This window comes from Duganella sp. AC917 (assembly GCF_979258245.1).
The window spans coordinates 4,743,125-4,800,795 of record NZ_OZ409848.1 but is presented as its reverse complement, the minus strand read 5'-3'; the positions used below and the strand labels follow the sequence as shown (position 1 = coordinate 4,800,795).

The window sequence follows — 57,671 nt, the reverse complement described above, 5'->3', positions numbered from 1 at the left end:
CTGTTGGAATAGTTGGTTTCTGGTTCATAGAAGGCGCTTAGGCAAATCCGGGCGCGTAATTCAAGGGACTGGGACGAGGTGCTTAGGCACTGAAGCAATCGGAAGTGGTTCCAAGAAAAGCCTCTAAGCTTCAGTCATACGAGACCGTACCGCAAACCGACACAGGTGGGCGAGATGAGTATTCTAAGGCGCTTGAGAGAACTCGGGAGAAGGAACTCGGCAAATTGGTACCGTAACTTCGGGAAAAGGTACGCCCTTGTAGCTTGGCTGATTTACTTCAGTAGGGTGAACGGGTTGCAATAAACTGGTGGCTGCGACTGTTTAATAAAAACACAGCACTCTGCAAACACGAAAGTGGACGTATAGGGTGTGACGCCTGCCCGGTGCTGGAAGATTAAATGATGGGGTGCAAGCTCTTGATTGAAGTCCCAGTAAACGGCGGCCGTAACTATAACGGTCCTAAGGTAGCGAAATTCCTTGTCGGGTAAGTTCCGACCTGCACGAATGGCGTAACGATGGCCACACTGTCTCCTCCCGAGACTCAGCGAAGTTGAAGTGTTTGTGATGATGCAATCTACCCGCGGCTAGACGGAAAGACCCCATGAACCTTTACTGTAGCTTTGCATTGGACTTTGAATCAATCTGTGTAGGATAGGTGGGAGGCTTTGAAGCGGGGACGCCAGTTCTCGTGGAGCCAACCTTGAAATACCACCCTGGTTCATTTGAGGTTCTAACCTTGGCCCGTTATCCGGGTCGGGGACAGTGCATGGTAGGCAGTTTGACTGGGGCGGTCTCCTCCTAAAGTGTAACGGAGGAGTTCGAAGGTACGCTAGGTACGGTCGGACATCGTGCTAATAGTGCAATGGCATAAGCGTGCTTAACTGCGAGACTGACAAGTCGAGCAGGTACGAAAGTAGGACATAGTGATCCGGTGGTTCTGTATGGAAGGGCCATCGCTCAACGGATAAAAGGTACTCTGGGGATAACAGGCTGATTCCTCCCAAGAGTTCATATCGACGGGGGAGTTTGGCACCTCGATGTCGGCTCATCACATCCTGGGGCTGTAGCCGGTCCCAAGGGTATGGCTGTTCGCCATTTAAAGTGGTACGTGAGCTGGGTTTAAAACGTCGTGAGACAGTTTGGTCCCTATCTGCCGTGGGCGTTGGAAATTTGAAGGGGGCTGCTCCTAGTACGAGAGGACCGGAGTGGACAGACCTCTGGTGTACCGGTTGTCACGCCAGTGGCATTGCCGGGTAGCTAAGTCTGGAAGAGATAACCGCTGAAAGCATCTAAGCGGGAAACTTGCCTTGAGATGAGATTTCCCAGAGCCTTGAGCTCTTTGAAGGGTCGTTCGAGACCAGGACGTTGATAGGTCAGGTGTGGAAGTGCAGTAATGCATTAAGCTAACTGATACTAATTGCCCGTACGGCTTGTCCCTATAACCTTAGCAGGTTATGGTGAATAAGAAGTACGTTGAAACGTTCGTTGATACACAACTTCATTACCCAGTATTGAGATACTGCTGTATCTCAGTACCTATTACTTACTACTTCCAGATTCAGGGCGACGCGAATGCGCGCAGCCCAGTACAAGTCAATGCCTGATGACCATAGCAAGTTGGTACCACCCCTTCCCATCCCGAACAGGACCGTGAAACAACTCTGCGCCGATGATAGTGCTGCAACCAGTGTGAAAGTAGGTTATCGTCAGGCTAGTTATATTAAAAAGCCCCACCAGCCAGAACGCGCTCAAGATCGCGTTCAGTGCCGGTGGGGCTTTTTTGCGTTCGGATGAAACATCTAAACGTGTTTATAAATTCGTCCCCAACCGCTTCCCAAGGCACAGCAACGTCAACGTCGGTGGCAATCCCCAAGGTCCGGGAATCACCGAAGCGTCACAAACATACAAATTCCGTGTCGTGGTCTGCAAATTACCATCCACTACCTCGCCAATGCGTAAACTCCCTCCCGGATGCGCAGCGAAATGCCAGCTCTTGAAGATCTTCTTCGCGCCAGCCGACCGCAGAATCTCCCGCGCCATGCCGACCCCGACCGCGAACTTCGTGCGATCGCCAGCGGTCAACGTCTTATCCACCCAGCGCGGTCCGACACCGCCGCCGACGTCATCGCGTATTTTCACCATTAAAGTCAGCGTTCGGGCATGCGACATCAACCGGTCGAGCCGGCCAACCTGCGCCGCAAACGCCTGATACATGGGCTTCGGCAACGTCATATCCGCCAGCGCAATCCCTTCCTCGTGCAAATACATCCCGGCTGCCATCGGCACTTCGGCGCCGCCGTCGATATCGTCCACAACCCCCATCACCGCGATCACCGGATCGCTGAAGAAAGCGCTGCTTTCCGCGTGCAGACCAGAGCGATGCAGCAGCCGCGGACTGCCGATACCACCTCCCGCCAGCACCACGTTCGCGCCGAACGCCTGGTGCATTTCACCATTGCGCAGATACAGCACGCCGGTGGCACGACCGTTCTCCACAATCACCCGCTCGACTTTGGCCTGGTCGACCAGGATCGCGCCCAGCTGAACGGCTTCGTCGATGAAATCGCGGGCGGTCCATTTGGCCCCGAACGGGCAACCATAGACGCAACGCCAGCAACCGGTGCGGCATATTTGGGGGCGGATCAGTTTGTCGAGCTTGCGCCATCCGAACTCGCGCGCCAGGGCGCCTTGTTGGATACGCTTTGCCATCGGCCCGATCAACTCGTCCGGAAGCGGCGCCATCGGCAACTCCGCGCGCAGCGATTCCAACGCCGGCGCCAGGTCGATGCCGTGGGCGGCGAACATGGACAACGGCGGTGGCGCGGCGGTGGCGAAGTTGATGGTGGTGCTACCACCAGCGGCAATGCCGCTGACCAGCAGCGAAGCGTCGCGATGGATGAAGGCGCCCTTGCCGGGCACGGCGGCGATGCCCGCCATTTGCGATAGCGTCCCCTCCAGTGGCGCCGCGCTGCCTTGTTCCAGTATCAATACGCGCAGTTGCCGGCGCGCCAGTTCGCGCGCGACGCTGGCGCCGCCCGGACCGCTGCCGACAACGATCGCGTCATACGTTTGGGCGGCTTGCTTGGGCATGAGGATATTCCTATATGAGGCGTTCACCTTAACGCATTTTGTGCACGTTTGCGCAAACACATAACTGGACAAGGCCCGTCGAGGCAAGATTCGGATTCCACTACTTTACGGGAGCGTTGACATGAGTGACACCAGCGAGCACAGCCGATTGGCGGAAAAACTGACCGGAACGGTTTCAACGATATTGGACAAGCATCGCGCGACCATTGCGCCCATGCTGGGCGGAAGCTCGGCGTCGATCACGCGGGCGGCGTTGCGTAATGACGAGGCGGTGCGAAAGGTTGCGGGATATTGTTATTTGATGCTGCCGGGGCTGGTGCGATTGGCCGTTAAAGAGCCGGTTTTTGTCGATTTCGTGATGAACAATCGGGAGCGCTTGCTCGACAGGCTGGTGGAGAAAGCCGCGTAGGCGCATGCATGGCGGATTACGGCGTTCCGCCCGATCCGCCCCACGGTTCCTTCGTTCGCCTTAGAACTGGTATTGCGCACTGACACCCATCAACCAATTGCGTTGCGGCGCGGCTTCGTAATAGCGCTTGTTCGTATCGCCGACGATCACCGAGCCGACGTATTTTTTATCCAGCAGATTATTCAGCCGCACAAACTGCTTGAAGCGCCAGCCGCGCCACTGCTGTCTGGCGCCGACACGTGCATTCAGAATGCCGTAACCCGGTGCGGGCTGATCAGCGTTCCCGTCGTCTGCGTAAATCTTGCTGCCGGCGATCGCTTCCAGCGCGGCGCCGTAGCGGTCGCCGCTATCCTTCCACGCCAGTTCCGCATAAGCGTTGGCGTTCGGTACGCCAGGCAGGCGGCTGCCTTCCAGGACCGCGCCATAGCTCTGATCGTAGATCGCGCGCAAGCTGGTCAGCGCTACGCGCGTGCTCAAACCATAGCGCCACGACGAATCGAGCGACACTTCCAAACCCTGCCGCAAGGTCTTGCTGGCGTTGCGATAGCTGGTGCGGCCGCCGCCGCTACTATCGACCACCACTTCATCGCTCGTGCGGACCTGGAACACGGCGGCGTTGATGCTGGTGCGCTCGTCCAGTTTGCTCTTGACGCCCGCTTCCAGGTGCGTGCTCTTGGCCGGTTGCAGCCCGAAGTTGAAGCCGCCACCGGTGCCCGAGTAGAACAGTTCGTTGAGCGTCGGCGTTTCGAAACCGCGCGCGGCGCTGGCGTAGACGTTGAGCATCGGCGACACACGGTACAGCACGCCCAGCACCGGCGTCGTGTGACCGTACTCCAGGCTGCCGCTGTCGTTGCCATTGCTCAGGAAGCGGTCGTCGACGGAAATCTTCACGTTGCTGCGACGCAGGCCCGCGCTCAGCATCCAGGCGCCGGATTGCCATTCGGCTTGCACATACGGATCGAGATTGGAGACTTTGTCCTGCTCGTCGCGGCGCAGTACGCCCTTCACGCCGAACTCGGCGCCGATGAAGTTCTCATATCCCGTTCGGCCATCGGTGGAACGACCGTATTCGACGCCAACAGTCGTACTCAGCTTGCCGCCGGCCAGCTGGCTGACATGCATCCAGCTCAGGTCGGTGCCATAGAAATCGCGGTCGAAATTGACGACGCCGCCCGAGTGGGTCGGCGGCGCCTGGAAGCCGCGCGAGAACGCTTGATACTGGATCACTTCCCGATTGCCGCCGTAGGCCGTCACGCGCAGCCGGTCCTGGCCGAAGCGCTGCTCCCACGTGGCGCCGACTTGCGTGTGGTCAATGCTCTTGCGGGTGTTGTAGCGGTCGGCGAGCGTGCGCTTCGGCACCTGGGTGTCGGTGGCGTCGATTTCGCCCGCGCGCGGGTCGCGCTGGTAGGTGGCCCAACTGACGCCGAGCGGGTCTTGCGTATCGTCCTGGCGCAGCGCGTTGGCAACGATGGTCAGCTTGGCGTTGTCCATCGGCTCCACGGTCAGCTTCGCAAATGCCTGGTCGCGCGTGGCGGCGCTATGCGCGCGGTAGCCATCGGTTTCGAAGCGGGAAGCGTCCAGCACGTAGCCCACACCGGCTTGCTTGCCTTGCGCATTGAGGTCGGCCTTGCGGGTGCCGTAGCTGCCGGCGGTCAAACTCGTTTCAATTGTGGGAGCGCCCTCGCCATCGCGCGTGAACATCTGGATCACGCCGCCCGAGTGGTTGCCGTAGATGGCGGAAAACGGGCCGCGCAAGACTTCGATGCGTTCGGCCATGTCGAGATTGAAGGTGGCCGCCTGACCCTGGCCGTCCGGCATGCTGGCCGGGATGCCGTCTGCGATCAGCCGCACGCCGCGTACGCCAAAGGTCGAGCGCGCGCCGAAGCCACGCGAGGATATTTGCAAGTCTTGCGCGTAGTTCTGGCGGTTCTGCGCCACCAGGCCGGGCACCGCCGCCAGCGCCTCGGAGGCGTTCACCCGCGCCTGCGATTCGTGGATGCGTGCGGCGTCGACCACGTCGATCGCGGCCGGCATGTCGAACACGGTGTGGCCGACGCGCGTGGCGCTGACGACGACCACCTCGACCGGGGCGTCGGCGTTATCGGCGGCCGTGGCCAGGCTGGAAGCGCCAACCGCGAACAGCGCGGCGACGGCATTAAGTTGAATTGGGGAACGCTTCATGTTTTCTCCGGAAGGGCAGCCTGCAATATACCTGTCCGAAGGAAAAACTGCGTCGCGGTTGCTCCAGCGGTGTGTCAAAACTGAACACTGTGACAGGCGGGCTGGGGCCAAACCGCCAGCCCTCCCTGTGAACGCGGCTGGCACGGTGTTTGCGAAAGCAAGGTGGTCACTAACACCACATAACCAGATCAGAAAGAGGACGACATGAATCTCGCAGACATCAGCAAGCTCGGCGTAGTCAATCCATTCAAGCCACGGTACGACAACTACATCGGTGGCAAGTTTGTCGCGCCGGTCAAGGGCGAATACTTCGGCAACATCACGCCGATCACCGGCCAGGTGTTTTGCGAAGTGGCGCGCTCGACCGCTGAAGACATCGAGTTGGCGCTCGACGCCGCCCATGCCGCGAAGGAGGCTTGGGGCAAGACCTCGCAAACCGAGCGCGCCAATATCCTCAACAAAATCGCCGACCGCATGGAGGCCAACCTGGCGCTGATCGCCACGGCCGAGACCATCGACAACGGCAAGCCGATCCGCGAAACCACCGCCGCCGACATTCCGCTGGCGATCGATCATTTCCGCTACTTCGCCGGCTGCATCCGCGCGCAGGAGGGCTCGGTGGCGCAGATCGATTCGGAAACCTACGCCTACCACTTCCACGAGCCGCTCGGCGTCGTCGGCCAGATCATTCCATGGAACTTCCCGATCCTGATGGCGGTGTGGAAGCTGGCGCCAGCGTTGGCTGCCGGCAACTGCGTGGTGCTCAAGCCGGCCGAGCAAACGCCGGCGTCGATCATGGTGCTGCTGGAAATCATCGCCGACTTGTTGCCGCCCGGCGTGTTGAATGTCGTCAATGGATTCGGCCTGGAGGCGGGCAAGCCACTGGCATCGAACAAGCGCATCGCCAAGATCGCCTTCACCGGCGAAACCGGCACCGGCCGCCTGATCATGCAGTACGCCGCGCAGAACCTGATCCCGGTCACGCTGGAGCTGGGCGGCAAATCGCCGAACATCTTCTTTGCCGACGTCATGGACGCCGACGACGCCTTCTTCGACAAATGCCTGGAAGGTTTCGCCATGTTCGCGCTGAACCAGGGCGAGGTGTGCACCTGCCCGTCGCGCGTGCTGATCCAGGAATCGATCTACGAGAAATTCATCGAGCGGGCGCTGGCCCGCGTGGCCGCGATCAAGCAGGGCAATCCGCTCGATGCTTCCACCATGCTCGGCGCGCAGGCGTCGCAGGAGCAGCTGGAAAAAATCATGTCGTACATCGACATCGGCAAGCAGGAGGGCGCCGAGTTGCTGGCCGGCGGCGAGCGCAACGTGCAGGGCGGCGACATGAAGGACGGCTACTACGTGCGGCCGACCGTGTTCAAGGGCGACAACAAGATGCGCATCTTCCAGGAAGAGATTTTCGGACCGGTGGTGTCGGTCACGACTTTCAGGGACGAGGCCGACGCGTTGCGCATCGCCAACGACACGCTCTACGGTCTGGGCGCTGGTCTGTGGACGCGCGACGGTTCGCGCGCCTTCCGTGTCGGCCGAGCGATTCAGGCCGGCCGTGTCTGGACCAATTGCTACCACCTGTATCCGGCGCATGCCGCGTTCGGTGGCTATAAGCAATCGGGCATCGGCCGCGAAAATCACAAGATGATGCTGGATCACTATCAGCAGACCAAGAACTTGCTGGTCAGCTATAGCCCTAACGCCTTGGGTTTCTTCTGATTATGAGCGTGGCCATCGCCCGGGTCACGGCCACGCCGGCGGCGCTCGAGCTGATCGCCGCGTTGCGCGACCGGCATGGGCCGTTGATGTTCTTCCAGTCCGGCGGCTGCTGCGATGGCAGCGCGCCTATGTGCTACCAGGCGGGAGAGTTCAACATCAGCGATACCGACGTGTTTTTAGGCGAGTTGGACGGCGCGCCGTTCTACATGGGATGCGAACAGTTCGCCTACTGGGAGCACACGCAGCTGATCATCGACGTCGTCGCGGGCAACGGGGGCATGTTCTCGCTCGACAACGGCACCGGCAAGCGCTTCCTGACGCGCTCGCGCTTGTTCACCGACGAGGAGGTGTCGCAGTTGAAGCTGCAGGCGTAGTCGGCTTATTTCAGATTCGGCACTTTTCGGTAAATCGTATTGCGCGAGATGCCGAGGGCGCGCGCGGCGGCGGAGACGTTGCCGCCGTGTGCCGCCAGCGCTTTGTTGATTGCATGTATCTCCATTGTTTCCAGGTTGCTGTCGACGCCGTCGTTGCTCCACTGCGGCGGCGTTTGTTCGTCATCCTGTTCAACGTCATCCAGGAAGTCGTCGGGCATATGGCGCAGACAGATTTCCTGTTCGTCGCCGGCCATGACCACGGCGGTGCGCAACAGATTGGTCAGCTGCCGAAAATTCCCGGGCCAACGATGGCGGCGGAACAGCCGCAGAATCTCGTCGGACACGCGATACCTGCCACCCTCCGCCTCGGTGGCGAGAATCTTCCTGACCACGCTTTCCAGATCGGTGCGATCACGCAGCGGCGGCAGCTTCACCACCAGTCCATTCAGCCGGTAATACAAATCCTCGCGGAACAGCCCCTTGGCGATGCGCTCGCGCAGATTGTGATTGGTCGCGCAGATCAACTCCACATTCACCGGTATCGACTTGTCGCTGCCGAGCGGCGTGACGACGCGCTCCTGCAGCACGCGCAGCAGACGCGCCTGCAGGCTGTACGGCATGTCGCCGATCTCGTCGAGGAACAGCGTGCCGCCGTTTGCCTGCAAAATCTTGCCGACGGCGCCTTTCTTGCGCGCACCGGTGAAAGCACCGTCCTCGTAGCCGAACAGTTCGGATTCGATCAGCGTCTCCGGAATCGAGGCGCAGTTGACCGCGATAAAAGGACGCATGGCGCGCGGCGAGTCGTTGTGGATCGCCTGCGCCAGCAACTCCTTGCCGGTGCCGGTCTCACCCATGATCATGATGGGGATGTCGTGGCCGAGCACGCGGGTAACCTTGTCGATCACCAATTCGAGCTGCGGGTCGCCGGTGCGCAGATAGCGCAGCCCGGACAGGCGGCGCTTGGCGGCTGCGGACTGGGTGGCGCTGGGCCGCTCGGTTCGTTCTGTTTTGTCCGGGCTCAGCGATTGTTGGAACACGCCTTTGCTCAGCCGAAGCTGCGCTCGCCCCGCCACCCGCACGCCGCTATGCATGCACAAATTGAGCAGACCCGGCGAGGCCGCGCGATAGTGTTCGTACAGCGCCGACAGCGGCAGGCCGAACAGTGAGCTGAGCGTATGCGACTGCAGTTCCGCCGGCGACAGCCCGAGCTGGAACTGGCCATTTCGGTTGGCGGCAAGAAACCTACCGCCGGGACTGAAGGAGGCGATTCCTTCCATCAACGTGCCGATAAATTCCGGGCGCGCATGGAAGTGCAGCGTGATCGAATCCTCAAACGTGGCGGAGAACAGCTGGTTCTCGATCATCAATGCCGACATGCGCACCAGCGCCATGGTGTGCTTGTGAAAGCTGCGCTGGTCGCCGGAGACGTCGAGCACGCCGATCACGTTGCCCTGGTGATCGGCAATCGGCGCGGCAGAGCAGGTGAGGAAGTGATTGGCGGTCAGATAGTGCTGTTCCGCGTGGACAAGTACCGGAGCCTGCTCCGCGATCGCCGTGCCGATGGCATTGGTCCCCTTGCTCTGCTCGGACCAGGCGGCACCGGGCTGCAGCGCGACGCGATTGGCTTTCTCCAGAAAGTCGTCATCGCCGAGGGAATGGACGATCACGCCTTGCGCGTCCGTCAACAGCACCATGTTGTGGGTATTGACGATCTGCTGGTACAGCGTTTCCATCGCCGGCACCGCGTGGGTGTGGAGCAGGCGGTTTTGTTCCAGCAGCAGCGAGAGGTCGACGGTGGGTACGCGGCTCAGGTCCGCAGCGGAGTCCGGACTCAGTCCGTACTGCCGGGATCGGCGGTGCGAGGTTTCGATAATCAGCGGCATGGTGTCTTCCCATGCCGTGCTCAGATGTGGCGCGGTGTGGCGTTCCATTTGTCTCGGTCTCCGGTGGCCGTTCTCGGCTCTGGACCTCAATGTAGCACCATCCCAGCACAACGCGCAGCGTTGAGCGCGCCAGCGCAAAAATAAACCTTGTCAGCCCAATCCTGTCTTTGCTATAGTTCGCCTCCTCGCAAAACGGCGCATGTAAATGCGACCCGAAACGAGTGAAGAAGAAGTGGCTGAGGGGTTGACGAAATAAGCGAAACGCTTCATACTCTTTCTTCTGCGCTGACGAACAAAACGATTTGTCAAGCGTGCAAGCAGTACCAAACAAAGTTCTTTAAAAATTAACAGTCGATAAGTGTGGACGTTTGATGAAAGTGCACATGCAGCCTTCGGGTTGCGTGAAACTTAAAATATCAAATGTTCACAAGAAGTAATGAAATAGGCGCTACGAAAGTAGTGGCCTGTCAGTATTTTGAGTGAGCGACCTCTTAGCAATAAGAGTGCCGGTAAAACGGCAAAAGTAACAGAGATTAAACTGAAGAGTTTGATCCTGGCTCAGATTGAACGCTGGCGGCATGCCTTACACATGCAAGTCGAACGGCAGCGCGGGGCAACCTGGCGGCGAGTGGCGAACGGGTGAGTAATATATCGGAACGTACCCTGGAGTGGGGGATAACGTAGCGAAAGTTACGCTAATACCGCATACGATCTAAGGATGAAAGTGGGGGATTCGCAAGAACCTCATGCTCCTGGAGCGGCCGATATCTGATTAGCTAGTTGGTAGGGTAAAAGCCTACCAAGGCATCGATCAGTAGCTGGTCTGAGAGGACGACCAGCCACACTGGAACTGAGACACGGTCCAGACTCCTACGGGAGGCAGCAGTGGGGAATTTTGGACAATGGGCGCAAGCCTGATCCAGCAATGCCGCGTGAGTGAAGAAGGCCTTCGGGTTGTAAAGCTCTTTTGTCAGGGAAGAAACGGGTCTTTCTAATACAGAGGCCTAATGACGGTACCTGAAGAATAAGCACCGGCTAACTACGTGCCAGCAGCCGCGGTAATACGTAGGGTGCAAGCGTTAATCGGAATTACTGGGCGTAAAGCGTGCGCAGGCGGTTTTGTAAGTCTGTTGTGAAATCCCCGGGCTCAACCTGGGAATGGCAATGGAGACTGCAAGGCTAGAGTTTGGCAGAGGGGGGTAGAATTCCACGTGTAGCAGTGAAATGCGTAGATATGTGGAGGAACACCGATGGCGAAGGCAGCCCCCTGGGTCAAAACTGACGCTCATGCACGAAAGCGTGGGGAGCAAACAGGATTAGATACCCTGGTAGTCCACGCCCTAAACGATGTCTACTAGTTGTCGGGTCTTAATTGACTTGGTAACGCAGCTAACGCGTGAAGTAGACCGCCTGGGGAGTACGGTCGCAAGATTAAAACTCAAAGGAATTGACGGGGACCCGCACAAGCGGTGGATGATGTGGATTAATTCGATGCAACGCGAAAAACCTTACCTACCCTTGACATGGATGGAATCCCGGAGAGATTTGGGAGTGCCCGAAAGGGAACCATCACACAGGTGCTGCATGGCTGTCGTCAGCTCGTGTCGTGAGATGTTGGGTTAAGTCCCGCAACGAGCGCAACCCTTGTCATTAGTTGCTACGAAAGGGCACTCTAATGAGACTGCCGGTGACAAACCGGAGGAAGGTGGGGATGACGTCAAGTCCTCATGGCCCTTATGGGTAGGGCTTCACACGTCATACAATGGTACATACAGAGCGCCGCCAACCCGCGAGGGGGAGCTAATCGCAGAAAGTGTATCGTAGTCCGGATTGTAGTCTGCAACTCGACTGCATGAAGTTGGAATCGCTAGTAATCGCGGATCAGCATGTCGCGGTGAATACGTTCCCGGGTCTTGTACACACCGCCCGTCACACCATGGGAGCGGGTTTTACCAGAAGTAGGTAGCTTAACCGCAAGGAGGGCGCTTACCACGGTAGGATTCGTGACTGGGGTGAAGTCGTAACAAGGTAGCCGTATCGGAAGGTGCGGCTGGATCACCTCCTTTCTAGAGTAGCACTCTTCTTCAAGCGTTCACACTTATCGACTGTCAATATAAAGAACAGCATTTGGGGCTGTAGCTCAGCTGGTTAGAGCACCGTGTTGATAACGCGGGGGTCGTTGGTTCGAGTCCAACCAGCCCTACCAGTTTTACCCTAGTAGTAAATCTCAGGGGGATTAGCTCAGCTGGGAGAGCACCTGCTTTGCAAGCAGGGGGTCGTCGGTTCGATCCCGTCATCCTCCACCAAAAAGTTCAAATGCAAGCAACGCGATGTGCGTATGTTTATGTTTGATCTTTTAGAGATCAAGTGCTGTACGTTCTTTAACAATCTGGAAGAAGTAAGTAAATTTTTATTGATCGCAAACACCGACAGGTGGGTGCGATGGGTAATGATTGTATGTATCAACAAACGCAACAACGTAGTACTTCTTATTTCTATAACCGCTCCTTTGTTTAGTCGCAAGGGGCTAACGTTATAGGGACAAGTGAATAAGTGCACATGGTGGATGCCTTGGCGATTACAGGCGATGAAGGACGTAGTAGCTTGCGATAAGCTGCGGGGAGCTAGCAAACAAGCTTTGATCCGCAGATTTCCGAATGGGGAAACCCGGCCTTTTAGGTCATTGCATACTGAATACATAGGTATGCAAAGCGAACGCGGCGAACTGAAACATCTAAGTAGCTGCAGGAAAATAAATCAACCGAGATTCCCAAAGTAGTGGCGAGCGAAATGGGAAGAGCCTGCACGTTTTAGCACGACGCATAACAGAATCCTCTGGAAATAGGAGCCATAGCGGGTGATAGCCCCGTATGTGAAATGCGATGTGTGGAACTAAGCGTGCGACAAGTAGGGCGGGACACGAGAAATCCTGTCTGAATATGGGGGGACCATCCTCCAAGGCTAAATACTCGTAATCGACCGATAGTGAACCAGTACCGTGAGGGAAAGGCGAAAAGAACCCCGGGAGGGGAGTGAAATAGATCCTGAAACCGTGTGCATACAAACAGTAGGAGCGGACTTGTTCCGTGACTGCGTACCTTTTGTATAATGGGTCAGCGACTTACATTCAGTGGCAAGGTTAACCATATAGGGAAGCCGTAGAGAAATCGAGTCCGAACAGGGCGATAGTCGCTGGGTGTAGACCCGAAACCAAGTGATCTACTCATGGCCAGGATGAAGGTGCGGTAACACGCACTGGAGGTCCGAACCCACTAATGTTGAAAAATTAGGGGATGAGCTGTGGGTAGGGGTGAAAGGCTAAACAAACTTGGAAATAGCTGGTTCTCTCCGAAAACTATTTAGGTAGTGCCTCAAGTATCACCATCGGGGGTAGAGCACTGTTATGGCTAGGGGGTCATCGCGACTTACCAAACCATTGCAAACTCCGAATACCGATGAGTGCGAGCTTGGGAGACAGACGTCGGGTGCTAACGTCCGGCGTCAAGAGGGAAACAACCCAGACCGCCAGCTAAGGTCCCAAAGATTGGCTAAGTGGAAAACGAAGTGGGAAGGCTAAAACAGTCAGGATGTTGGCTTAGAAGCAGCCATCATTTAAAGAAAGCGTAATAGCTCACTGATCGAGTCGTCCTGCGCGGAAGATGTAACGGGGCTAAGCCAGTCACCGAAGCTGCGGATATGCGTAAGCATATGGTAGGAGAGCGTTCTGTAAGCCTGCGAAGGTGTCTTGTAAAGGATGCTGGAGGTATCAGAAGTGCGAATGCTGACATGAGTAGCGATAATGGGGGTGAAAAGCCCCCACGCCGTAAGCCCAAGGTTTCCTGTTCAACGTTCATCGGAGCAGGGTGAGTCGGCCCCTAAGGCGAGGCAGAGATGCGTAGCTGATGGGAAGCAGGTTAATATTCCTGCACCGTCGTATGATGCGATGGGGGGACGGATCGCGGAAGGTTGTCTGCCTGTTGGAATAGGCAGTTTCTGGTTCATAGAAGGCGCTTAGGCAAATCCGGGCGCGTAATTCAAGGGACTGGGACGAGGAACTTAGGTTCTGAAGCAATCGGAAGTGGTTCCAAGAAAAGCCTCTAAGCTTCAGTCATACGAGACCGTACCGCAAACCGACACAGGTGGGCGAGATGAGTATTCTAAGGCGCTTGAGAGAACTCGGGAGAAGGAACTCGGCAAATTGGTACCGTAACTTCGGGAAAAGGTACGCCCTTGTAGCTTGGCTGATTTACTTCAGTAGGGTGAACGGGTTGCAATAAACTGGTGGCTGCGACTGTTTAATAAAAACACAGCACTCTGCAAACACGAAAGTGGACGTATAGGGTGTGACGCCTGCCCGGTGCTGGAAGATTAAATGATGGGGTGCAAGCTCTTGATTGAAGTCCCAGTAAACGGCGGCCGTAACTATAACGGTCCTAAGGTAGCGAAATTCCTTGTCGGGTAAGTTCCGACCTGCACGAATGGCGTAACGATGGCCACACTGTCTCCTCCCGAGACTCAGCGAAGTTGAAGTGTTTGTGATGATGCAATCTACCCGCGGCTAGACGGAAAGACCCCATGAACCTTTACTGTAGCTTTGCATTGGACTTTGAATCAATCTGTGTAGGATAGGTGGGAGGCTTTGAAGCGGGGACGCCAGTTCTCGTGGAGCCAACCTTGAAATACCACCCTGGTTCATTTGAGGTTCTAACCTTGGCCCGTTATCCGGGTCGGGGACAGTGCATGGTAGGCAGTTTGACTGGGGCGGTCTCCTCCTAAAGTGTAACGGAGGAGTTCGAAGGTACGCTAGGTACGGTCGGACATCGTGCTAATAGTGCAATGGCATAAGCGTGCTTAACTGCGAGACTGACAAGTCGAGCAGGTACGAAAGTAGGACATAGTGATCCGGTGGTTCTGTATGGAAGGGCCATCGCTCAACGGATAAAAGGTACTCTGGGGATAACAGGCTGATTCCTCCCAAGAGTTCATATCGACGGGGGAGTTTGGCACCTCGATGTCGGCTCATCACATCCTGGGGCTGTAGCCGGTCCCAAGGGTATGGCTGTTCGCCATTTAAAGTGGTACGTGAGCTGGGTTTAAAACGTCGTGAGACAGTTTGGTCCCTATCTGCCGTGGGCGTTGGAAATTTGAAGGGGGCTGCTCCTAGTACGAGAGGACCGGAGTGGACAGACCTCTGGTGTACCGGTTGTCACGCCAGTGGCATTGCCGGGTAGCTAAGTCTGGAAGAGATAACCGCTGAAAGCATCTAAGCGGGAAACTTGCCTTGAGATGAGATTTCCCAGAGCCTTGAGCTCTTTGAAGGGTCGTTCGAGACCAGGACGTTGATAGGTCAGGTGTGGAAGTGCAGTAATGCATTAAGCTAACTGATACTAATTGCCCGTACGGCTTGTCCCTATAACCTTAGCAGGTTATGGTTGAATAAGAAGTACGTTGAAACGTTCGTTGATACACAACTTCATTACCCAGTATTGAGATACTGCTGTATCTCAGTACCTATTACTTACTACTTCCAGATTCCGGGCGACGCGAATACGCGCAGCCCAGTACAAGTCAATGCCTGATGACCATAGCAAGTTGGTACCACCCCTTCCCATCCCGAACAGGACCGTGAAACAACTCTGCGCCGATGATAGTGCTGCAACCAGTGTGAAAGTAGGTTATCGTCAGGCTAGTTATATTAAAAAGCCCCTTCCAGCGATCTGGTCGGGGCTTTTTTTCGTCCGTAAAAAAAGTACACTGAAACAATATAAATCATTTATAATACGCGCTCAAGATTCCAGGCGGCGCGGAAAAAGACGCGACGCCAGTACAAGTCAATGCCTGATGACCATAGCAAGTTGGTACCACCCCTTCCCATCCCGAACAGGACCGTGAAACAACTCTGCGCCGATGATAGTGCTGCAACCAGTGTGAAAGTAGGTTATCGTCAGGCTAGTTATAGAAAAAACCCACCAGGTGAACCTGGTGGGTTTTTTGCATTTAACATCCACTATAGAGCCGACCGTATCGTCTGGTCCGCTTGCGCGGAATGCTATAGCAGATTCAGGCCCTTGAGCATAACCAGCAAGATCAGCAACGGCGATACGTAACGGAGCAGGAAAAATACCACGCGCGCGGTGCCGGCATTCGCCAGCGTGCCGTGGTTCGACAACGCCCGCGCGAACTGGTCGGCGCCCCAGGTCCAGCCGACAAACAAGGCCAGCGAGATCCCGCCCAATGGCAACAATACGTTCGAAGAGACGAAGTCGAACAGGTCGAACATATTCATGCCGAACAGCTTGAAGTCGGCCAACACATTGTTGGTTAGCGCGCAGGTCGAGCCGAGCAGCATGAGCAGCGTGATCGTCATCATCGTGGCTTTCGCGCGGCTCATGCGCAGGCGCTCGTGCAGGATTACGACCGGAACTTCCATCAACGACAGCATCGCACCGGTAGCGGCCACTGCCGCTAGCACGAAGAAGGCGACCATCAGCAGGTAGCCGCCTGGGATCTGCGAGAACACAGCCGGAATGGTGATGAACACCAGCGCGGGACCGGCGGCCGGCTGAAAGCCGAAGGTGAACACCGCAGGGAAGATTGCGATGCCGGCCAGCATCGAGACGCACAGGTCGGCCGCCATCACACGCAACGTGGTCTGGGGAATATTTTGATCATCGCGGAAATATGAGCCGTAAGTGATCATCGTGCCCAAGCCCAATGACAGCTTAAAGAATGCCAGGCCCATCGCCGTGAGGACGACGGCGGCGGTGATCTTGCTGAAGTCTGGCCGGAACAGGAAGGCCAGACCGTCTACGGCCTTGTCGAGCGACAGGCTGACTGCGCACAGCACCAATAGGAGAAGGAACAAGATCGGCATCAACTTCTTTGTGATGCCTTCGATGCCTTTGGTCACGCCCATTAGCAGGATGCCGCCGATAAATACCAGCACCGCCCATTGCCACAGCAGCGATTGCAATGGATCGCTGATCAGCGAGGTGAACGCCGCTTCGGTGACATGCGGATCGCTGCTAAGAATAGAGCCGCCGATGGCTTTGAATACATAGGCGAAAACCCACGCCACCACTTCTGAATAAAATGACAGTATCAGGAACGCCGCCACCACGCCGGCGACGCCGACCAGCCACCACGGTAATCTGGATGGGGTCAGCGTTTGCAGCGCGGTGATCGGATTGGCTTTTGCGGCGCGGCCGACCGTGATTTCGGCGATCATCACCGGCAGACCGACGACCAGCGTCGCTAACAGATAGATCAGCAGGAAACCGGCGCCGCCGTTAGCGCCGGTCAGATAGGGAAACTTCCAGATGTTACCCAGACCGACTGCGGAACCGAGGGTGGCGGCGAGGACGCCGAAGCTGGAGCTAAAGCCGCCGCGCTTTATTAATTGCTTATTCATTACTGGATTCCACAGTGTCTAAAGGCCCGATTGTAGCAGTACGAAAAAAAGCCTTGCAGGGTTGAGGGCCTCTTTGCTATAGTTCGCCTCCTCGCAAAACAGCGCACACAAAACAACGTGTTGCAGAGTGAAGCGGGATAAAAAAGAAGGTTGACGAAATAAGCGAAACGCTTCATACTCTTTCTTCTTCGCGGCAGACAAAACGATCTGTTGGCGACGCAGTACCAAACAAAGTTCTTTAAAAATTAACAGTCGATAAGTGTGGACGTTTGATGAAAGTGCACATGCAACCTTCGGGTTGCATGAAACTTAAAATATCAAATGTTCACAAGAAGTAATGAAATAGGCACTACGCAAGTAGTGGCCTGTCAGTATTTTGAGTGAGCGACCTCTTAGCAATAAGAGTGCCGGTAAAACGGCAAAAGTAACAGAGATTAAACTGAAGAGTTTGATCCTGGCTCAGATTGAACGCTGGCGGCATGCCTTACACATGCAAGTCGAACGGCAGCGCGGGGCAACCTGGCGGCGAGTGGCGAACGGGTGAGTAATATATCGGAACGTACCCTGGAGTGGGGGATAACGTAGCGAAAGTTACGCTAATACCGCATACGATCTAAGGATGAAAGTGGGGGATCGCAAGACCTCATGCTCCTGGAGCGGCCGATATCTGATTAGCTAGTTGGTAGGGTAAAAGCCTACCAAGGCATCGATCAGTAGCTGGTCTGAGAGGACGACCAGCCACACTGGAACTGAGACACGGTCCAGACTCCTACGGGAGGCAGCAGTGGGGAATTTTGGACAATGGGCGCAAGCCTGATCCAGCAATGCCGCGTGAGTGAAGAAGGCCTTCGGGTTGTAAAGCTCTTTTGTCAGGGAAGAAACGGGTCTTTCTAATACAGAGATCTAATGACGGTACCTGAAGAATAAGCACCGGCTAACTACGTGCCAGCAGCCGCGGTAATACGTAGGGTGCAAGCGTTAATCGGAATTACTGGGCGTAAAGCGTGCGCAGGCGGTTTTGTAAGTCTGTTGTGAAATCCCCGGGCTCAACCTGGGAATGGCAATGGAGACTGCAAGGCTAGAGTTTGGCAGAGGGGGGTAGAATTCCACGTGTAGCAGTGAAATGCGTAGATATGTGGAGGAACACCGATGGCGAAGGCAGCCCCCTGGGTCAAAACTGACGCTCATGCACGAAAGCGTGGGGAGCAAACAGGATTAGATACCCTGGTAGTCCACGCCCTAAACGATGTCTACTAGTTGTCGGGTCTTAATTGACTTGGTAACGCAGCTAACGCGTGAAGTAGACCGCCTGGGGAGTACGGTCGCAAGATTAAAACTCAAAGGAATTGACGGGGACCCGCACAAGCGGTGGATGATGTGGATTAATTCGATGCAACGCGAAAAACCTTACCTACCCTTGACATGGATGGAATCCCGGAGAGATTTGGGAGTGCCCGAAAGGGAACCATCACACAGGTGCTGCATGGCTGTCGTCAGCTCGTGTCGTGAGATGTTGGGTTAAGTCCCGCAACGAGCGCAACCCTTGTCATTAGTTGCTACGAAAGGGCACTCTAATGAGACTGCCGGTGACAAACCGGAGGAAGGTGGGGATGACGTCAAGTCCTCATGGCCCTTATGGGTAGGGCTTCACACGTCATACAATGGTACATACAGAGCGCCGCCAACCCGCGAGGGGGAGCTAATCGCAGAAAGTGTATCGTAGTCCGGATTGTAGTCTGCAACTCGACTGCATGAAGTTGGAATCGCTAGTAATCGCGGATCAGCATGTCGCGGTGAATACGTTCCCGGGTCTTGTACACACCGCCCGTCACACCATGGGAGCGGGTTTTACCAGAAGTAGGTAGCTTAACCGCAAGGAGGGCGCTTACCACGGTAGGATTCGTGACTGGGGTGAAGTCGTAACAAGGTAGCCGTATCGGAAGGTGCGGCTGGATCACCTCCTTTCTAGAGTAGCACTCTTCTTCAAGCGTTCACACTTATCGACTGTCAATATAAAGAACAGCATTTGGGGCTGTAGCTCAGCTGGTTAGAGCACCGTGTTGATAACGCGGGGGTCGTTGGTTCGAGTCCAACCAGCCCTACCAGTTTTACCCTAGTAGTAAATCTCAGGGGGATTAGCTCAGCTGGGAGAGCACCTGCTTTGCAAGCAGGGGGTCGTCGGTTCGATCCCGTCATCCTCCACCAAGAGTTCAAATGTAAGCCACAAGGTTTAGATTTGATCTTTTAGAGATCAAGTGCTGTACGTTCTTTAACAATCTGGAAGAAGTAAGTAAATTTTTATTGATCGTGTCACCGACAGGTGGCGCGATGGGTAATGATTGTATGTATCAACAAACGCAACAACGTAGTACTTCTTATTCCTATAAACGCTCCTTGTTTAGTCGCAGGGGCTAACGTTATAGGGACAAGTGAATAAGTGCACATGGTGGATGCCTTGGCGATTACAGGCGATGAAGGACGTAGTAGCTTGCGATAAGCTGCGGGGAGCTAGCAAACAAGCTTTGATCCGCAGATTTCCGAATGGGGAAACCCGGCCTTTTAGGTCATTGCATACTGAATACATAGGTATGCAAAGCGAACGCGGCGAACTGAAACATCTAAGTAGCTGCAGGAAAATAAATCAACCGAGATTCCCAAAGTAGTGGCGAGCGAAATGGGAAGAGCCTGCACGTTTTAGCATGACGCATAACAGAATCCTCTGGAAATAGGAGCCATAGCGGGTGATAGCCCCGTATGTGAAATGCGATGTGTGGAACTAAGCGTGCGACAAGTAGGGCGGGACACGAGAAATCCTGTCTGAATATGGGGGGACCATCCTCCAAGGCTAAATACTCGTAATCGACCGATAGTGAACCAGTACCGTGAGGGAAAGGCGAAAAGAACCCCGGGAGGGGAGTGAAATAGATCCTGAAACCGTGTGCATACAAACAGTAGGAGCGGACTTGTTCCGTGACTGCGTACCTTTTGTATAATGGGTCAGCGACTTACATTCAGTGGCAAGGTTAACCATATAGGGAAGCCGTAGAGAAATCGAGTCCGAACAGGGCGATAGTCGCTGGGTGTAGACCCGAAACCAAGTGATCTACTCATGGCCAGGATGAAGGTGCGGTAACACGCACTGGAGGTCCGAACCCACTAATGTTGAAAAATTAGGGGATGAGCTGTGGGTAGGGGTGAAAGGCTAAACAAACTTGGAAATAGCTGGTTCTCTCCGAAAACTATTTAGGTAGTGCCTCAAGTATCACCATCGGGGGTAGAGCACTGTTATGGCTAGGGGGTCATCGCGACTTACCAAACCATTGCAAACTCCGAATACCGATGAGTGCGAGCTTGGGAGACAGACGTCGGGTGCTAACGTCCGGCGTCAAGAGGGAAACAACCCAGACCGCCAGCTAAGGTCCCAAAGATTGGCTAAGTGGAAAACGAAGTGGGAAGGCTAAAACAGTCAGGATGTTGGCTTAGAAGCAGCCATCATTTAAAGAAAGCGTAATAGCTCACTGATCGAGTCGTCCTGCGCGGAAGATGTAACGGGGCTAAGCCAGTCACCGAAGCTGCGGATATGCGTAAGCATATGGTAGGAGAGCGTTCTGTAAGCCTGCGAAGGTGTCTTGTAAAGGATGCTGGAGGTATCAGAAGTGCGAATGCTGACATGAGTAGCGATAATGGGGGTGAAAAGCCCCCACGCCGTAAGCCCAAGGTTTCCTGTTCAACGTTCATCGGAGCAGGGTGAGTCGGCCCCTAAGGCGAGGCAGAGATGCGTAGCTGATGGGAAGCAGGTTAATATTCCTGCACCGTCGTATGATGCGATGGGGGGACGGATCGCGGAAGGTTGTCTGCCTGTTGGAATAGGCAGTTTCTGGTTCATAGAAGGCGCTTAGGCAAATCCGGGCGCGTAATTCAAGGGACTGGGACGAGGAACTTAGGTTCTGAAGCAATCGGAAGTGGTTCCAAGAAAAGCCTCTAAGCTTCAGTCATACGAGACCGTACCGCAAACCGACACAGGTGGGCGAGATGAGTATTCTAAGGCGCTTGAGAGAACTCGGGAGAAGGAACTCGGCAAATTGGTACCGTAACTTCGGGAAAAGGTACGCCCTTGTAGCTTGGCTGATTTACTTCAGTAGGGTGAACGGGTTGCAATAAACTGGTGGCTGCGACTGTTTAATAAAAACACAGCACTCTGCAAACACGAAAGTGGACGTATAGGGTGTGACGCCTGCCCGGTGCTGGAAGATTAAATGATGGGGTGCAAGCTCTTGATTGAAGTCCCAGTAAACGGCGGCCGTAACTATAACGGTCCTAAGGTAGCGAAATTCCTTGTCGGGTAAGTTCCGACCTGCACGAATGGCGTAACGATGGCCACACTGTCTCCTCCCGAGACTCAGCGAAGTTGAAGTGTTTGTGATGATGCAATCTACCCGCGGCTAGACGGAAAGACCCCATGAACCTTTACTGTAGCTTTGCATTGGACTTTGAATCAATCTGTGTAGGATAGGTGGGAGGCTTTGAAGCGGGGACGCCAGTTCTCGTGGAGCCAACCTTGAAATACCACCCTGGTTCATTTGAGGTTCTAACCTTGGCCCGTTATCCGGGTCGGGGACAGTGCATGGTAGGCAGTTTGACTGGGGCGGTCTCCTCCTAAAGTGTAACGGAGGAGTTCGAAGGTACGCTAGGTACGGTCGGACATCGTGCTAATAGTGCAATGGCATAAGCGTGCTTAACTGCGAGACTGACAAGTCGAGCAGGTACGAAAGTAGGACATAGTGATCCGGTGGTTCTGTATGGAAGGGCCATCGCTCAACGGATAAAAGGTACTCTGGGGATAACAGGCTGATTCCTCCCAAGAGTTCATATCGACGGGGGAGTTTGGCACCTCGATGTCGGCTCATCACATCCTGGGGCTGTAGCCGGTCCCAAGGGTATGGCTGTTCGCCATTTAAAGTGGTACGTGAGCTGGGTTTAAAACGTCGTGAGACAGTTTGGTCCCTATCTGCCGTGGGCGTTGGAAATTTGAAGGGGGCTGCTCCTAGTACGAGAGGACCGGAGTGGACAGACCTCTGGTGTACCGGTTGTCACGCCAGTGGCATTGCCGGGTAGCTAAGTCTGGAAGAGATAACCGCTGAAAGCATCTAAGCGGGAAACTTGCCTTGAGATGAGATTTCCCAGAGCCTTGAGCTCTTTGAAGGGTCGTTCGAGACCAGGACGTTGATAGGTCAGGTGTGGAAGTGCAGTAATGCATTAAGCTAACTGATACTAATTGCCCGTACGGCTTGTCCCTATAACCTTAGCAGGTTATGGTGAATAAGAAGTACGTTGAAACGTTCGTTGATACACAACTTCATTACCCGATTTACTTACTTCTCCAGATTCAGGGCGACGCGAATGCGCGCAGCCCAGTACAAGTCAATGCCTGATGACCATAGCAAGTTGGTACCACCCCTTCCCATCCCGAACAGGACCGTGAAACAACTCTGCGCCGATGATAGTGCTGCAACCAGTGTGAAAGTAGGTTATCGTCAGGCTAGTTATTTTAAAAAGCCCCTTCCAGTGATCTGGTCGGGGCTTTTTTTCGTCCATCAATAACAAGAATAGACGTAAAAAAGGGCGCTTCGAGAAAGCGCCCTTTTTAATTCTGCGACTGATTAGAAGTGGTAAGCCGCTTTGACTTCAAGGAAGTTCGCGCCGCCGTTAGGGCTCTTAATGCTGCCATTGGAGAAGTGCTGCAATTTAAGCGCGACTTCCCAATTGTTCTGCATGACATAGCCGATGCCGATGTGGTCGCCGAACTGGAAGGCGGTCGACAATTCCTTGCCGTCGTTCCTGTACAGGCTGGACAAGAGGTGAACGCCGACGCCGGCTTCGTAGTAAAGCCCCTTCTTGTTGTCATTCTGAAAGCGGAACACCGGAGTGAAACCCACGTCCCACAGGCCTTTTTCCCAGCCCGACACATTGCGGTATTGGTTCTGGCGCCAGTAGCCAACGCTGCCTTCCCAGTAGCCGCTCAGATGCGTGCCGTTCGACTGGAACCATCTTTTGTCCCAATCATTGGCGGCGCTCAGTCGAACCATACGCTGCTTCGACGCCGTGCCGTAGTCCACCGACACCGAGTCGATCAGTTGTTGGGCCATCGCGGCCTGGCTCATCAACAGCGTAACCGCTGCTGCCATCATTGTTTTCGCGAACATAGTATCCTTGTATTTGTACTGACTCATTTGTGCTGTATGTATGTTTATACGGCTGCCAAGATTGTACCGGTGTTCCGAAATTTCTTCCGGCGCACCGTTGGTTTGATTAGCCCAGGAGCAGAATTGTCTATGCGAATTGCATTTCTCGGTATTGGCTTGATGGGAGACCCGATGGTACGCCGCCTGTTGGCGGCCGGCCATTCCGTTACGGTCTGGAATCGTACCTTCGCGAAGGCCGAGGCGCTCGCATCGGCCGGCGCGGTGCCGGCTGCGCGCTTGGACGAGGCCGTGCGCGATGCCGGCATCGTCATCTCGATGCTGGAGGCGGGCCCCATCGTAGCGCAAGTGATGCGTGACGCCTTGCAGGCCCTGGCTCCGGGTGCGTTGTGGATAGACATGAGTTCGACGCAGCAAGCGGAGGCACAGGCGTTTCATGCGCTGCTGCAAGCGCAGGGCAGGCGCTTTGTCGACGCGCCGGTGTCGGGTGGCGTGGGCGGCGCGGCAGCGGGCACCCTGGCGATCATGGCGGGAGGCGACCTTGCGGACTTCGCCGAGGCGCAGCCGGTGCTGGCGGCGATGGGACGGCCAACCTTGGTCGGACCCGCAGGCAGCGGCCAGGTGGCCAAGCTTTGCAATCAGTTGATCGTCGGCGCGACCATCAATATCGTGGCGGAAGCGATGCTGCTGGCGCAAGCCGCCGGCGCCGACCCGGCCGCTATGCGCGCGGCGATCCGTGGCGGCTTTGCCGAGAGCAAGATACTGGATGTGCACGGTCAGCGCATGCTGGAGAGAAATTTCGTCGCGGGCGGCAAGGTCACGACGCAGCTGAAGGATCAGCGCAACATCCTGGCGGCTGCGCAAGCGGCAGGGGTTACGTTGCCGGTGACGGAGCTGGTGACGGAGCGCTACAGGCTGTTGGCTGAAACCCTGCCGCAGGCCGATCATTCGGCTGCGCTGGTGGGGTTGGAACAACTCAATCCGGGGCAGCGGGTGGGCAAGGCCCCGGACCGCGTCTAACATTCATTGGCCGCCGCCTTAGTTCAGCGGCAGACTCTTCTCCGCCAGTCTTACCCAGAAGCTGGCCCCAACCGGCAGCAGATTGTCGTTGAAATCATAACTGCCATTGTGCAGCACGCATGGCCCCAGTCCGTGGCCGCCATCGCGATGATCACCCTCGCCGTTGCCGATAAAGATATAGCACCCCGGCTTGGCCTGCAGGAAGAACGCGAAATCCTCGGCGCCCATGGTCGGTTCGACGTTGTCATCGACCTTGTCGGCACCAACGACCTCCTTCATCACCTCGACCGCGAAACGCGTTTCGGCCGCATGATTCACCAACGGCGGATAATTTCGTCGAAACTTGTATTCCACCTCCGCCCCGAACGCCGCCGCCGTATGCTGCGCGATCTCGCCCATGCGCGCCTCGATCATGTCCAGCACCGGCGTGGTGAAGGTACGCACCGTGCCGACCATTTGGGCTTCGTCCGGGATGACGTTGGTCGCGCTGCCCGCGTGGATCTGCGTGATCGACAGCACCGCCGTATCGAGCGGACTTTTCTGCCGCGAGATGATGGTCTGCCAGCTCTGCGCGATCTGCACGGCCACCATCACCGGATCGATGCCCTTGTGCGGTTGGGCCGCATGCGCGCCCTTGCCTTTGATGGTCAGATAGAACTCGTTACTGGAGGCCATCATCGGCCCCTCGACCACGCTCATGTGGCCAGACGGAATCCCCGGCCAGTTGTGCATGCCGTAAATCGCATCCATCGGGCACTGCTCGAAAAGGCCGTCCTCGATCATGCGCCTGGCCCCGGCGCCGCCTTCCTCTGCCGGCTGGAACACCACATACACGGTGCCGTCGAAGTTGCGGTGCTCGGCCAGGTGCTTGGCGGCGCCCAGCAGCATGGCGGTGTGGCCGTCGTGGCCGCAGGCGTGCATCTTGCCCGGATGGCGCGAGGCGTGCGGGAACGTGTTCACCTCTTGCATTGGCAGCGCGTCCATGTCCGCGCGCAGGCCGATCGCGCGCTGCGAGCTGCCGTTCTTGATGATCCCGACCACACCGGTGAGGCCCAGGCCGCGAATGACGGGAATCCCCCATTCCGTCAGCTTGGCCGCCACCACGTCGGAAGTGCGTTGCTCTTCGTAGCAGAGTTCCGGATGGGCATGCAGGTCGCGCCGGATGTGCTGCAATTCGGACTGAAAGGCAATGATGGGGTCAACGAGTTTCATTTGCTTCTCCAAAATGGTCGTCCACCTTGTGGGCGGCGAGAATAGCCATTGTAGCCCTTGTCGTACAAGTTTATCCAGAGCAGGCCCCTGCTTGATATCCACCGGCCCGGAATGGTTTACGATACTGCTTTCAGCATACGCTTTTTGGACTTTTGACAATGACAACCACTCAAGTTCGCGCGGTTTGCCCGCACGACTGTCCCGACACCTGCGCGCTGCTGGTGACCGTCGAGGACGGCGTCGCCACCGCCGTCAAGGGCGATCCCGACCATCCGACCACCGCCGGCGTGCTGTGCACCAAGGTGGCGCGCTACACCGAGCGCACCTACCACGCCGAGCGCCTGCTGCACCCGCTGCGCCGCATCGGCAAAAAGGGCGAGGGCAAGTTTGAGCGCATCAGCTGGGACGAGGCGCTGGCCACCATCGCCGCCAGGCTCAAGCCGATCGCCGCGCGCGCGCCGGAAGCGATCCTGCCGTACAGCTACTGCGGCACCATGGGCTTGTTGCAGGGCGAGTCGATGTCCTCGCGCTTCTTCAACAAGATCGGCGCCTCGCTGCTGGACCGCACCGTCTGCGCGACCGCCGGCGCAACCGGTTACCGGTACACAATAGGCGGCTCGGTCGGCACGGACATGGAGCAGTTCCAGAACGCCAAGCTGATCATTATCTGGGGTGGCAATCCGATCGCCTCGAACCTGCACTTCTGGACGCGCGCGCAGGAAGCCAAGCGCAACGGCGCCAAACTGATCGCCATCGACCCGTACCGCTCGCTGACGGCCGAGAAATGCCACCAGCACATAGCACTGCTTCCGGGAACCGACGCCGCGCTGGCGCTGGGTCTGATGCACGTGGTGATCGCCGAGAATTTGCTCGATCATGACTACATCGCGCAGCATACGCTCGGCTTCTCGCAGCTAAAAGAGCGCGTGGCCGAATGGACGCCGGAGCGTGTCGCCGAGACCTGCGGTATCACCGTGGCAGAAGTGGTCGACCTGGCGCGCCTTTACGGCGGCACGGCCAAGGCAGGCGAGCCGGTGGCGATCCGCGTCAACTACGGCGTGCAGCGGGTGCGCGGCGGCGGCACCGCCGTGCGCAACATCGCCTGCCTGCCGGCGCTGGTGGGCGCCTGGCGCCACGCGGCGGGCGGCATCCAGCTGTCGTCGAGCGGCTCGTTCCCGTCCAACAAGGTGGCGTTGCAGCGGCCCGATTTGCTCAAGTCCATGCCGCGCACCATCAACATGACCACCATCGGCGACGACCTGTTGCGCCCGGCCTCGGCGGAATTCGGGCCGGCGGTGGAGGCGGTCATCGTCTACAACTCCAACCCGGTGGCGATCGCGCCGGATTCCTCCAAGGTCGCGGCCGGCTTCGCGCGCGAGGATTTGTTCACCGTCGTGCTGGAACACTTCCAGACCGACACCGTCGATTACGCCGATATCGTGCTGCCCGCCACCACGCAGCTCGAGCACGTCGACACGCACACCTCGTTCGGCCACCTGTACATGATGGCCAACAACGCTGCCATCGCGCCGCTGGGCGAGTCCAAGCCCAACACCGAGATCTTCCGCTTGCTGGCGGCGGCCATGGGCTTCGACGATCCTTGCTTCCGCGATACAGACGACCAGCTGGCGTCGATCGCCTTCAACACGAAGGACGTGCGCGCCGTGCACTTCGATTGGGAGTCGTTGAAACTGAAAGGCTGGCAAAAGCTCAACATGCCGGAGGCCCCGTTCGCACAGGGCGGCTTTATGACGCCGTCGGGCAAGTGCGAATTCTATTCGGCCGCGATGAAAGCTGACGGACTCGATCCGTTGCCGACTTATCTACCTCCGTACGAATCTGTTGCTAGCAACCCTCAACTTGCGAAAAAATATCCGCTGGCGATGATCTCGCCGCCGGCGCGAAACTTTTTGAATTCGACATTTGTAAACGTCAAGAGTTTGCGCTCGGCGGAGGGTGAACCGCACCTCGACATCCACCCCGACGATGCCGCAAAACGGGGTATTTTTGACGCCGATATGGTGCGCATCCACAATGACAGAGGCAGTTTTATCGCCAAAGCGCGCGTCACCGACAAGGCCCGTCCGGGCCTGGTTGTCGGCTTGTCAGTGTGGTGGAAGAAGCTAGGCCGGGATGGCAAGAATGCCAATGAAGTCACCAGCCAACGCCTCACCGACATGGGCCGCGCACCGACTTTTTACGATACACTCGTAGAAATTGAAAGAGTCGTTGCTTGAAGGTAGCATATGCGCAATTTTCTCCGCCGTGCCTTGCGGGCCAAGTACTGGCTCGCAACGGCATGTTCCGTACTCCTGCTGGCCGGTTGCGCCCAGTTGCGGTACTACGTGCAGGCCGCGCAAGGCCAGTACGCGTTGTGGTCGGACGCCCGTCCGATCGACGACTGGCTCGGTGATCCGAACACCGATCCCCGCCTCAAGGCCCGCCTTGAAAAAGCCCTGCTGATCCGCCGCTTCGCGGTCAAGGAACTGGGCCTTCCCAACAACGCCAGCTACAAGAATTACGCCGCGCTGTCGCGTCCGTTTGTGCTGTGGAACGTGGTGGCCACGCCGGAGCTGTCGCTGCGCCCGATCCAGTGGTGCTTCCCGATCGCCGGCTGCGTCAGCTATCGCGGCTACTACAGCAAGGCCGACGCCACCGCGTACGCCGACGAGTTGCGCGAAGACGGCAACGACGTCCAGGTCGGCGGCGTGCCGGCGTACTCCACCCTGGGCTGGTTCAGCGATCCGCTGCTGTCGACCTTCATCAATTATTCCGATGCCGAGCTGGCGCGCATGGTGTTCCATGAGCTGTCGCACCAGGTTGTGTATGTGCAAGGCGATACCCAGTTCAACGAGAGCTTCGCCACCGCCGTCGAGGAAGCGGGCGTGGAGCGCTGGATGGAACTTTACGGCACGCCGGAGATGCGCGAGAGCTATGTGCGCAACAACGCGCGCCGCCAGGACTTTCTGGCGCTGCTGGTCAAGCACCGCCAGATGCTGGCCGATAATTACGCCAGCAAAACCAGCACGCGCCATCGCCGCGCCGAGAAGGCGCGCATCTTCGCGCACCTGAAATCGGACTACCAAAAGCTCAAGGAAAGCTGGGGCGGCTACGCCGGCTACGACCGCTGGTTTGCCGAGCCGCTGACCAACGCCCACCTCAGCGCCGTGGGAACTTACCACGATTATCTGCCCGCCTTCCGCGAGCTGATGAAGCAGGAGCGAACGTTCGTGCGATTTTATGGTGCAGCGCAAAAATTAGCTTTGCTTGATTTCGCTCAACGTCAGCAGCAGCTGGAACACCTCACCCGCCTCGCGACGCTGGACGCCGAGCGCCTCTCTCACCCGCCGCAGCAAGCCGCAGTCGCCGAAGCAGCGCATTGATGCTGCTATGCAGCACAAAATGCCGTTAGAAGCGATGTTCTAATTATGCTTAAATGCGCTTGCGTCCGGGCTGCGTGCCCGATAGCATCGCATCATAAGCAGGCTCAGGCTGTTCGTGCAGACCATCCCACCTGCCTGGAGCGGCACTGTGCGCCGCGCCGATAACGATAATGAGACGAGAGGCACAGGATGGAGAAAATCTGGTTGAAGTCCTATCCGCCCGGCATGCCGACGGAGGTCGACACAACGCAGTACCGGTCGCTGGTGCAGTTGCTGGAAGAGTCTTTTCATAAGTTCGCGGACCGCAACGCCTACGTCTGCATGGACAGGTTCCTGACCTATGCCGAGCTTGACGCCCACTCCAAACGCATCGGCGCCTGGCTGCAAAGCCGCGCCATGAAGAAGGGCGCGCGCGTCGGCATCATGCTGCCCAACGTGCTGCAATATCCGATCGCCATCGCCGCCATCCTGCGCGCCGGCTACACGGTGGTCAACATCAATCCGCTGTACACGCCGCGCGAACTCGAGCACCAGCTCAACGACTCCGGCTGCGAGGCCATCATCATCCTGGAGAATTTCGCCACCACGCTCGAGCAGGTGCTGGGCCGGACCCAGGTGCGGCACATCCTGGTCGGCAGCATCGGCGAAATGCTGGGCGGGCCGAAAGGCATGCTGGTCAACTTCGTCGTGCGCAACGTCAAGCGGCTGGTGCCGCCGTTCTCGCTGCCGAACGCGGTGCGCTTCAAGGACGCGCTGTCGCAGGGCGGCGGCATGAAGCTGACCCCGGTCGAAGTGACCCAGGACGACCCCGCCTTCCTGCAGTACACGGGCGGCACCACCGGCGTGGCCAAGGGCGCCGTGCTGACCCACAAGAACGTGATCGCCAACCTGCTGCAAACCGAAGCGTGGGGCAACCCGGCGATGGGCGGTCTGGCCGAGCAGATCGTCATCGTGGCCGCGCTGCCGCTGTACCACATCTTCGCGCTAACGGCCTGCGCCATGTGGGGCACGCGCGTGGGCGCGCTCAACATCCTGATACCGAATCCGCGCGACATTGGCGGCTTCATCAAGGAGCTGGCCAAGTACCGCTTCCACATGCTGCCTGCGGTCAACACGCTGTACAACGCGCTGCTGAACCATCCCGATTTCGTGCACCTGGATTTCTCCGCCCTCAAGGTCAGCAACGGCGGCGGCATGGCCGTGCAGCAAACGGTCAACGATCGGTGGCGCAAGGTGACGGGCGTGCCCATCGTCGAAGGCTACGGCCTGTCCGAGACCTCGCCGGTGGCCACCTGCAACCGCACCGACATCGCCGACTTCACCGGCACCATCGGCTTGCCGATGCCCTCGACCGACATCGCCATCCTCGACGACGACGGCAACCCGGTGCCGCTGGGTCAGCCCGGCGAGATCGCCATCCGTGGCCCGCAGGTGATGGCCGGCTACTGGAATCGTCCGGACGAGACCGCCAAGGTGATGACCGCGGACGGCTTCTTCAAATCCGGCGACATCGGCGTGATGGACGAAAACGGCTACACGAAAATCGTTGACCGCAAGAAGGATATGATCCTGGTCTCCGGCTTTAACGTCTATCCGAACGAGCTCGAGGGCGTGATCGCCGCCCATCCGGGCGTGCTGGAGTGCGCCTGCATCGGCGTGCCGGACGAGCACTCGGGCGAGGCCGTCAAGGTGTTCGTGGTGCGCCGGGACGCCAGCCTGACCGCCGACCAGCTGATGGCCTACTGCAAAGAACAACTGACCGGCTACAAAAAGCCGAAATACATAGAGTTCCGCGAGGAACTGCCAAAAACCAATGTCGGTAAAATCCTGCGGCGCGTGCTGCGGGACGAACACACCAACGAGAAGAAAAAGGCTGCATAAAGATGGAAAAAATCTGGCTCAAGTCCTACCCCGAGAACATGCCGTCGGAGATCGATCCCACGCAATACCGTTCCGTCACGCATCTGCTGGAAGAATCGTTCCGCAAATACGCCGACCGCAACGCCTATGTGTGCATGGATAAATTCCTGACTTATGGCGAGCTGGACAAGCTGTCGCTGCGCATGGGAGCCTGGCTGCAAAGCAAGGGCCTGCAGCCGGGTGCGCGCGTGGCGATCATGATGCCGAACGTGCTGCAATATCCGGTGGCGATGGCCGCCGTGCTGCGCGCCGGCTACACGGTGGTCAACGTCAACCCGCTGTACACGCCGCGCGAGTTGCAGCACCAGCTGGTGGACTCGGGCTCGGAAGCGATCATCGTGCTGGAGAACTTTGCCACCACGGTGGAGCAGGTCATCTCGCACACCAAGGTCAAGCACGTGATTGTCGCCACCATGGGCGATATGCTCGGCACGCTCAAAGGCGCGATCGTCAACCTGGTGGTGCGCAAGGTCAAGAAGCTGGTGCCGGCGTTCTCGCTGCCCGGCTCGATTTCGTACAAGAAGATGCTGTCGGAAGCGGCCAACATGACCTTGCAGCCGGCCAAGCAGGCGCATGACGATATCGCCTTCCTGCAATACACGGGTGGCACCACCGGCGTCTCCAAGGGCGCGATGCTGTTGCACAGTAATATCATCGCCAACGTTCTGCAGAACGAAGCCTGGCTGCAATTCAAACAGCACAAAGAGCAGATCGTATTCGTTGCCGCGCTGCCGCTGTACCACATCTACTCGCTGACCATCAGCGCGCTGATGGGCATGCGCATGGGCGGGCTGACGTTGCTCATTCCGAACCCGCGCGACATCCCCGGCTTCGTCAAGGAGCTGTCCAAGTACCGCGTGGCCGTGTTCCCTGCGGTGAATACCTTGTACAACGCGCTGCTGAACAATCCGGAGTTCCCCAAGCTCGACTTCTCCAGCTACTCGGTGTGCAACGGCGGCGGCATGGCCGTGCAGAAAGCCGTGGCCGACAAGTGGCTGAAAGTAACCGGCACGCCGATCATCGAAGGTTATGGCTTGTCGGAGACGTCGCCGGTGGCCACCGCGAACCGCGTCGACATCAAGGAATTCACCGGCACCATCGGCCTGCCGATTCCGTCGACCGAAGTGCAAATCCTGGACGACGACGGCAATCCGGTGCCGCTGGGCCAGACCGGTGAAATCGCCATTCGCGGTCCGCAAGTGATGGCCGGCTACTGGAACCGCGCGGACGAGACCGCCAAGACGATGACCGCCGACGGCTTCTTCAAGACCGGCGATATCGGCATCATGGACGAGCGCGGCTACACGCGTATCGTCGACCGCAAGAAGGACATGATCATCGTTTCCGGCTTCAACGTGTATCCGAACGAGGTCGAAGGCGTGGTGGCGGCCCATCCGGGCGTGCTGGAAGTGGCCTGCATCGGCGTGCCGGACCAGAACTCGGGCGAGGCGGTCAAGCTGTTCGTGGTTCGCAAGGATCCGAACCTGACGGCCGAACAGTTGCTGGACTATTGCAAGCACGAGCTCACGGCGTACAAGAAACCGAAGTTCATCGAGTTCCGCGACGAGCTGCCGAAGACCAACGTCGGCAAGATCCTACGGCGCCAGCTGCGCGACGAGAAGCCGAAGGCGGTCGCGTAAATTCCAAAAATCGCCTGTTCGCAGGCGATTTTTTTTAGGTGTTCAATCGCGGCCGGCCGTTCTGCACAACGAAACTGGCGGCGGTCGCGATGCCGCTGGCCGCATCGTGCACATCGTTCAGGCCGATGAAATGGGCGGTGGTCGCCGCTGGCGTGACGTTGAGCAGCATGAAACCGCGCTTGTCGCTGCGGCCGTACTTGATGCTCGGGTTCATTGCCACATACTGCTCGGTGCGCGACTGCGGGCGCGACGACGACGTGATCGACGTGCCGCAGAATTCCGTCGCCAGCACGGGGTTCGCGCCCGACCGGGCGCGCGCCGGATCGCGGCCGATTTCGGCCGCGAAGAAGGTGTGCACATCGCCGGACAGGATCAGCGGGTTGCTTGCCTTGCTGATGGCCAGCCCGTCGAGCAGGCGACGCCGCGCCATCGGATAACCATCCCAGCCATCGGTCCAGATGCGCGCATCGCCCTCGGTCTTGAACGGCACCTGGCTGTTGTGCGCCATCAGCGTCTGCTGCGCCAGGATGTTCCAGCGCGCGCGGGATGACTTCAGGCCATCGTCCAGCCATCGCTGCTGCACCTCGCCCAGCATCGTGCGCCGCGTGTCGCCCAGCGCCGCGCACTGGCGCCGCACGACGGACGACGAGCCGCCGCGTTCCGCCGGTGGGCAGGCCTGCCAGGCGCGGTACTGGCGGTCGTCCAGCACGTGGAAACGCGCCAGCCTTCCCCAGTCGTAGCGCTGGTAGATGCGCATGTTGGCGAAGTCGCCCGCCCTGGGCAGCACCAGCCGCACCGGCATATGCTCGTAGAACGCCTGGTACGCCGCCGCGCGCCGCTCCAGGAACTTCGGATTCAGACGCTCGTCGCGGTCGTTGGCGTAGTCGTTGGCCACTTCGTGATCGTCCCAGGTGACGATCCACGGCGCGGCGTGATGGGCGGACTGCAGATCGCGGTCGCTCTTGTACTGGGCGTAGCGGTTGCGGTAATCGGCCAAGGTGAAGCTCTCCGAGGACCGCACGGCGGTTTTCGGATGGCGCAGCTGGTACGGGCCCCACTCGTAGATGTAATCGCCCAGGAAGGCCACCAGATCGGGCGAGGCGGCGGCGATGTGGCGGTGCGCGGCATAGGTGCCGAACTCCCAGTGCTGGCACGAGGCCACGGCCAGCTTGAGCTGATCCGGCATGGCGTCTGCGGTGGGCGCGGTGCGGGTGCGGCCGATCGGGCTGACGGCGTCGCCCAGCATGAAGCGATACCAGTACCAGCGCGCCGGCGATAAGCCGGTGACGTCGACATGCACGCTGTGCGCCAGCTGCGGCGCCGCGCTGGCCATGCCTTTGGCGACGATGCGGCTAAAGCGCTCGTCCTCGGACACCTCCCAGCGTACGGCAAAGGCCACCGCCGGCATCGCGGCCGCGTTAAGCGGATCGTGCAGGATGCGGGTCCAGATAACGACCGCGTTGGGCAGCGGAGAACCAGAAGCGACGCCAAGGCTGAACGGATAGCGCGCCTTGCCGGCGCCGGCAGATACTGGGTTGGCGCTGACACTGGCAATGGCGCTGGCCGATGCCGCCAGCGCGGCGAGGAAGATGCGGCGTTGCGCGTCCACCCTTGGCGCTCCTGATTATGGGTGCATCAGCGTTTCGATCGGCGGCACCTTGCGTGGTTTGCGGTCCGAGTCGGTCGCCACATAGGTCAGCACCGCCTCGGTGACCTTGACGGTATCGGCCTGCAGGCGGTTGCGCTCCGCGTACACCTCGACGTTGACGGTAATGGACGTATTGCCAACCTTGACAATATCAGCATAAAACGACAGCAGGTCGCCGACGAACACGGGATTCTTGAACAGGAACGAGTTCACGGCGATGGTCGCCACGCGGCCGTTTGCGCGGCGGGTGGCCGGCAGCGAACCGGCGATATCGACCTGCGACATGATCCAGCCGCCAAAGACATCGCCGTAAACATTGGCGTCCGACGGTGACGGCATCATGCGCAGTTCCGGCATTTTGCCGGCCGGCAGGCCGCGATTGACCGTGGTGACGGCGATAGGTGTTGGATTTTGGGGCGTGGTCATCGTGAATTCTCTTCAGGGGCTACAATTACCGGGATTGAACCATAAAAAGCCGACATCCGCCATGCGCCGTTACCCGAATTCCCCGCCCGATCCCGCCAGCCCATCAGCTCCCACCCGCAGCGACGCCGCCACCCTGAAGACACTGGTCCCCTATTTGTGGGTCTACAAATGGCGCGTGCTGCTGGCGCTGTGCTGCCTGGTCGGCGCCAAGCTGGCCAACGTCGGCGTGCCGGTGGTGATGAAAAAACTGATCGATTCGCTGACGATCACGCCATCGCATCCGCAGGCGCTGCTGGTGCTGCCAGTCGCCGCGCTGGTGGCCTACGGCGCGCTGCGCGTGTCGACCACCCTGTTCACCGAGCTGCGCGAATTCCTGTTCGCGCGCGTCACACAGCGCGCCGTGCGCACCATCGCGCTGCAGGTGTTCCGCCACCTGCACGCGCTGTCGCTGCGCTTCCACCTGAACCGCCAGACCGGCGGCATGACCCGCGATATCGAACGCGGCACCCGCGCGGTCGGCTCGCTGATCTCGTACACGCTGTTCAACATCCTGCCTACCCTGGTGGAGATCACGCTGGTGCTGGGCTACCTGGTGCTGCACTACGATATCTGGTTCTCGGTGATCACCTTCGTCGCGCTGGTGTTGTACATCACGTTCACGGTCGTCGTCACCAACTGGCGCACGCACTTCCGCCGCACGATGAACGATCTGGATTCGAAGGCCAACACCAAGGCCATCGACTCGCTGATCAATTACGAAACCGTCAAATACTTCGGCAACGAGGACTACGAGGCCAAGCGCTACGACGAAGGCTTGCAGCGTTACGAAGCGGCCGCCGTCAAATCGCAGACATCGCTGTCGCTGCTGAACACGGGGCAGTCGATGATCATCGCCATCGCCGTCACGTTGATCCTGTGGCGCGCCACCGTGGGCGTCATCAACGGCACGATGACACTGGGCGATCTGGTGCTGGTCAACTCGTTCATGATCCAGCTTTATATTCCGCTCAACTTCCTTGGCGTGATCTACCGCGAGATCAAGCAAAGCCTGGCCGACATGGAAAAGCTGTTCTCGCTGCTGGACCAGAACCGCGAGATCGCCGACGCCAAGGACGCGCAGCCGCTGGTCACGCACGGCGCCCAGGTGCGCTTCAACCACGTCGACTTCAGCTACGAGTCCAAGCGCCAGATCCTGTTCGATGTCGACTTCACCATCGCGCCGGGCACCACGACGGCGGTGGTGGGCCACAGCGGCTCGGGCAAGTCCACCTTGTCCCGATTGCTGTTCCGCTTCTACGAAGTCAACGCCGGCGGCATCACCATCGACGGCCAGGACCTGCGCGCGCTGACGCAGGACTCGGTGCGCCACGCGATCGGCATCGTGCCGCAGGATACGGTGCTGTTCAACGACACTATCGAATACAACATCGCCTACGGCCAGCCCGGCGCCAGCAAGGAGCAGATCGTCGCGGCGGCGCGCGCGGCGTCGATCCACGACTTCATCGAAAGCCTGCCGGACGGTTACCGCACCATGGTCGGGGAGCGGGGACTGAAGCTGTCTGGCGGCGAAAAGCAGCGCGTGGCGATCGCCCGCACGCTGCTGAAGAATCCCGCGATCCTGATTTTCGACGAGGCCACGTCCGCGCTGGACTCGAAGGCCGAGCAGGCGATCCAGGCGCAGCTCAAGGAAATCGCCAAGAGCCGCACCACGATGGTCATCGCGCACCGCCTGTCGACGGTGGCCGACGCGCAGCAGATCCTGGTGCTCGACCACGGCCGCATCGTCGAGCGCGGCACGCACCAATCGCTGCTCGCCGCCGATGGCCTGTACGCGCAGATGTGGCAGCGCCAGCAAGCGAAAGCCGATGAAGAATTGACCGAATCGCCCGAGGACGAGGCGCGCGCCGAGTAAGTCCAACTACTGGGGTCAAGTCTGTCATTCGGACACGTGCTGTACCGTAATACCGATGAGGACGTGTCCGAATGACAGACTTGACCCCCCATGTTTTTTCACGTTGATAAGGAATCGACCATGAAGTCTCGCTTTGCCTTGGGTGCTGTCACCGCGCTGGTGGCCTGTATGCAGAACGCCTACGCCGACCCCACAGAACAGCAATTCCGCGCCCTCTACAAAGAGCTGGTCGAAACCAACACCACCTTGTCGTCGGGCAGCTGCACGCTTGCGGCCGAACGCATTGCCACGCGCCTGAAAGCGGCCGGCTTCCCGGACTCGGACCTGCATCCGTTCGCCGATCCGAAGTTTCCGAAAGAGGGCGGCCTGGTCGCCATCCTGCCGGGCAGCGATCCGAAGGCCAAGGCGATCCTGCTGCTGGCGCACATCGACGTGGTCGAGGCCAAGCGCGAGGACTGGGTGCGCGATCCGTTCACGTTGATCGAGGAGGACGGCAAGTTCTACGCGCGCGGTGCGCTGGACGACAAGGCGCAGGCGGCCATCTGGGCCGACTCGCTGATCCGCTTCAAGAAGGAGGGCTTCAAGCCGCGCCACACCTTGAAGATGGCGCTGACCTGCGGCGAGGAGACGGCCGGTGCCTTCAACGGCGCCGAGTGGCTGACCAAGAACAAGCGCGACCTGATCGACGCCGGATATGCGCTCAACGAAGGCGCGGGCGGGGAGCTCAATGCCGCCGGCAAGCGCGTCTCGATGACGGTGCAGGCCGGCGAGAAGGTCGCGCAGAACTACCGGCTGGAAGTGACCAATCGCGGCGGACACAGTTCGCGTCCACAAAAGGACAACGCCATCTACCGGCTCGCGGCCGCGCTTAAAAAGGTCGAAGGCTACGAGTTTCCGGTCCAGCTGGCCGACGGCAGCCGCGGTTACCTGAACGGCATGTCGAAGATCCAGGCGGCGGCCGGCCACGAGGACGTCGCCGACGCCATGCTGGCCGTGGTGAAGAACCCGGGCGACGCCAAGGCGGTCGCGCTGCTGTCGTCGACCGACTCCAGCTGGGGCGCGATGCTGCACACCACGTGCGTGGCGACCTTGCTTGACGCCGGCCACGCCACGAATGCGCTGCCGCAGCGCGCCCGCGCCAACATCAACTGTCGCATCTTCCCGGGCGTGACGCAAGAAGAAGTGCGGCAAACGCTGGTCAAGGCCATCGACGACCCTGCGGTCAAAGTGGAAACGCTGGAGATACGCGGCGAGAACTCGGCGCCGCCGGCATTGACCAAGGCGATCCTGGAGCCGGTCGAGCGCATGACGGCCAAGCTGTGGCCCGGCGTGCCGGTAATGCCGATCCTGCAGTCCGGCGCCACGGACGGCCAGTTCCTCAACGCCGCCGGCATTCCAACCTACGGCATCAGCGGCATCTTCCTGACGCCGGATCTGGGCAACATCCACGGCCTGAACGAATACATCGGTGTGCAATCGTTGATGGAGGGCCGGACCTTCCTGCATGAACTGGTAAAAATCTACGCCAACCAGTAAGACATCCCTGAATGTAAAAAGGCCACCTTGACGGTGGCCTTTGTTTTGCGCGGCTGCTTTTACGCGGCGTCTTTGATCATGTCTTCCTGGCCCGGCTCGACCAGTTCGCCCTCCCACTTGGCGACAACCGCCGTGGCGACGCCGTTGCCGATGACGTTGGTCGCGGAGCGCGCCATGTCGAGGAAGTGGTCGATGCCGAGCAGAAGCAGCATGCCCGCCTCCGGGATGTTGAACTGGCTCAGGGTGGCGGCGATCACCACCAGCGAAGCGCGCGGCACGCCGGCCATGCCCTTGGAGGTGAGCATCAGCACCATCATCATGGTCATCTGCTGGCCCAGCGACATTTCGATGCCGTAGGCCTGGGCGATGAACACGGTGGCGAAGGTGCAGTACATCATCGAGCCGTCCAGATTGAACGAGTAGCCGATCGGCAGCACGAACGCGGCGATCCGGTTCTTGACGCCGAAGCGCTCCAGGCCTTCCAGCGTTTTCGGATAGGCCGCTTCGCTCGAGGCGGTCGAGAAGGCCAGCAGGGCAGGGCCGCGCAGCTCCTTCATCAGGCCGAACACGCGGCCCTTGAGGAACAGGAAGCCGGCGAAGATCAGCAAGCACCACAGCAAGATGATGCCGAAGTAGAACTCGGCCATGAACACGCCGTAGGTCGACAGCACGCCCAGGCCGCTTTTGGCGATGACGCCGGCAACGGCCGCGAACACGGCGATCGGCGCAAATTTCATCACGTAGCCGGTCACCTTGAGCATCACGTGGGCGACGCCGTCAAGCGCGTCGACCATGATCTCGGCCTTCTTGCCGACCGCCGCCGCGGCCGAACCGAAGAACAGCGAGAAGATGACGATTTGCAAGATCTCGTTCTTGGCCATGCCGTCGACGATCGACGCCGGCACCAAGTGGGTGACGAAGTCCTTCAACGTCAGGCTGGACGTGGCCAGCTCGACCTTGCCTGCCGCGGTGGCGGCCATGTGGCCCAGCAGCGCGTCGCCCGGGCGGAACAGGTTGACCAGCACCAGGCCCAGGCTCAGCGACATCACCGAGGCCAGGAAGAACCAGCCCATGGTCTTGATGCCGATGCGGCCCACTTCGCTGGCGTCGCCCATGCGCGCGATGCCCACCACCAGGGTCGAGAACACCAGCGGCGCGATGATCATCTTGATCAGGCGCAGGAACAAAGTCGTAATCAGCGACATCGTATCGGCGAAGCTGACGGGGTTCTCCATGTTGGCGTGAACGACGTAGCCCGTCAGGATACCGAGCGCCAGTGCGATCAGGATGTAAGTGGTCAAACGGCTTTGTTTATGCATGTTCTCTGTTTCCCGTGGTAGTGTCTCTATGGACGCTGGCTGGGGCGGGATTCGTCCGCCACACCCAATCTCGTACAAAATAATGTCATTTCCCCGCAGTGTGGAGGTATGATCCAGCCAATGCAGCTTTGTAAGCTGATGAAACATTGAGCAAGTTCCGCAGTATCCTTGTGGTAAAGGGTACTGTCAAGCTCACGTGGGCGCGGGCCCACACACCTGTCGCGGGCACTCTAACTTTGCCAAAAATATGATAGCGATAAATAATCTCAGCAAATGGTATGGCCAGTTCCAGGTATTGGCTGAATGCACGACCAGCGTGTCCAAAGGGGACGTGATGGTCATCTGCGGGCCGTCCGGTTCGGGCAAGTCGACGCTGATCAAGACCGTCAACGGCCTGGAGCCGTTTCAGCAGGGCGACATCACGGTCGACGGCATCTCGGTCGGCGCCAAGGGCACCGATCTGCCCAAGCTGCGCGCGCGCATCGGCATGGTGTTCCAGAATTTCGAGCTGTTTCCGCATCTCTCGGTGCGCCAGAACCTGACCCTGGGCCAGGTCAAGGTGCTGGGCCGCAGCGAGGACGAGGCCAACGCGCGTGGCCTGCAGTACCTGGACCGGGTCGGCCTGCTGGCGCAGCAGGATAAATATCCGAACCAGCTGTCCGGCGGCCAGCAGCAGCGTGTGGCGATCGCCCGCGCGCTGTCGATGGACCCGATCGCGATGCTGTTCGACGAGCCCACCTCCGCGCTGGACCCGGAGATGATCAACGAGGTGCTCGACGTGATGGTCGGACTGGCGCAGGAGGGCATGACGATGATGGTGGTCACGCACGAAATGGGATTCGCCAGGAAGGTGGCCAACCGGGTCGTCTTCATGGACAAAGGACGGATACTGGAGGACTGCGGCAAGGATGAATTCTTCGGCGCGCCGCGTTCCGAGCGCGCCCGCGATTTCCTGGCGAGGATTATTCACTAGATCGACTCGGGAAGTTCGCTTCCCTGCATTACCGATAGCATGCGCCGGCGCCCGCCGGCAGGTCGTATTTGACGTTCATTGTATTTTTCTTAGGAGGAATCATGTCGTTACCACGAGTGCTCTATCGTTTTGCCATCGTCGCCGCCAGCGCGGTCTTCATTGCAGCTCCCGCCGCCGCTCCCGCCGCCGCCCAGGAGGCCGGCGGCACCTTGGCCAAGATCAAGCGCACCGGCACCATCACGCTCGGTGTGCGCGACGGCTCCATTCCCTTCTCCTACCTCGACGACAAGCAGCAGTACCAGGGCTACTCGGTCGATCTGTGCCTGAAGGTGGTGGCCGCGATAGAGAAGCACTTGGGCATGTCCGGCGTGAAGGTGGTGATGAATCCCGTCACCGCCGCCAACCGCATTCCGCTGATGGCCAACGGCACTATCGATCTGGAATGCGGCTCGACCACCAACAACGCCGAGCGGCAAAAGCAGGTGGCGTTCGCGCCGACCATGTTCGTCATCTCCAACCGGCTGCTGGTCAAGAAGGCGTCGAACATCCGCAGCCTGGCGGACCTGAAGGGCAAAACGCTGGTGGCCACCGCCGGCACCACCACCCTCAAGCAGATGACGATGCTCAACAACGAGCGCAAACTGGGCATGAAGATCGCCGTCGGCAAGGATCATCCGGAGTCGTTCCTGATGCTGGAAACCGGCCGCGCCGCCGCCGAGGCCAATGACGACATCCTGCTGGCCAGCCAGGTCGCCACCGCGCGCAATCCGGGCGAATACACGATTTTGCCGGAGGCGCTGTCCGTCGAACCTTACGGTATCATGATGCGGCGCGGCGACACGGCCTTCAAGGCGGTGGTCGACGCGGCGCTGACGCGGTTCTATCAGTCGCCCGAGTTCTCGAAGACTTACGACAAGTGGTTTGCGAGCGCCATCCCGCCGCGCGGTATCAACCTCAATTTCCCGATGCCGGCCACGCTCAAGGCGGTCATCGCCAAGCCGACCGATTCGCCCGATCCGGCGGCGTATGCGCTGAAAACCGCAGCGCCGGCCCCGGCGCCGCCCGCGCAGAAGATCGACGCCAAGAAATAAGCGGCGGCCGTCGCCATGAACTACCAATGGAACTGGAACATCTTCCGGGAGATGTCGCCGGACGGCGTGCAAACGTATTGGGACACGCTGCTTTCCGGCCTGGCCTGGACGATGGCGACGTCGCTGGCCGGCTGGGTGGTCGCGCTGGCGTTGGGCTTCGCCGTCGGCGCCATGCGTACCTTGCCCAACCGCTGGCTGCGCATGCTGGGCACCGGCTACGTCGAGCTATTCCGCAACGTGCCTTTGCTGGTGCAGATGTTCCTGTGGTTCTTTGTGATGCCGGAGCTGCTGCCGCAGGCCGCCGGCGACTGGCTCAAGTCCTTGCCCAACGCGCCCTTCGTGACGGCGGTGCTCTGCCTCGGCTTCTTCACGTCGGCGCGGGTGGCTGTCAGGTCACCGCCGGTATCGAGGCGCTCGCCGGCGGCCAGCGCCTGGCCGCGCTGGCGCTGGGCCTCGACCTGCCGCAGACCTACCGCTTCGTGCTGCTGCCGCTGGCGGTGCGCATGATCCTGCCGCCGCTGACCAGCGAATTCCTCAACATCATCAAGAACAGTTCCGTGGCGCTGACCATCGGTTTGATGGAGCTGACCGCCAGCGCCCGCGCGATCCAGGAGTTTTCCTTCCAGGTGTTTGAAGCCTTCACCGCCGCCACGCTGATTTATGTGGTGGTCAATCTGGTGGTGATCGCCGCCATGCGCTGGCTGGAGCATCGGCTTGCGCTGCCCGGCACGATAGGAGGTCGCTGATGTTCGCCCATTTCGACACCAGCGTCATCGCCAACTCGTGGGTCTACCTGTTCCAGGTCGGCATGGCGTTCACCTTGGAGCTGACGGTGCTGTCGATGATCGGCGGCGTCGCGCTGGGCACTTTGCTGGCGCTGGCGCGCATGTCCAGCTTCCCGCCGCTGGCGCTGGTGGCCGCCGCCTACGTCAACCTGATACGCGCGGTGCCGCTGGTGCTGGTGATCTTCTGGTTCTACTTCCTGGTGCCCTACATTGCGGCGTGGGTGATCGGCGCGCACGAACCGGTCAAGGTCGGCACGTTCTGGTCGGCGCTGATCACGTTCACCCTGTTCCAGGCAGCGTACTACTGCGAGATCATGCGCGGCGGCATACAGGGCATCCCGCGCGGGCAGGTGCTGGCCGCGCAGGCGCTGGGGTTGCGCTATTGGCAGGCGATGGGCCGCGTCGTGCTGCCGCAGGCCTTTCGCAACATGCTGCCGGTGCTGCTGACGCAGACCATCGTGCTGTTCCAGGATGTGTCGCTGGTGTACGTGCTGTCGGTGCCCGATTTCGTCGGCGCCGCCAGCAAGGTGGCGCAGCGCGATGGCCGCCTGGTGGAGATGTACACCTTTGTGGCGGTGGTCTACTTCGTGCTGTGCTGCCTGCTGTCGTGGCTCGCGCGGCAGCTACACAAGCGGGTGGCGATCGTGCGCTGAGTAGCCCTTCAGGCTGGCCTGCATGTAGTCGATGAACAGGCGCACGCGCGATGGGATCAGGCGTGATTCGATGATCGCGTAGACCGGCGCCGGCGAGACTTCCCATTCCGGCAGCACGCGCCGCAGCGTGCCGCGCAGCGCGTCGTCGCGCATTTCCGGGCCCGCCGAGATGGCGATGCCCACACCGAGCGTCGCAAGGGTGCGGCACATGCTGACATTATTGGCGCAGTAGCGGCCGGAGACATCGACCGTGACCGTTTGCTTTCCCGACGTGAGCGCCCAGCGCGACTGCCTTCCCGACGCCGCCTGGATCACGCATTCATGGTGCGCGAGGTCGTTCGGATGCTCCAGCGCAGGCGCATCGCGCAAATACTCGGGCGCCGCGAACAGATAGCGCGGCAGCAGGCCGATTTGTCTGGGGATCAAGGTGGAGGGCGTTGGCGGCGGCGCGCCGATGCGGATCGCGCAGTCGAAACCATCGGCCACCAGATCGATCCGGCGCGGGGTCAGATCCATTTCGAAATCAATCTGCGGATACAGCTCGCCGAAACGCTTGATCGCCGGCGCCAGGTAGCTGATCGCCAGGTCGACCGGCATCGACACGCGCAGCAGGCCGCTGGGATGCTCGGCCAGCTCCATCAGCGATTCGTGCGCGATGCGCGCCTCCGCGACAATGCCCTGACAGCGGCGGAAGTACGCCAGGCCCGCCTCCGTCAACTCCACTTTGCGGGTCGAGCGGTGGAACAGGCGCACGCCGATTTCCTTTTCGAGGTCGGAGATGCGGCGCGACAGCGTCGAATTGGGCATATCCAGCTGCTCGGCCGCGCGGCGGAAGCCCTTGGCGTTCGCCACCGCCACAAACAACTCCATACTCGCCAGCAGTGTCATGACATAGCTTTCATCGATTGCTCCATGGGTGGATCAGTGATTTCATTTTAAGCTATTTATCCCAAGGGAGAAACAATGGATGATGAATTCACTGTCATCCACTTCCCTAGGAACCTGAAATGAACCAGCTCTCCACCGCAGTCAAGATCGGCCCTTACGACCTCCGCAACCGCATCATCATGGCGCCGATGACCCGCTCGCGCGCCAACGACGCCGACGGCGTGCAGTCCGACCTGGCCGTCACCTACTACCGCCAGCGTGCCAGCGCGGGCCTGATCATCACCGAAGGCACCTTCCCGAGCGCGATGGGCAAGGGCTACGTCGCCACACCGGGCATCTACAGCGACGCCCAGGTGCAAGCCTGGAAGCGCGTGACCGAAACGGTGCACGCCGAGGGCGGGCGCATTTTCCTGCAGTTGATGCATACCGGCCGCATCTCGCATCCATCGATGCTGCCGCAACGCGCGCTGCCTGTGGCGCCGTCGGCGATCAAGGCGGCCGGCCAGGCGTACACGATGTCCGGCATGGCCGATTTCGTCACGCCGCGCGCGCTGGAGACGGCGGAAGTGGCGGGCGTGGTGGACGAATACCGCCTGGCGACGCGCCGCGCGCTGGAGGCGGGCTTCGATGGCGTCGAGCTGCACGCGGCGTCGGGCTATCTGCCGGAGCAGTTCCTGGCATCCGGCACCAACCAGCGCACCGATCAATACGGTGGCTCGATACCCAACCGTGCGCGCTTCATCCTGGAGGTGCTGGAAGCGATGGTCGCGGAGGCGGGCGCCGATCGCGTCGGCATCAAGATCTCGCCAGAGATGGGCTTTAACGACATCGTCGACGCGACCCCGGTGGAGACCTATACCTATCTGGTGGGGCAGCTGGCGCATTTGAAGCTGGCATATCTGCACGTGGCGCTGTTCAAGGCGAGCTACGACTATCACGCCGCGCTGCGGCCCCTGTTTGGCGGCGTCTATTTGCTCGGTGGTGGCCAGAGCCGCGAGTCCGGCGAGCAGCGCATCGCCGCCGGCGAGGCGGACGCCGTGGTCTACGGCAGCACCTTCCTGGCAAATCCAGATCTGCCACGCCGGTTTGAACTGAACGCGCCGCTCAACACGCCCAATCCCGCACTGTTCTACGTTCCAGGCCCGCAGGGCTATATCGATTATCCCGCGCTCGAGGATGGACCCGCGAACCGCGCGCTGCGCATCCACGCTTACGGTGGCGCCGATGCTCTGCGCTGGGACGAGGTACCGGCGCCGCAGCCCGCCGAAGGTGAGGTGCTGGTGCGCGTGACGGCCGCCGGTGTCAACGGCCTCGATTGGAAGATACGCGACGGCTTGGTGCAGGACGCGTTCCCGTTGCCGTTGCCGGCCACGCTGGGCATTGAACTGGCTGGCGAGGTGGCCGGAGTTGGCGCAGGCGTTGAAGGCTACGCCATCGGCGACCGTGTGCACGGCGCGCTCGGCGCGTTGGGAGCCTACGCCGGCCACGTGGTGATCGCCGCCGCCAAGCTGGCGCACATTCCGGCGGCCATCGACGACGCCACGGCGGCCGCCATCCCGGTCGCGTCGCTGACGGCCTGGCAGTCGCTGTTCGAAGCGGGACAACTTCAGCGCGGCGAGACGGTGCTGATACACGGCGGCGCTGGCGCCATCGGCAGCTTCGCGGTGCAATGTGCAAAGCAGGCCGGCGCCCGGGTGGTGGTCACCGCGCGTGGCCGTCACGCCAATCTGCTGCGCCGCCTTGGCGCCGACGAGGTGATCGACTATCCGAACGTGCGGTTCGAGGAAGTCGTCAATAATGTCGACCTGGTGCTCGATCTGGTCGGCGGCGAGACGTTGGCGCGCTCCTGGCAAGTGTTGTCGTCGAAAGGACGCATTTTCACCACGGCGGCGCCGGACATCGCCGCGCAATTGACCGAGGGACGGCGAGGCGGCTGGTTCCGTATGCGTTCGGACGGCGCCCGCTTGACCGAGATCGGGGCCAAAGTCGCCGCCGGCGACCTCACCGTGGTGATCGACGAAGTGGTGACGGCGGAGCAGGCCGGCGCCGCCATCGAGCGCAACAAACAAGGTCACGGCGCCGGCAAGACGGTGATCCGATTCTGATGAGAACTACGGGGTCAAGTCTGGCATTCGGACACGGCCTGATCGCTAGCGGCTAGCAAAATGTTGGTTCTTGCGCTAGTTGTCGCGGGTTTTAGATGGGGTCGTGTCCGAATGCCAGACTTGACCCCGGCCTTGCTGGATGCGGAACCTGCCCGGCAGCGGGTAAAATGGCGGGATCCGCACTTTGATAGCCAGAAAGCCCGCCGCCATGTCCGACTTCGAAAACACTCCCGACAGCATCACCATCGCCCGTCCAGACGACTGGCATTTGCACCTGCGCGACGGCGCCACGCTGGCCAGCGTGCTGCCGCACAGCGCGCGCCAGTTCGGCCGCGCCATCGTGATGCCTAATTTGAAACCGCCGGTGACCACCACCGCAGCCGCCGAAGCCTATCGCAGCCGCATCATGGCAGCGCTGCCTGAAGGGATGAAGTTCGAGCCGCTGATGACGCTCTACCTGACCAACAACACGCCGCCCGACGAGATCCTGCGCGCGCAGGAAAGCGGCATCGTGCACGCGGTCAAACTGTATCCGGCCGGCGCCACCACCAATTCCGACGCCGGTGTCACCGATCTGTCGAACTGCTATAAAACGCTGGAGATGATGCAGGAAGTCGGCATGCCGTTCCTGGTCCACGGTGAAGTCACCGACCAGGATATCGACCTGTTCGACCGCGAGGCGGTCTTCATCGAGCGCGTCATGCGTCCGCTGCGCCGCGATTTCCCGGCGCTGAACATCGTCTTCGAACATATCACCACCAAGCACGCCGCCCAGTACGTGGCGGAAGCCGAAGGCCCGATCGCCGCGACCATCACCGCGCATCACCTGCTGTATAACCGTAACGACATCTTCAAAGGCGGCATCCGTCCGCATTACTACTGCCTGCCGGTCCTCAAGCGTGAAGAACACCGCCTGGCGCTGGTCACCGCCGCCACCAGCGGCGACGAGCGCTTCTTCCTCGGCACTGACTCGGCGCCGCACGCGCAGGGCGCCAAGGAAGCCGCCTGCGGCTGCGCCGGTTGCTACACCGCGCTGCACGCGATGGAGCTGTATGCCGAAGCGTTCGAACGTGCCGGCGCGCTGGAGAAGCTGGAAGCTTTCGCCAGCTTTAACGGCCCGGCCTTCTATAACCTGCCGCGCAACACCGACACAATCACGCTCAAACGTGAGCAGTGGACCTTGCCCGAAACGCTGCCGATGGCGGACCAGCAGGTGGTGCCGCTCAACGCCGGTGAAACCATCAACTGGAAAATGGTATAAGCAGTGCTGCAATCGATCGACTGGTCGCGCCCCTGGTATGAGTCGGTACGGGGCGCGGCCGGCAAGCTGACAGCGGACGTCCATTTCAGGGAAGCCTTCAGCGCGCAGGCCTCGGCACTGGGCCTGCGCAACCATCTCGGCTTGCCGCTTTCCTTTGTGCCCCAGGAGGCGCTGCCCGACGGCACCGCGTACGAAGCCTTCATCGGCGCCACCGGCGGCGTGCCCACACGCGACAATCTCCACGATTTTTTCAATGGCCTGGTATGGCTTAGCTTCCCGCTGATTAAAGTGCGGCTGAACGCCTTGCAGGCGGCGCAGATCGCGCAGGACGGCGTGGGCAAATCGCGCGGACCCGCACGCGACGGCGCCACCATCTTCGACGAGAACGCGGCGCTGCTGGTTGTGCGCGATAGCGATAGCGGCCATCGCCTGACCGAAGCGCTGCGCGAACATCGCTGGCACGACGCATTCGTCGACCAGCGCGCCAGCTTTGGTCCGGACGCGCAGGTCTGGCTGTTCGGCCATGCGCTGATGGAGAAGTTGGTAGCACCTCGCAAGGCAATCACCGCGCACTCGCGCGTGGTGGTGGCGGGTGACGATTTCTTCGCGATGGAGCACGACGCGCGTCGCGCATGGCTGGACCGGAAGGTGGCGCTGGACCTGGAAGACAACGGTTTGAGCACCGCCGACTTCACGCCGATGCAGGCGCTGGGCGTGCCGGGATGGTGGCCAGACCAGGACGAGGCTTTCTACGCCGATGCAACGGTGTTCCGCCCCAAACGCCCGGTCGCAGTAAAATAGCACTTCGACATCACGCCGCAGTTCATCGCAGCACAACCAACATTGGCCGCCGACGCGGCAGAAAGATCACGCCATGACGCAGGTAATTCGATGGGGTATTCTCGGAACGGGCAAAATCGCCAAGGCCTTCGCCACCGCACTACAGGACACGCCTGGCGCAAAACTCGCGGCGATTGGTTCGCGCTCCGTAGATAGCGCTACCAAATTCGGCGCGGAGTTCGGCGCCGAGCGTTTCCACGGCAGTTATCAGGCGCTGGCCGACGATCCCGAGGTCGATGTCATCTACATCGGCACGCCGCACCCGATGCATCACGAGAACGCGTTGATGTGCCTGAACGGCGGCAAGGCGGTGCTGGTGGAGAAATCGTTCACGATGAACCGTCGCCAGGCCGAGGACATCATCGCGCTGGCACGCGAGAAAAAGCTGTTCGTCATGGAGGCGATGTGGACCCGCTTCATGCCGGCGGTGGTGGAGGCCAAGCGCATCGTCGACAGCGGCGAGATCGGCAAGCCGGCGCACGTCACCGCCGATTTCGGGTTCACGTCCGACGCCGGTCCGGAGCACCGCCTGTTCAATCCTGAACTGGGCGGCGGCGCGCTGCTGGACCTGGGCATTTATCCGCTGTCGATGTCGTCGTTCTTCCTCGGCGCTGTTACCGGCGTAAAGGCGCAGGCCGAGATGGCGTCCACCGGCGTCGATATGCAAACCGCGTTCACGCTCACGCACGAAGGCGGCGGCGTGTCCGCCTGCGCGTGCAGCCTGCGTTCGCGCACGCCGACCGAGCTGACGATCTCCGGCACCAAGGGCTTTGTGCGCCTGAGCGACCGTTTCCACAACACCGAAACCATCACCGTCACCTTGGTTGACGGCGCCTCCCGCAGCGAGCGCACGATGACGATCCCCCGCAGCGGCAACGGCTACACCCATGAGGCGCAGGAAGTCGGCCGCTGCATCCGTGAAGGCCTGATCGAAAGCCCGGTCATGCCGCATGCGGAAACGCTCAACATCATGGGTACGCTGGACTCGATTCGCCAGCAAATCGGCCTGCGCTACAGCGCCGACGAGTAAGTCAAAACCAAGCGCGGTTGGCCGGAACTGGTTAAAATCGACAGATGTCGTATCGATAACCAGGAAAAAATCATGTTCGTCGCCAGCCGCGCACCGTCGCTCAAAACCGTGTTGATCGCCACCGGCGTCGTCCTGACGCTGGCAATGGGTGTGCGCCACGGCTTCGGCTTCTGGATGCAGCCGATCTCCCAGGCCAACGGCTGGACGCGCGAAACCTATTCGCTGGCGCAGGCGCTGCAGAACCTGATGTGGGGCGCCTTCGGCCCGTTTGCCGGTATGGCGGCGGACCGTTTCGGCACCATGCGCGTGGTGCTGGTCGGCGCGCTAAGTTACGCGGCCGGCTTGATCTGGATGGCGGTGGTGACCGATCCGACGATGTTCGTCATCGGCACCGGGGTAATGATCGGGCTTGGACTCTCCTGCACCGCGTTCGGCGCTGTCAGCGGCATCATCGGCCGTGTGGCGCCGGCCGAAAAACGCTCTTGGGCGTTCGGTATTTCCGGCGCCGCCAGTTCGTTCGGCCAGTTTTTGATGATGCCGGTCGAGCAGCAGCTGATCTCCGGGATCGGCTGGCAAAACGCCTTCTATGTGCTGGCCGCGCTGGTGCTTCTGTTGATGATACCGATGACGTTCTATTTGCGCGAGCCGGCTGTCGACCATGGCGACGGTCCGCAGCAAAGCATCCGCGAAGCGATGAGCGAGGCGATTCGCAACCGCTCCTTCCTGTTCCTGGTCGCGGGGTACTTCGTTTGCGGCTTCCAGGTGGTGTTCATCGGCGTGCACTTGCCGGCCTACCTGAAGGACAAGGGCATCGGCGATCCGAGCGTGGCGGTGATGGCGCTGGCGCTGATAGGCTTGTTCAATATTATCGGCTCCTACTACGCGGGTAAATTGGGCGGGCGCCTGCCGAAGCGGTATTTGCTGTCATCGATTTACTTCACGCGGTCGGTCGTCATTTCGCTATTCCTGCTGGCGCCATTGACGCCGTATTCGGTGTACATATTCGCGGCGGCGATGGGCTTGATCTGGTTGTCGACGGTCCCGCTGACGAACGGCATCATCGCCGGCATTTTCGGCGTCAAGCACATGTCGATGCTGGCCGGTGTGGTGTTCTTCTCGCACCAGGTGGGTAGCTTCCTGGGCGTGTGGCTGGGTGGATTCCTGTTTGCCAGGCAGGGGAGTTATGACATCGTCTGGGGTATCGCGATCGCGCTGGGCGTGATGGCGGGCTTGATCAATTTGCCGATCAACGAGCGTCCGGTGGTGCGCAGCGTCCTGAAAGCGGCATAGCCATGAAAACGTGGGCGCTGCGGATGGCGGCTGCTGCGGTGATCGCGCTGGTGTTCATGGCTTACCTGCAGCCGGAGTTCGTGGTGGATCTGGCGAACCGCTTTTATATGTGCTTTTAAACCGTCCTCACACTTTCAGGAATTCTTCGCGGCCGCCGAGCCATCTTGCCAGATGGGCTTCCACCGTGGCGGCTTTTTCGGCGCTGTCGGCGTGCAGCAGGTCGTGCGCGACATCGCGTGCCTGATCCACCAGCCAGCCATCCGTCTCCAGATCCGCGAACCGCAGCATCGCCTGCCCCGATTGCCGCGCGCCGAGGAATTCGCCCGGCCCGCGTATCTCCAGGTCGCGCCGCGCGATCTCGAAACCGTCGGTGGTTTCGCGCATCGTCATCAGCCGCTGCTTGGCGACGCCGCCCAGCGGGCTTTGGAACAACAGCAAACACACACTGGCCGCCGAACCCCGCCCCACACGCCCGCGCAACTGGTGCAGCTGCGACAGCCCGAAACGCTCCGCATGTTCGATCACCATCAGCGACGCATTCGGCACGTCCACGCCAACCTCGATCACCGTCGTCGCCACCAGCACCTGCATTTCATTGGCGATGAAGGCATCCATCACCGCCTGCTTCTCGGCCGGCTTGAGTCGCCCGTGCACCAGGCCCACACTCAGATCCGGCAGCGCTTCGGCCAGCAGCGCGTGCGTGTCGGTCGCCGTTTGCAGTTGCAGCGCTTCTGATTCCTCGATCAGCGGACAAACCCAATACACCTGCCGGCCTTCCAGCGCCGCCGCGTGCACGCGTTCGATCACTTCGTCGCGCCGGTTCTGGTCGATCGCGCGCGTGACGATCGGGCTGCGCCCGGGCGGCAGCTCGTCGATGACCGATAATTCCAGATCGGCGTAGTAGGTCATCGCCAACGTGCGCGGGATCGGTGTGGCCGACATCATCAGCTGATGCGGAATTGCGCCCTCGTTGCCTTTGTTACGCAACGTGAGCCGCTGACCGACGCCGAAGCGGTGCTGCTCGTCGACGATCACCAGACCCAGATTGGCGAAGATGACCGCTTCCTGAATCAGCGCGTGCGTGCCGATCACCAGCTGCGCCTCGCCCGATTCGATCAGCGCATAGGCGGCCAGCTTGTCCTTTTTCTTCAGGCTACCCGTCAGCCACGCGACCTTGACGCCCAACGGCTCCATCCACGCGGCGATTTTGCGGAAGTGCTGGTCGGCGAGGATTTCGGTCGGCGCCATCAGCGCGGCCTGGAAGCCGCTGTCGATTGCTTGCGCCGCCGCCAGCGCGGAGACCACCGTCTTGCCGCTGCCGACGTCGCCCTGCAACAGCCGCTGCATCGGATACGGGTGGCGCAGGTCGGCGCGGATTTCGTTGAGCACGCGTTGCTGCGCGCCGGTCAGTTTGAACGGCAGCGCGGCCTGGAAGCGCTCCGACAATGCGCCGACCACCTTCAGCGCGGCGGCGCCCTTGGAGCGGCGCGCGCGTTGGGCGCGTTTGAGCGACAGCTGCTGCGCCAGCAGTTCGTCGAACTTCACCCGCGTCCACGCCGGATGCGAGCGATCCGCCAGCGCGTGCTCGTCCACCTGCTGCGGCGGATAGTGCAGCAGCCGCACCGCCGGTTCGAAGTCCGACAGCTGCATCTCGGCGCGCAGCTCGGCCGGCAAGGTGTCGGTCCAGTCGACACGATTCATGGCGTCGCCGATGGCGCGGCGCAGGATCGGTTGCGACAGGCCTTCGCCCGACGGGTACACCGGCGTCAGGGACGTCGGCAGCGGGGCGCCTTCGTTGATGACTTTATAGGCAGGGTGCACCATCTCGGCGCCGAAGAAACCGTGCTTCAGTTCCCCGCGCGCGCGCACCCGCGTGCCTTCCGCCAGCTGCTTGACCTGGCTGCCGTAGAAGTTCATGAAGCGCAGTTGCAGGTCGCCCGTTTCGTCGGCGATGTGCACCAGCAGTTGCCGGCGCGGCTTGTAGCTGATTTCATTCTTGACCACCACGCCCTCGACCTGCGAGGTGTCGCCGCCGTGCAGGCGCGCCTCCTCGATGGTGATGACCTGGGTTTCGTCCTCGTAGCGCATCGGCAGGTGCAGCACCAGATCCATGTCCGTGTGCAGGCCGAGCTTGGCCAGCTTGGCTTCCGGGCTGACGGTCTTCCTGGCAGGTTTCGAAGCGGGTTTTGACGCGGGCTTTGATGGAATCACAGGCATATTCGGGCGTTTTTCGGGCACTAGCGTAAAATAGAGGGTTGCCCGTGACAAATCAATGGCAATAACGCCGGTATTGTAAGGCTACCCACACGCATTGGTATGCATGGCGTAGCCGATTTTCTTCAACAGTTTCCAGAAGTCCGCAAAATGTACTTGCTTTCCGATTTCGATTTTAACCTGCCGCAAGAACGTATTGCGCAATTCCCGCTGCCGGACCGCAGCGCTTCCCGCCTGCTGCATCTGGACGGCGAGACGATTGTCGACCGCCAGTTCGCCGATATCGTCGGCCTGCTGCAGGCCGGCGACCTGCTGGTGATGAACGACACCCGCGTGCTGAAGGCGCGTTTCTTCGGCGTCAAGGAAAGCGGCGGCAAGATCGAGGCCCTGGTCGAGCGGGTGCTGGACGACCGCACCGTGCTGGCACAGGTGCGCGCTTCCAAGTCGCCCGGCCCCGGCGTCAAGATCCGCCTGGCCGACGCCTTCGACGTGACGGTGGGCGAGCGCGCCGGCGAGTTCTTCACGCTGCATTTCGACGCCGACGTGTTCGAGCTGATCGAGGCGCACGGCCGCCTGCCGCTGCCGCCGTATATCGAGCACGACGCCGATTCCTTCGACGAGACGCGCTACCAGACCGTGTTCAACAAGGTGCCGGGCGCCGTGGCCGCGCCGACCGCCGGCCTGCATTTCGACGAAAAGCTGCTGGCGGAACTGAAAGCCAAGGGCGTCAACTTCGCCTATGTGACCTTGCACGTGGGCGCCGGCACCTTCCAGCCGGTGCGCGCCGAGGTGCTGTCCGAGCACAAGATGCACACCGAGTGGTACACCATGCCGCAGGAAACCGTGGACGCGGTGCGCGCGACCCGCGCCGCCGGCCGCGACGTGGTGGCGGTGGGCACCACCAGCCTGCGCGCGCTGGAGTCGGCGTCGCAAAGCGGCCAGCTGGAGGCCGGCAGCGCCGACACCGCGCTGTTCATCACGCCGGGCTACCGGTTCAAGACCGTCACGCGCCTGATCACCAATTTCCACCTGCCGAAGTCGACCCTGCTGATGCTGGTGTCGGCCTTTGCCGGTTACGAACCGATCCGTGCTGCCTACGCCCACGCGATCGCCAACGAATACCGCTTCTTCAGCTATGGCGACGCCATGTTGCTGACGACGCAAGCCCGAGCATAATAAGGAATAATCAATGTTGGAATTTACGCTACACAAGACCGATAGCAGCGGCCTGACCAAGGCCCGTCGCGGCGAAGTCAAACTCAACCACGGCGTGGTGCAGACCCCGATCTTCATGCCGGTCGGCACCTATGGCTCGGTCAAGGCGATGTCGCCGCTGGAATTGAAGGAAATCGACGCCCAGATCATCCTGGGCAATACTTTCCACCTGTGGCTGCGCCCGGGCAACGACGTTATCTCCAAATTCGGTGGCCTGCACGACTTTATGGCGTGGGACAAGCCGATCCTGACCGATTCCGGCGGCTTCCAGGTATTTTCGCTGGGCGCGATGCGCAAGATTACGGAAGAGGGCGTGCATTTCAACTCACCGATCAACGGCGACAAGCTGTTCCTGTCGCCGGAAGTGTCGATGCAGGTCCAGCGCGTGCTCAATTCCGATATCGTGATGCAGTTCGACGAATGCACGCCCTACGAAATCGACAATCGCCCCGCCACTCTTGATGAGGCGGCAAAGTCGATGCGCATGTCCTTGCGCTGGGCGCAACGGTCGAACGACGAGTTCCATCGAGGCGGGAACCCGAACGCGCTGTTCGGCATCGTCCAGGGCGGCATGTTTGAAAACCTGCGCGATGAGTCGCTGGCCGGCCTCGAAGAGATCGATTTCCCGGGCCTGGCCATCGGCGGCCTGTCGGTCGGCGAACCGAAGGAAGACATGATGCGCATCCTGGCGCACGTCGGCCCCAAGCTGCCGGCCAACAAGCCGCACTACCTGATGGGTGTCGGCACGCCGGAAGACCTGGTGGCGGGCGTGTCGAATGGCGTCGACATGTTCGACTGCGTCATGCCTACCCGTAACGCCCGCAATGGTTGGCTGTTCACCCGCTTCGGCGACATCAAGATCAAGAACGCGCGTTATAAGGATGATAAGGAACCGCTAGACAGCACCTGCTCGTGCTACGCCTGCCGCAACTTCTCGCGCGCCTACCTGCACCACCTGAACCGCACCCAGGAGATCCTGGGCGCGCGGCTGAATACCATCCACAACCTGCATTACTATCTGGACATCATGCGCCAGATGCGCGAGGCGCTGGATGACGACCGTTTCCACGCCTGGACCCTGCAATTCCACGCGGAACGGGCACGCGGCATTTAATTGTCTGTGCGAATGTTGCAAGTCTTGTAAAAAGAATTCAACCACCCATATGACTGGAAGTCCTTTCGGCTTCCGGCCAGTGCTAGAATACAGCGCTGTTTTTTCAAACTATTATCGGAGTCACCTGTGTTTATATCCAACGCGTATGCCCAAAATCCACTCGACGCCCTTGGCGCGACCGGCGGCTTTCTGGGCCAATATGGTTTCCTGATTCTGATGTTCGTGGCGATGTACTTCCTGATGATTCGTCCTCAGCAGAAGCGCGCCAAAGAGCAAAAATCCATGATGGAAGCGCTGGCCAAGGGTGACGAAGTCGTTACCGCCGGTGGCGTTCTCGGTCGTATCTCGAAGATTTCCGACCTGTACATCACGCTGGAAATCTCCAGCGGCGCCGAACTGGTGGTGCAGAAGAATTCCGTGACCATGGTGCTGCCGAAAGGCACGCTCAAGGCGCTGTAACCGGCTCCAGGCCACGGCCCGCTTCTCTACCGATAAGCGGGCCGTATTGCATCCGACGCCTAACCCTGAACGTTGAACAATATGAATCGCTACCCCGTCTGGAAATACATACTCATTGCCGTGGCCATCCTGCTCGGTGCGCTGTACTCCGCGCCCAATTACTTCGGCGAATCGCCGGCGGTGCAGGTGACCAGTGGCAAGTCGACGCTCAAGCTGACGTCGGACATGATCGCCAAGGTCGATGAAGTGCTGACCCGGGAAAAAATCCCGCACAGCGAGCTGAACTTCGATGGCACCGGCACCTACGCCTCGGTGCGCGTGCGCTTCCCCGATCCCGACACCCAGTTCCGCGCCAAGGCCGTGCTGGAGAAGGGCCTGAACGCCGATCCGACCGATCCATCGTATTTGGTCGCCCTGAACTTGCAGTCCGACACCCCGAAATGGATGCAGAAGCTCGGCGCCACGCCGATGCACCTCGGCCTCGATTTGCGCGGCGGCGTCCACTTCCTGATGCAGGTCGATACCAAGGCCGTGCTGACCAAGCGCGTGCAAGGCATGCAGGCGTCCGCCCGCAGCCTGCTGCGCGACAAGAATGTGCGCCACGCCGGCATCGAACGCGTCGGCGACACCATCGTCATCAATTTCCGCGACGACGCCACCCGCCAGAAGGCCAAGTCCGTGCTGGGCGACCAGCTGCCGGACGTGACATTTGCCGATTCGGGCGACGGCTCCGACCTGAAAACCGTGATGAGCCTGAAGCCGGCCTCGATCAAGAAGACCACCGATGAAGGCGTCAAACAAAACATCGCCACCTTGTCCAAGCGCGTGAACGAGCTGGGCGTGGCCGAACCGATCATCCAGCAGCAAGGCCCGGACCGCATCATCGTCCAACTGCCTGGCGCGCAGGACGTGGCGCGCGCACGCGCCGTGATCGGTCGCACCGCCACCCTGGAAATCCGCATGGTCGACGAATCGATCACCCCGGGCACCGAACTGACGTCGTCGATTCCGCTGAACTCGGAACTGTTCACCGTCGGCAAAGGCGTGCCGGTTGTGCTGAGCAAGGACGTGATCCTGACCGGCGACTACATCTCCAGCGCCACCGCGCGCCAGGACCAGAACGGCCAGCCGGCCGTCAGCATCGACCTCAACGGCGACGGCGGCCGCCGCATGCGCGACGCCACCCGCGACCGCATCGGCAAGAAAATGTCCATCGTGCTGACTGAAAAAGGCAAGCCGGAAGTATTGTCGGTCGCCACCATCCAGGCCGAACTGGGCAGCAGCTTCCAGATCACCGGCATGGGCAACTCCGAAAACTCCGCCGAACTGGCGCTGCTGCTGCGCTCGGGCGCGCTGGCCGCACCGATGGAAGTGATCGAAGAACGCACGATCGGGCCGCAACTGGGCGCCGAGAACGTGGACAAGGGCCGTCACTCGACGATGTACGGCTTTGCCGCCGTGGCCGTCTTCATGATCGCCTACTACATGATGTTCGGCCTGTTCAGCGTGATCGCGCTGGCGTGCAACCTGTTGCTGCTGGTGGCCTTGCTGTCGCTGCTGGGCGTGACCCTGACTCTGCCGGGTATGGCCGCTATCGCGCTGGCGCTGGGTATGGCGATCGACTCGAACGTGCTGATCAACGAGCGGGTGCGTGAAGAACTGCGTGCCGGCGCGTCGCCGCAGTCGGCCATCGCTGCCGGCTTCGACCACGCGTGGGCCACCATTATCGACTCCAACGTCACCACGCTGATCGTCGGCCTGGCGCTGCTGGTGTTCGGTTCCGGTCCGATCCGCGGTTTCGCCGTGGTGCACACGCTCGGTATCCTGACCTCGATGTTCTCCGCCGTGTTCATCATGCGTGGCGTGGTCAACCTGTGGTACGGCCGCAAGAAGAAGCTGCAATCGATCGCCATCGGTACCATCTGGCGGCCGGATAATGCGGCTGGCGCGGCTGGCGGCAAGGTCGCGACGCGTCCTGATACCAAATAATTCGAGGCATATTCCATGGAATTTTTCCGCATTAAAAAAGACATACCGTTCATGCGGCATGCGCTGGTGTTCAACGTCATTTCGGCGTTGACCTTTGTCGCGGCCGTGTTCTTCCTGTTCCATCGCGGGCTGAACCTGTCGGTGGAATTCACCGGCGGCACCGTGATGGAGCTGAAGTACGCGCAACCGGCCAATCTTGAAGCCATACGGGCGTCGCTGCGCGGCATCGGCTACGAGCACCCGGAAGCGGCCGGTTTCGGCACCGCGCACGACGTGTTGCTGCGTCTGCCGGTGGTGAAGAACATCACCGCCAAGGATGCGTCGCAACAGGTCTATCAGACCTTGTGCACGGCTGAAAAAGGCACGCTGACCCAGATCGACAACGTCAACGCCAAGGGCGAGCACATCGTCAAGCAGGCTTGCATGGGCGCCAATAACGTCGAGCAGGTGGAATTGCGCAAGGTGGAGTTCGTCG

The 57,671-nt window shown here is 60.0% G+C and carries 34 protein-coding genes, 4 tRNA genes, 9 rRNA genes and 1 pseudogene (2 of these 48 running past the window's edge); 37 read left to right on the top strand and 11 right to left on the bottom strand.

All coding sequences use genetic code 11. From position 1 onward, the window contains the following. Window positions 1-1,438, top strand: a 23S ribosomal RNA gene (locus ACZ0BA_RS20945) (it extends 1,435 nt beyond the left edge of the window). Window positions 1,439-1,599: 161 nt separating this feature from the next. Then, window positions 1,600-1,712: ribosomal RNA gene (rrf, locus tag ACZ0BA_RS20940) — 5S ribosomal RNA — on the top strand. 97 nt (window positions 1,713-1,809) lie between these two features. Here rrf (ACZ0BA_RS20940) and ACZ0BA_RS20935 read toward each other — a convergent pair. Then, window positions 1,810-3,090, bottom strand: a complete 1,281-nt coding sequence (locus ACZ0BA_RS20935; protein ID WP_463453107.1) for a GMC family oxidoreductase N-terminal domain-containing protein — start codon at window positions 3,088-3,090, stop codon at window positions 1,810-1,812. 121 nt (window positions 3,091-3,211) lie between these two features. On the opposite strand from ACZ0BA_RS20935, the gene ACZ0BA_RS20930 reads away from it, so the two are divergent. Further along, complete coding sequence (locus ACZ0BA_RS20930) at window positions 3,212-3,499, top strand: hypothetical protein (RefSeq protein ID WP_463453106.1); 288 nt, start codon at window positions 3,212-3,214, stop codon at window positions 3,497-3,499. A 60-nt stretch (window positions 3,500-3,559) separates the two neighbouring features. Here the strand turns inward: ACZ0BA_RS20930 and ACZ0BA_RS20925 are convergent, their stop codons facing one another. After that, entirely contained in the window at window positions 3,560-5,680 is a 2,121-nt protein-coding gene (locus tag ACZ0BA_RS20925) for a TonB-dependent receptor family protein (RefSeq protein ID WP_463453105.1), read from the bottom strand. Window positions 5,681-5,884: 204 nt separating this feature from the next. Between ACZ0BA_RS20925 and adh the strand changes: the two genes are divergently transcribed. Then, window positions 5,885-7,405 carry an aldehyde dehydrogenase gene (gene adh / locus ACZ0BA_RS20920; protein WP_463453104.1) on the top strand — a complete coding sequence of 507 codons (1,521 nt, stop codon included), beginning with the start codon at window positions 5,885-5,887 and terminating at the stop codon, window positions 7,403-7,405. 2 nt (window positions 7,406-7,407) lie between these two features. Beyond that, the gene (locus ACZ0BA_RS20915; RefSeq protein ID WP_463453103.1) at window positions 7,408-7,779 is read left to right on the top strand and encodes a DUF779 domain-containing protein; all 372 of its coding nucleotides are present in this window, start codon (window positions 7,408-7,410) and stop codon (window positions 7,777-7,779) included. A gap of 5 nt (window positions 7,780-7,784) precedes the next feature. On the opposite strand, the gene ACZ0BA_RS20910 is transcribed toward ACZ0BA_RS20915, so the two are convergent. Then, the gene (locus ACZ0BA_RS20910) at window positions 7,785-9,710 is read right to left on the bottom strand and encodes a sigma-54-dependent Fis family transcriptional regulator (RefSeq protein ID WP_463453102.1); all 1,926 of its coding nucleotides are present in this window, start codon (window positions 9,708-9,710) and stop codon (window positions 7,785-7,787) included. Between the two features lie 487 nt (window positions 9,711-10,197). Between ACZ0BA_RS20910 and ACZ0BA_RS20905 the strand changes: the two genes are divergently transcribed. The 6 genes from ACZ0BA_RS20905 (at window position 10,198) to rrf (ACZ0BA_RS20880) (ending at window position 15,612) form a co-directional block, all read left to right on the top strand. Beyond that, window positions 10,198-11,728 (top strand): 16S ribosomal RNA (locus ACZ0BA_RS20905). A gap of 63 nt (window positions 11,729-11,791) precedes the next feature. Continuing rightward, window positions 11,792-11,868 (top strand) — tRNA-Ile (locus tag ACZ0BA_RS20900). Between the two features lie 24 nt (window positions 11,869-11,892). After that, a tRNA-Ala gene (locus ACZ0BA_RS20895) sits at window positions 11,893-11,968 on the top strand. Window positions 11,969-12,201: 233 nt separating this feature from the next. Then, a 23S ribosomal RNA gene (locus ACZ0BA_RS20890) occupies window positions 12,202-15,074 on the top strand. 162 nt (window positions 15,075-15,236) lie between these two features. Then, window positions 15,237-15,349, top strand: a 5S ribosomal RNA gene (gene rrf / locus ACZ0BA_RS20885). A gap of 150 nt (window positions 15,350-15,499) precedes the next feature. Beyond that, window positions 15,500-15,612, top strand: a 5S ribosomal RNA gene (gene rrf, locus ACZ0BA_RS20880). A 99-nt stretch (window positions 15,613-15,711) separates the two neighbouring features. On the opposite strand, the gene ACZ0BA_RS20875 is transcribed toward rrf (ACZ0BA_RS20880), so the two are convergent. Further along, window positions 15,712-17,073, bottom strand: a complete 1,362-nt coding sequence (locus ACZ0BA_RS20875; RefSeq protein ID WP_463453101.1) for a sodium-dependent transporter — start codon at window positions 17,071-17,073, stop codon at window positions 15,712-15,714. Between the two features lie 436 nt (window positions 17,074-17,509). Between ACZ0BA_RS20875 and ACZ0BA_RS20870 the strand changes: the two genes are divergently transcribed. The 5 genes from ACZ0BA_RS20870 (at window position 17,510) to rrf (ACZ0BA_RS20850) (ending at window position 22,613) form a co-directional block, all read left to right on the top strand. Then, window positions 17,510-19,038, top strand: a 16S ribosomal RNA gene (locus ACZ0BA_RS20870). Between the two features lie 63 nt (window positions 19,039-19,101). Beyond that, window positions 19,102-19,178: transfer RNA gene (locus tag ACZ0BA_RS20865), tRNA-Ile, on the top strand. Between the two features lie 24 nt (window positions 19,179-19,202). Continuing rightward, a tRNA-Ala gene (locus ACZ0BA_RS20860) sits at window positions 19,203-19,278 on the top strand. Window positions 19,279-19,496: 218 nt separating this feature from the next. Beyond that, window positions 19,497-22,369 (top strand): 23S ribosomal RNA (locus ACZ0BA_RS20855). Window positions 22,370-22,500: 131 nt separating this feature from the next. Then, window positions 22,501-22,613: ribosomal RNA gene (gene rrf / locus ACZ0BA_RS20850) — 5S ribosomal RNA — on the top strand. Together the 16S, 23S and 5S rRNA genes with 4 tRNA genes alongside form the textbook arrangement of a ribosomal RNA operon. Before the next feature lie 120 nt (window positions 22,614-22,733). On the opposite strand, the gene ACZ0BA_RS20845 is transcribed toward rrf (ACZ0BA_RS20850), so the two are convergent. Beyond that, window positions 22,734-23,276, bottom strand: a complete 543-nt coding sequence (locus tag ACZ0BA_RS20845) for an acyloxyacyl hydrolase (RefSeq protein WP_463453100.1) — start codon at window positions 23,274-23,276, stop codon at window positions 22,734-22,736. 129 nt (window positions 23,277-23,405) lie between these two features. On the opposite strand from ACZ0BA_RS20845, the gene ACZ0BA_RS20840 reads away from it, so the two are divergent. Then, on the top strand, window positions 23,406-24,293 hold the full coding sequence (locus ACZ0BA_RS20840) for an NAD(P)-dependent oxidoreductase (RefSeq protein ID WP_463453099.1): 888 nt from the start codon (window positions 23,406-23,408) through the stop codon (window positions 24,291-24,293). 18 nt (window positions 24,294-24,311) lie between these two features. On the opposite strand, the gene ACZ0BA_RS20835 is transcribed toward ACZ0BA_RS20840, so the two are convergent. After that, window positions 24,312-25,505: a M20 aminoacylase family protein gene (locus ACZ0BA_RS20835; RefSeq protein WP_463453098.1), complete on the bottom strand. Its 1,194-nt coding sequence runs from the start codon at window positions 25,503-25,505 to the stop codon at window positions 24,312-24,314. A gap of 158 nt (window positions 25,506-25,663) precedes the next feature. Here ACZ0BA_RS20835 and ACZ0BA_RS20830 point away from each other — a divergent pair, with 158 nt between their 5' ends. The 4 genes from ACZ0BA_RS20830 to ACZ0BA_RS20815 all read left to right on the top strand — a co-directional run bounded on the left by ACZ0BA_RS20830 (window position 25,664) and on the right by ACZ0BA_RS20815 (window position 32,448). Continuing rightward, the gene (locus ACZ0BA_RS20830) at window positions 25,664-27,742 is read left to right on the top strand and encodes a molybdopterin-containing oxidoreductase family protein (RefSeq protein WP_463453097.1); all 2,079 of its coding nucleotides are present in this window, start codon (window positions 25,664-25,666) and stop codon (window positions 27,740-27,742) included. Window positions 27,743-27,751: 9 nt separating this feature from the next. After that, window positions 27,752-28,888 carry an aminopeptidase gene (locus ACZ0BA_RS20825; protein ID WP_463453096.1) on the top strand — a complete coding sequence of 379 codons (1,137 nt, stop codon included), beginning with the start codon at window positions 27,752-27,754 and terminating at the stop codon, window positions 28,886-28,888. A 189-nt stretch (window positions 28,889-29,077) separates the two neighbouring features. Further along, the gene (locus ACZ0BA_RS20820) at window positions 29,078-30,769 is read left to right on the top strand and encodes a long-chain-fatty-acid--CoA ligase (protein WP_463453095.1); all 1,692 of its coding nucleotides are present in this window, start codon (window positions 29,078-29,080) and stop codon (window positions 30,767-30,769) included. A gap of 2 nt (window positions 30,770-30,771) precedes the next feature. Next, entirely contained in the window at window positions 30,772-32,448 is a 1,677-nt protein-coding gene (locus ACZ0BA_RS20815; protein ID WP_463453094.1) for a long-chain-fatty-acid--CoA ligase, read from the top strand. 34 nt (window positions 32,449-32,482) lie between these two features. Here ACZ0BA_RS20815 and ACZ0BA_RS20810 read toward each other — a convergent pair whose 3' ends face one another. Both ACZ0BA_RS20810 and ACZ0BA_RS20805 read right to left on the bottom strand, forming a co-directional pair. Next, a complete protein-coding gene (locus ACZ0BA_RS20810; protein WP_463453093.1) occupies window positions 32,483-34,057 on the bottom strand; it encodes an alkaline phosphatase D family protein in 1,575 nt (524 codons plus the stop codon). Window positions 34,058-34,072: 15 nt separating this feature from the next. Continuing rightward, window positions 34,073-34,522, bottom strand: coding sequence for an acyl-CoA thioesterase (locus tag ACZ0BA_RS20805; protein ID WP_463453092.1), 450 nt, complete (start codon window positions 34,520-34,522; stop codon window positions 34,073-34,075). Window positions 34,523-34,583: 61 nt separating this feature from the next. Between ACZ0BA_RS20805 and ACZ0BA_RS20800 the strand changes: the two genes are divergently transcribed. Together ACZ0BA_RS20800 and ACZ0BA_RS20795 are read left to right on the top strand one after the other, a co-directional pair. Further along, on the top strand, window positions 34,584-36,434 hold the full coding sequence (locus ACZ0BA_RS20800) for an ABCB family ABC transporter ATP-binding protein/permease (protein WP_463453091.1): 1,851 nt from the start codon (window positions 34,584-34,586) through the stop codon (window positions 36,432-36,434). 120 nt (window positions 36,435-36,554) lie between these two features. Continuing rightward, window positions 36,555-37,970, top strand: coding sequence for a M20/M25/M40 family metallo-hydrolase (locus ACZ0BA_RS20795; RefSeq protein WP_463453090.1), 1,416 nt, complete (start codon window positions 36,555-36,557; stop codon window positions 37,968-37,970). Window positions 37,971-38,029: 59 nt separating this feature from the next. Here ACZ0BA_RS20795 and ACZ0BA_RS20790 read toward each other — a convergent pair whose 3' ends face one another. Further along, window positions 38,030-39,289 (bottom strand): dicarboxylate/amino acid:cation symporter, encoded by a 1,260-nt coding sequence (locus tag ACZ0BA_RS20790; RefSeq protein ID WP_463453089.1) that lies wholly within the window; start codon window positions 39,287-39,289, stop codon window positions 38,030-38,032. Between the two features lie 247 nt (window positions 39,290-39,536). On the opposite strand from ACZ0BA_RS20790, the gene ACZ0BA_RS20785 reads away from it, so the two are divergent. The 4 genes and pseudogenes from ACZ0BA_RS20785 to ACZ0BA_RS20770 all read left to right on the top strand — a co-directional run bounded on the left by ACZ0BA_RS20785 (window position 39,537) and on the right by ACZ0BA_RS20770 (window position 42,791). Continuing rightward, window positions 39,537-40,262, top strand: a complete 726-nt coding sequence (locus tag ACZ0BA_RS20785) for an amino acid ABC transporter ATP-binding protein (protein WP_463453088.1) — start codon at window positions 39,537-39,539, stop codon at window positions 40,260-40,262. 116 nt (window positions 40,263-40,378) lie between these two features. Continuing rightward, entirely contained in the window at window positions 40,379-41,353 is a 975-nt protein-coding gene (locus ACZ0BA_RS20780; protein WP_463454800.1) for an amino acid ABC transporter substrate-binding protein, read from the top strand. A 15-nt stretch (window positions 41,354-41,368) separates the two neighbouring features. Next, a pseudogene (locus ACZ0BA_RS20775) lies at window positions 41,369-42,099 on the top strand (amino acid ABC transporter permease). Continuing rightward, the gene (locus ACZ0BA_RS20770) at window positions 42,099-42,791 is read left to right on the top strand and encodes an amino acid ABC transporter permease (protein ID WP_463453087.1); all 693 of its coding nucleotides are present in this window, start codon (window positions 42,099-42,101) and stop codon (window positions 42,789-42,791) included. Before ACZ0BA_RS20775 ends, ACZ0BA_RS20770 begins: the two are co-directional and overlap by 1 nt. Here ACZ0BA_RS20770 and ACZ0BA_RS20765 read toward each other — a convergent pair. Further along, entirely contained in the window at window positions 42,762-43,679 is a 918-nt protein-coding gene (locus tag ACZ0BA_RS20765) for a LysR family transcriptional regulator (protein ID WP_463453086.1), read from the bottom strand. The two genes, ACZ0BA_RS20770 and ACZ0BA_RS20765, sit on opposite strands and share 30 nt — an antisense overlap. Before the next feature lie 119 nt (window positions 43,680-43,798). Between ACZ0BA_RS20765 and ACZ0BA_RS20760 the strand changes: the two genes are divergently transcribed. The 5 genes from ACZ0BA_RS20760 (at window position 43,799) to ACZ0BA_RS20740 (ending at window position 50,205) form a co-directional block, all read left to right on the top strand. After that, entirely contained in the window at window positions 43,799-45,784 is a 1,986-nt protein-coding gene (locus tag ACZ0BA_RS20760) for an oxidoreductase (RefSeq protein ID WP_463453085.1), read from the top strand. A gap of 208 nt (window positions 45,785-45,992) precedes the next feature. Then, window positions 45,993-47,045: a dihydroorotase gene (gene pyrC, locus ACZ0BA_RS20755; RefSeq protein WP_463453084.1), complete on the top strand. Its 1,053-nt coding sequence runs from the start codon at window positions 45,993-45,995 to the stop codon at window positions 47,043-47,045. A 3-nt stretch (window positions 47,046-47,048) separates the two neighbouring features. Beyond that, on the top strand, window positions 47,049-47,846 hold the full coding sequence (locus ACZ0BA_RS20750) for a DUF3025 domain-containing protein (RefSeq protein ID WP_463453083.1): 798 nt from the start codon (window positions 47,049-47,051) through the stop codon (window positions 47,844-47,846). A gap of 73 nt (window positions 47,847-47,919) precedes the next feature. Further along, a complete protein-coding gene (locus tag ACZ0BA_RS20745) occupies window positions 47,920-48,915 on the top strand; it encodes a Gfo/Idh/MocA family protein (RefSeq protein WP_463453082.1) in 996 nt (331 codons plus the stop codon). Window positions 48,916-48,987: 72 nt separating this feature from the next. Next, the gene (locus ACZ0BA_RS20740) at window positions 48,988-50,205 is read left to right on the top strand and encodes an MFS transporter (protein WP_463453081.1); all 1,218 of its coding nucleotides are present in this window, start codon (window positions 48,988-48,990) and stop codon (window positions 50,203-50,205) included. Between the two features lie 126 nt (window positions 50,206-50,331). On the opposite strand, the gene recG is transcribed toward ACZ0BA_RS20740, so the two are convergent. Further along, the gene (recG, locus tag ACZ0BA_RS20735) at window positions 50,332-52,422 is read right to left on the bottom strand and encodes an ATP-dependent DNA helicase RecG (protein WP_463453080.1); all 2,091 of its coding nucleotides are present in this window, start codon (window positions 52,420-52,422) and stop codon (window positions 50,332-50,334) included. A gap of 147 nt (window positions 52,423-52,569) precedes the next feature. Here recG and queA point away from each other — a divergent pair, with 147 nt between their 5' ends. The 5 genes from queA to secF all read left to right on the top strand — a co-directional run. Next, window positions 52,570-53,595: a tRNA preQ1(34) S-adenosylmethionine ribosyltransferase-isomerase QueA gene (queA, locus tag ACZ0BA_RS20730; protein ID WP_463453079.1), complete on the top strand. Its 1,026-nt coding sequence runs from the start codon at window positions 52,570-52,572 to the stop codon at window positions 53,593-53,595. A gap of 13 nt (window positions 53,596-53,608) precedes the next feature. Then, window positions 53,609-54,748 (top strand): tRNA guanosine(34) transglycosylase Tgt, encoded by a 1,140-nt coding sequence (gene tgt / locus ACZ0BA_RS20725; protein WP_463453078.1) that lies wholly within the window; start codon window positions 53,609-53,611, stop codon window positions 54,746-54,748. Window positions 54,749-54,874: 126 nt separating this feature from the next. Then, window positions 54,875-55,207, top strand: a complete 333-nt coding sequence (gene yajC / locus ACZ0BA_RS20720) for a preprotein translocase subunit YajC (RefSeq protein ID WP_463453077.1) — start codon at window positions 54,875-54,877, stop codon at window positions 55,205-55,207. 81 nt (window positions 55,208-55,288) lie between these two features. After that, window positions 55,289-57,196 (top strand): protein translocase subunit SecD, encoded by a 1,908-nt coding sequence (gene secD, locus ACZ0BA_RS20715; RefSeq protein WP_463453076.1) that lies wholly within the window; start codon window positions 55,289-55,291, stop codon window positions 57,194-57,196. A 15-nt stretch (window positions 57,197-57,211) separates the two neighbouring features. Then, window positions 57,212-57,671, top strand: partial view of a protein translocase subunit SecF gene (gene secF / locus ACZ0BA_RS20710; protein WP_463453075.1) — the 5' end (the start) only. It continues 563 nt past the right edge of the window; the window shows 460 of its 1,023 coding nt (coding positions 1-460); it begins with the start codon at window positions 57,212-57,214; the stop codon falls past the right edge of the window.

What these genes read in the sequence shown, in the direction of transcription:
- ACZ0BA_RS20825 (WP_463453096.1), top strand. Translation starts at nt 27,752, where the DNA reads ATGCGCAATTTTCTCCGCCGTGCCTTGCGGGCCAAGTACTGGCTCGCA.
- ACZ0BA_RS20840 (WP_463453099.1), top strand. Translation starts at nt 23,406, where the DNA reads ATGCGAATTGCATTTCTCGGTATTGGCTTGATGGGAGACCCGATGGTA.
- pyrC (WP_463453084.1), top strand. Translation starts at nt 45,993, where the DNA reads ATGTCCGACTTCGAAAACACTCCCGACAGCATCACCATCGCCCGTCCA.
- ACZ0BA_RS20915 (WP_463453103.1), top strand. Translation starts at nt 7,408, where the DNA reads ATGAGCGTGGCCATCGCCCGGGTCACGGCCACGCCGGCGGCGCTCGAG.
- ACZ0BA_RS20765 (WP_463453086.1), bottom strand. Translation starts at nt 43,679, where the DNA reads ATGACACTGCTGGCGAGTATGGAGTTGTTTGTGGCGGTGGCGAACGCC.
- ACZ0BA_RS20800 (WP_463453091.1), top strand. Translation starts at nt 34,584, where the DNA reads ATGCGCCGTTACCCGAATTCCCCGCCCGATCCCGCCAGCCCATCAGCT.
- secD (WP_463453076.1), top strand. Translation starts at nt 55,289, where the DNA reads ATGAATCGCTACCCCGTCTGGAAATACATACTCATTGCCGTGGCCATC.
- ACZ0BA_RS20835 (WP_463453098.1), bottom strand. Translation starts at nt 25,505, where the DNA reads ATGAAACTCGTTGACCCCATCATTGCCTTTCAGTCCGAATTGCAGCAC.
- ACZ0BA_RS20845 (WP_463453100.1), bottom strand. Translation starts at nt 23,276, where the DNA reads ATGTTCGCGAAAACAATGATGGCAGCAGCGGTTACGCTGTTGATGAGC.
- recG (WP_463453080.1), bottom strand. Translation starts at nt 52,422, where the DNA reads ATGCCTGTGATTCCATCAAAGCCCGCGTCAAAACCCGCTTCGAAACCT.
- ACZ0BA_RS20935 (WP_463453107.1), bottom strand. Translation starts at nt 3,090, where the DNA reads ATGCCCAAGCAAGCCGCCCAAACGTATGACGCGATCGTTGTCGGCAGC.
- ACZ0BA_RS20795 (WP_463453090.1), top strand. Translation starts at nt 36,555, where the DNA reads ATGAAGTCTCGCTTTGCCTTGGGTGCTGTCACCGCGCTGGTGGCCTGT.
- ACZ0BA_RS20820 (WP_463453095.1), top strand. Translation starts at nt 29,078, where the DNA reads ATGGAGAAAATCTGGTTGAAGTCCTATCCGCCCGGCATGCCGACGGAG.
- queA (WP_463453079.1), top strand. Translation starts at nt 52,570, where the DNA reads ATGTACTTGCTTTCCGATTTCGATTTTAACCTGCCGCAAGAACGTATT.
- ACZ0BA_RS20760 (WP_463453085.1), top strand. Translation starts at nt 43,799, where the DNA reads ATGAACCAGCTCTCCACCGCAGTCAAGATCGGCCCTTACGACCTCCGC.
- ACZ0BA_RS20740 (WP_463453081.1), top strand. Translation starts at nt 48,988, where the DNA reads ATGTTCGTCGCCAGCCGCGCACCGTCGCTCAAAACCGTGTTGATCGCC.
- tgt (WP_463453078.1), top strand. Translation starts at nt 53,609, where the DNA reads ATGTTGGAATTTACGCTACACAAGACCGATAGCAGCGGCCTGACCAAG.
- ACZ0BA_RS20745 (WP_463453082.1), top strand. Translation starts at nt 47,920, where the DNA reads ATGACGCAGGTAATTCGATGGGGTATTCTCGGAACGGGCAAAATCGCC.
- ACZ0BA_RS20875 (WP_463453101.1), bottom strand. Translation starts at nt 17,073, where the DNA reads ATGAATAAGCAATTAATAAAGCGCGGCGGCTTTAGCTCCAGCTTCGGC.
- ACZ0BA_RS20830 (WP_463453097.1), top strand. Translation starts at nt 25,664, where the DNA reads ATGACAACCACTCAAGTTCGCGCGGTTTGCCCGCACGACTGTCCCGAC.
- ACZ0BA_RS20770 (WP_463453087.1), top strand. Translation starts at nt 42,099, where the DNA reads ATGTTCGCCCATTTCGACACCAGCGTCATCGCCAACTCGTGGGTCTAC.
- ACZ0BA_RS20790 (WP_463453089.1), bottom strand. Translation starts at nt 39,289, where the DNA reads ATGCATAAACAAAGCCGTTTGACCACTTACATCCTGATCGCACTGGCG.
- ACZ0BA_RS20805 (WP_463453092.1), bottom strand. Translation starts at nt 34,522, where the DNA reads ATGACCACGCCCCAAAATCCAACACCTATCGCCGTCACCACGGTCAAT.
- ACZ0BA_RS20925 (WP_463453105.1), bottom strand. Translation starts at nt 5,680, where the DNA reads ATGAAGCGTTCCCCAATTCAACTTAATGCCGTCGCCGCGCTGTTCGCG.
- ACZ0BA_RS20815 (WP_463453094.1), top strand. Translation starts at nt 30,772, where the DNA reads ATGGAAAAAATCTGGCTCAAGTCCTACCCCGAGAACATGCCGTCGGAG.
- ACZ0BA_RS20930 (WP_463453106.1), top strand. Translation starts at nt 3,212, where the DNA reads ATGAGTGACACCAGCGAGCACAGCCGATTGGCGGAAAAACTGACCGGA.
- ACZ0BA_RS20785 (WP_463453088.1), top strand. Translation starts at nt 39,537, where the DNA reads ATGATAGCGATAAATAATCTCAGCAAATGGTATGGCCAGTTCCAGGTA.
- adh (WP_463453104.1), top strand. Translation starts at nt 5,885, where the DNA reads ATGAATCTCGCAGACATCAGCAAGCTCGGCGTAGTCAATCCATTCAAG.
- ACZ0BA_RS20910 (WP_463453102.1), bottom strand. Translation starts at nt 9,710, where the DNA reads ATGGAACGCCACACCGCGCCACATCTGAGCACGGCATGGGAAGACACC.